General features: G+C 62.5%; 58 protein-coding genes and 1 tRNA gene. 16 read left to right on the top strand and 43 right to left on the bottom strand.

The window, feature by feature from the left end:
* Positions 1-94: 94 nt before the first annotated feature.
* The 6 genes from V6M87_RS11860 to V6M87_RS11835 form a co-directional block, all read right to left on the bottom strand.
* Positions 95-179 (bottom strand) — tRNA-Leu (locus V6M87_RS11860).
* Between the two features lie 161 nt (positions 180-340).
* The gene (secG, locus tag V6M87_RS11855; RefSeq protein WP_332876835.1) at positions 341-736 is read right to left on the bottom strand and encodes a preprotein translocase subunit SecG; all 396 of its coding nucleotides are present in this window, start codon (positions 734-736) and stop codon (positions 341-343) included.
* Between the two features lie 54 nt (positions 737-790).
* Complete coding sequence (gene tpiA, locus V6M87_RS11850) at positions 791-1,540, bottom strand: triose-phosphate isomerase (RefSeq protein WP_332876834.1); 750 nt, start codon at positions 1,538-1,540, stop codon at positions 791-793.
* A gap of 101 nt (positions 1,541-1,641) precedes the next feature.
* The gene (locus tag V6M87_RS11845) at positions 1,642-2,622 is read right to left on the bottom strand and encodes an NAD(P)H-quinone oxidoreductase (RefSeq protein WP_332876833.1); all 981 of its coding nucleotides are present in this window, start codon (positions 2,620-2,622) and stop codon (positions 1,642-1,644) included.
* Positions 2,623-2,703: 81 nt separating this feature from the next.
* Positions 2,704-3,315: a tetratricopeptide repeat protein gene (locus V6M87_RS11840; protein WP_332876832.1), complete on the bottom strand. Its 612-nt coding sequence runs from the start codon at positions 3,313-3,315 to the stop codon at positions 2,704-2,706.
* A 1-nt stretch (position 3,316) separates the two neighbouring features.
* Positions 3,317-4,093: a GIN domain-containing protein gene (locus tag V6M87_RS11835; RefSeq protein WP_332876831.1), complete on the bottom strand. Its 777-nt coding sequence runs from the start codon at positions 4,091-4,093 to the stop codon at positions 3,317-3,319.
* Between the two features lie 464 nt (positions 4,094-4,557).
* Between V6M87_RS11835 and V6M87_RS11830 the strand changes: the two genes are divergently transcribed.
* The 3 genes from V6M87_RS11830 (at position 4,558) to V6M87_RS11820 (ending at position 8,326) form a co-directional block, all read left to right on the top strand.
* The gene (locus V6M87_RS11830; protein WP_332876830.1) at positions 4,558-5,943 is read left to right on the top strand and encodes a M16 family metallopeptidase; all 1,386 of its coding nucleotides are present in this window, start codon (positions 4,558-4,560) and stop codon (positions 5,941-5,943) included.
* A 10-nt stretch (positions 5,944-5,953) separates the two neighbouring features.
* Positions 5,954-7,372, top strand: a complete 1,419-nt coding sequence (locus tag V6M87_RS11825) for a M16 family metallopeptidase (protein ID WP_332876829.1) — start codon at positions 5,954-5,956, stop codon at positions 7,370-7,372.
* A 69-nt stretch (positions 7,373-7,441) separates the two neighbouring features.
* Complete coding sequence (locus tag V6M87_RS11820) at positions 7,442-8,326, top strand: hypothetical protein (RefSeq protein WP_332876828.1); 885 nt, start codon at positions 7,442-7,444, stop codon at positions 8,324-8,326.
* Between the two features lie 4 nt (positions 8,327-8,330).
* Here the strand turns inward: V6M87_RS11820 and V6M87_RS11815 are convergent, their stop codons facing one another.
* The 6 genes from V6M87_RS11815 to V6M87_RS11790 are packed head-to-tail and all read right to left on the bottom strand — an operon-like array spanning position 8,331 to position 14,300.
* Positions 8,331-10,241 (bottom strand): ATP-binding response regulator, encoded by a 1,911-nt coding sequence (locus V6M87_RS11815; RefSeq protein WP_332876827.1) that lies wholly within the window; start codon positions 10,239-10,241, stop codon positions 8,331-8,333.
* Between the two features lie 7 nt (positions 10,242-10,248).
* Entirely contained in the window at positions 10,249-11,574 is a 1,326-nt protein-coding gene (locus V6M87_RS11810) for a sensor histidine kinase (protein ID WP_332876826.1), read from the bottom strand.
* 10 nt (positions 11,575-11,584) lie between these two features.
* Positions 11,585-12,619: a SpoIIE family protein phosphatase gene (locus V6M87_RS11805; RefSeq protein WP_332876825.1), complete on the bottom strand. Its 1,035-nt coding sequence runs from the start codon at positions 12,617-12,619 to the stop codon at positions 11,585-11,587.
* Complete coding sequence (locus V6M87_RS11800; RefSeq protein ID WP_332876824.1) at positions 12,607-13,074, bottom strand: anti-sigma regulatory factor; 468 nt, start codon at positions 13,072-13,074, stop codon at positions 12,607-12,609. Before V6M87_RS11800 ends, V6M87_RS11805 begins: the two co-directional genes overlap by 13 nt.
* A complete protein-coding gene (locus V6M87_RS11795; RefSeq protein ID WP_332876823.1) occupies positions 13,074-13,430 on the bottom strand; it encodes an STAS domain-containing protein in 357 nt (118 codons plus the stop codon). The genes V6M87_RS11800 and V6M87_RS11795 overlap by 1 nt, the downstream gene beginning before the upstream one ends.
* A gap of 6 nt (positions 13,431-13,436) precedes the next feature.
* Positions 13,437-14,300 (bottom strand): STAS domain-containing protein, encoded by an 864-nt coding sequence (locus V6M87_RS11790; protein ID WP_332876822.1) that lies wholly within the window; start codon positions 14,298-14,300, stop codon positions 13,437-13,439.
* A gap of 282 nt (positions 14,301-14,582) precedes the next feature.
* On the opposite strand from V6M87_RS11790, the gene V6M87_RS11785 reads away from it, so the two are divergent.
* The 3 genes from V6M87_RS11785 (at position 14,583) to V6M87_RS11775 (ending at position 16,376) form a co-directional block, all read left to right on the top strand.
* On the top strand, positions 14,583-15,140 hold the full coding sequence (locus tag V6M87_RS11785; protein WP_332876821.1) for a glycoside hydrolase family protein: 558 nt from the start codon (positions 14,583-14,585) through the stop codon (positions 15,138-15,140).
* An 8-nt stretch (positions 15,141-15,148) separates the two neighbouring features.
* Positions 15,149-15,592 carry a hypothetical protein gene (locus tag V6M87_RS11780; RefSeq protein WP_332876820.1) on the top strand — a complete coding sequence of 148 codons (444 nt, stop codon included), beginning with the start codon at positions 15,149-15,151 and terminating at the stop codon, positions 15,590-15,592.
* A 325-nt stretch (positions 15,593-15,917) separates the two neighbouring features.
* On the top strand, positions 15,918-16,376 hold the full coding sequence (locus tag V6M87_RS11775; protein WP_332876819.1) for a hypothetical protein: 459 nt from the start codon (positions 15,918-15,920) through the stop codon (positions 16,374-16,376).
* Between the two features lie 70 nt (positions 16,377-16,446).
* Here V6M87_RS11775 and pnp read toward each other — a convergent pair whose 3' ends face one another.
* Both pnp and rpsO read right to left on the bottom strand, forming a co-directional pair.
* Positions 16,447-18,555 carry a polyribonucleotide nucleotidyltransferase gene (pnp, locus tag V6M87_RS11770; protein WP_332876818.1) on the bottom strand — a complete coding sequence of 703 codons (2,109 nt, stop codon included), beginning with the start codon at positions 18,553-18,555 and terminating at the stop codon, positions 16,447-16,449.
* Between the two features lie 183 nt (positions 18,556-18,738).
* Entirely contained in the window at positions 18,739-19,008 is a 270-nt protein-coding gene (gene rpsO / locus V6M87_RS11765) for a 30S ribosomal protein S15 (RefSeq protein ID WP_332876817.1), read from the bottom strand.
* Between the two features lie 164 nt (positions 19,009-19,172).
* On the opposite strand from rpsO, the gene V6M87_RS11760 reads away from it, so the two are divergent.
* Entirely contained in the window at positions 19,173-19,670 is a 498-nt protein-coding gene (locus tag V6M87_RS11760; RefSeq protein WP_332876816.1) for a hypothetical protein, read from the top strand.
* On the opposite strand, the gene V6M87_RS11755 is transcribed toward V6M87_RS11760, so the two are convergent.
* A complete protein-coding gene (locus V6M87_RS11755) occupies positions 19,671-20,549 on the bottom strand; it encodes an alpha/beta hydrolase (protein WP_332876815.1) in 879 nt (292 codons plus the stop codon).
* A gap of 108 nt (positions 20,550-20,657) precedes the next feature.
* Here V6M87_RS11755 and V6M87_RS11750 point away from each other — a divergent pair, with 108 nt between their 5' ends.
* Positions 20,658-21,098, top strand: a complete 441-nt coding sequence (locus V6M87_RS11750; RefSeq protein WP_332876814.1) for a hypothetical protein — start codon at positions 20,658-20,660, stop codon at positions 21,096-21,098.
* On the opposite strand, the gene pssA is transcribed toward V6M87_RS11750, so the two are convergent.
* The 9 genes from pssA to V6M87_RS11705 form a co-directional block, all read right to left on the bottom strand.
* A complete protein-coding gene (pssA, locus tag V6M87_RS11745; RefSeq protein WP_332876813.1) occupies positions 21,099-21,968 on the bottom strand; it encodes a CDP-diacylglycerol--serine O-phosphatidyltransferase in 870 nt (289 codons plus the stop codon).
* Positions 21,969-22,056: 88 nt separating this feature from the next.
* Entirely contained in the window at positions 22,057-22,803 is a 747-nt protein-coding gene (locus V6M87_RS11740; protein WP_332876812.1) for an SIMPL domain-containing protein, read from the bottom strand.
* A gap of 133 nt (positions 22,804-22,936) precedes the next feature.
* The gene (ilvC, locus tag V6M87_RS11735; protein ID WP_332876811.1) at positions 22,937-23,953 is read right to left on the bottom strand and encodes a ketol-acid reductoisomerase; all 1,017 of its coding nucleotides are present in this window, start codon (positions 23,951-23,953) and stop codon (positions 22,937-22,939) included.
* Between the two features lie 44 nt (positions 23,954-23,997).
* Positions 23,998-24,489: an acetolactate synthase small subunit gene (gene ilvN, locus V6M87_RS11730; RefSeq protein ID WP_332876810.1), complete on the bottom strand. Its 492-nt coding sequence runs from the start codon at positions 24,487-24,489 to the stop codon at positions 23,998-24,000.
* A complete protein-coding gene (locus tag V6M87_RS11725; protein ID WP_332876809.1) occupies positions 24,489-26,216 on the bottom strand; it encodes an acetolactate synthase 3 catalytic subunit in 1,728 nt (575 codons plus the stop codon). Before V6M87_RS11725 ends, ilvN begins: the two co-directional genes overlap by 1 nt.
* Before the next feature lie 438 nt (positions 26,217-26,654).
* Positions 26,655-27,539: an ABC transporter permease gene (locus V6M87_RS11720; protein WP_332876808.1), complete on the bottom strand. Its 885-nt coding sequence runs from the start codon at positions 27,537-27,539 to the stop codon at positions 26,655-26,657.
* Positions 27,536-28,345: an ABC transporter ATP-binding protein gene (locus V6M87_RS11715; RefSeq protein WP_332876807.1), complete on the bottom strand. Its 810-nt coding sequence runs from the start codon at positions 28,343-28,345 to the stop codon at positions 27,536-27,538. Before V6M87_RS11715 ends, V6M87_RS11720 begins: the two co-directional genes overlap by 4 nt.
* A gap of 1 nt (position 28,346) precedes the next feature.
* Positions 28,347-29,348 carry an ABC transporter substrate-binding protein gene (locus V6M87_RS11710; RefSeq protein ID WP_332876806.1) on the bottom strand — a complete coding sequence of 334 codons (1,002 nt, stop codon included), beginning with the start codon at positions 29,346-29,348 and terminating at the stop codon, positions 28,347-28,349.
* Between the two features lie 20 nt (positions 29,349-29,368).
* A complete protein-coding gene (locus V6M87_RS11705; RefSeq protein WP_332876805.1) occupies positions 29,369-30,256 on the bottom strand; it encodes a TauD/TfdA dioxygenase family protein in 888 nt (295 codons plus the stop codon).
* A gap of 220 nt (positions 30,257-30,476) precedes the next feature.
* Between V6M87_RS11705 and V6M87_RS11700 the strand changes: the two genes are divergently transcribed.
* Genes V6M87_RS11700 through V6M87_RS11685 form a run of 4 tightly spaced genes read left to right on the top strand, consistent with a single transcriptional unit; the run spans position 30,477 to position 32,604 of the window.
* Entirely contained in the window at positions 30,477-31,046 is a 570-nt protein-coding gene (locus V6M87_RS11700) for an RNA polymerase sigma factor (protein ID WP_332876804.1), read from the top strand.
* Positions 31,043-31,456, top strand: coding sequence for a DUF3619 family protein (locus tag V6M87_RS11695; RefSeq protein WP_332876803.1), 414 nt, complete (start codon positions 31,043-31,045; stop codon positions 31,454-31,456). The genes V6M87_RS11700 and V6M87_RS11695 overlap by 4 nt, the downstream gene beginning before the upstream one ends.
* Positions 31,453-32,073 (top strand): DUF3106 domain-containing protein, encoded by a 621-nt coding sequence (locus tag V6M87_RS11690; protein ID WP_332876802.1) that lies wholly within the window; start codon positions 31,453-31,455, stop codon positions 32,071-32,073. The genes V6M87_RS11695 and V6M87_RS11690 overlap by 4 nt, the downstream gene beginning before the upstream one ends.
* Positions 32,074-32,076: 3 nt before the next feature.
* The gene (locus V6M87_RS11685; RefSeq protein ID WP_332876801.1) at positions 32,077-32,604 is read left to right on the top strand and encodes an RDD family protein; all 528 of its coding nucleotides are present in this window, start codon (positions 32,077-32,079) and stop codon (positions 32,602-32,604) included.
* 36 nt (positions 32,605-32,640) lie between these two features.
* On the opposite strand, the gene V6M87_RS11680 is transcribed toward V6M87_RS11685, so the two are convergent.
* From V6M87_RS11680 to V6M87_RS11630, 11 genes are all read right to left on the bottom strand, one after another.
* Positions 32,641-33,372 carry an rRNA pseudouridine synthase gene (locus V6M87_RS11680; protein WP_332876800.1) on the bottom strand — a complete coding sequence of 244 codons (732 nt, stop codon included), beginning with the start codon at positions 33,370-33,372 and terminating at the stop codon, positions 32,641-32,643.
* Positions 33,369-34,400: a low-specificity L-threonine aldolase gene (gene ltaE, locus V6M87_RS11675; protein WP_332876799.1), complete on the bottom strand. Its 1,032-nt coding sequence runs from the start codon at positions 34,398-34,400 to the stop codon at positions 33,369-33,371. The genes V6M87_RS11680 and ltaE overlap by 4 nt, the downstream gene beginning before the upstream one ends.
* Positions 34,397-35,284, bottom strand: coding sequence for a class I SAM-dependent methyltransferase (locus V6M87_RS11670; protein WP_332876798.1), 888 nt, complete (start codon positions 35,282-35,284; stop codon positions 34,397-34,399). The genes ltaE and V6M87_RS11670 overlap by 4 nt, the downstream gene beginning before the upstream one ends.
* Positions 35,285-35,292: 8 nt before the next feature.
* Positions 35,293-35,634: an ISC system 2Fe-2S type ferredoxin gene (fdx, locus tag V6M87_RS11665; protein ID WP_332876797.1), complete on the bottom strand. Its 342-nt coding sequence runs from the start codon at positions 35,632-35,634 to the stop codon at positions 35,293-35,295.
* Between the two features lie 197 nt (positions 35,635-35,831).
* The gene (hscA, locus tag V6M87_RS11660) at positions 35,832-37,721 is read right to left on the bottom strand and encodes a Fe-S protein assembly chaperone HscA (RefSeq protein WP_332876796.1); all 1,890 of its coding nucleotides are present in this window, start codon (positions 37,719-37,721) and stop codon (positions 35,832-35,834) included.
* Between the two features lie 104 nt (positions 37,722-37,825).
* On the bottom strand, positions 37,826-38,341 hold the full coding sequence (gene hscB, locus V6M87_RS11655) for a Fe-S protein assembly co-chaperone HscB (RefSeq protein ID WP_332876795.1): 516 nt from the start codon (positions 38,339-38,341) through the stop codon (positions 37,826-37,828).
* Positions 38,341-38,664: an iron-sulfur cluster assembly protein IscA gene (gene iscA, locus V6M87_RS11650; protein ID WP_332876794.1), complete on the bottom strand. Its 324-nt coding sequence runs from the start codon at positions 38,662-38,664 to the stop codon at positions 38,341-38,343. The genes hscB and iscA overlap by 1 nt, the downstream gene beginning before the upstream one ends.
* Positions 38,665-38,725: 61 nt before the next feature.
* Positions 38,726-39,115 (bottom strand): Fe-S cluster assembly scaffold IscU, encoded by a 390-nt coding sequence (iscU, locus tag V6M87_RS11645; RefSeq protein WP_332876793.1) that lies wholly within the window; start codon positions 39,113-39,115, stop codon positions 38,726-38,728.
* A 33-nt stretch (positions 39,116-39,148) separates the two neighbouring features.
* Positions 39,149-40,432, bottom strand: a complete 1,284-nt coding sequence (locus V6M87_RS11640) for an IscS subfamily cysteine desulfurase (protein WP_332876792.1) — start codon at positions 40,430-40,432, stop codon at positions 39,149-39,151.
* A 19-nt stretch (positions 40,433-40,451) separates the two neighbouring features.
* On the bottom strand, positions 40,452-40,934 hold the full coding sequence (gene iscR / locus V6M87_RS11635) for a Fe-S cluster assembly transcriptional regulator IscR (RefSeq protein ID WP_332876791.1): 483 nt from the start codon (positions 40,932-40,934) through the stop codon (positions 40,452-40,454).
* Between the two features lie 122 nt (positions 40,935-41,056).
* Positions 41,057-41,845, bottom strand: coding sequence for a uracil-DNA glycosylase (locus V6M87_RS11630; protein ID WP_332876790.1), 789 nt, complete (start codon positions 41,843-41,845; stop codon positions 41,057-41,059).
* 120 nt (positions 41,846-41,965) lie between these two features.
* On the opposite strand from V6M87_RS11630, the gene V6M87_RS11625 reads away from it, so the two are divergent.
* Positions 41,966-42,391, top strand: a complete 426-nt coding sequence (locus V6M87_RS11625) for a CBS domain-containing protein (protein WP_332876789.1) — start codon at positions 41,966-41,968, stop codon at positions 42,389-42,391.
* 13 nt (positions 42,392-42,404) lie between these two features.
* Here V6M87_RS11625 and maiA read toward each other — a convergent pair whose 3' ends face one another.
* The gene (gene maiA, locus V6M87_RS11620) at positions 42,405-43,049 is read right to left on the bottom strand and encodes a maleylacetoacetate isomerase (protein ID WP_332876788.1); all 645 of its coding nucleotides are present in this window, start codon (positions 43,047-43,049) and stop codon (positions 42,405-42,407) included.
* Positions 43,050-43,061: 12 nt separating this feature from the next.
* A complete protein-coding gene (locus tag V6M87_RS11615; protein ID WP_332876787.1) occupies positions 43,062-44,096 on the bottom strand; it encodes a fumarylacetoacetate hydrolase family protein in 1,035 nt (344 codons plus the stop codon).
* A gap of 182 nt (positions 44,097-44,278) precedes the next feature.
* Here V6M87_RS11615 and V6M87_RS11610 point away from each other — a divergent pair, with 182 nt between their 5' ends.
* Positions 44,279-44,842 carry a gamma-glutamylcyclotransferase gene (locus V6M87_RS11610; RefSeq protein WP_332876786.1) on the top strand — a complete coding sequence of 188 codons (564 nt, stop codon included), beginning with the start codon at positions 44,279-44,281 and terminating at the stop codon, positions 44,840-44,842.
* Here the strand turns inward: V6M87_RS11610 and V6M87_RS11605 are convergent.
* Positions 44,839-46,008 (bottom strand): PA0069 family radical SAM protein, encoded by a 1,170-nt coding sequence (locus V6M87_RS11605; protein ID WP_332876785.1) that lies wholly within the window; start codon positions 46,006-46,008, stop codon positions 44,839-44,841. The two genes, V6M87_RS11610 and V6M87_RS11605, sit on opposite strands and share 4 nt — an antisense overlap.
* 153 nt (positions 46,009-46,161) lie before the next feature.
* Between V6M87_RS11605 and V6M87_RS11600 the strand changes: the two genes are divergently transcribed.
* Positions 46,162-47,880 carry a carboxylesterase/lipase family protein gene (locus tag V6M87_RS11600; protein ID WP_332876784.1) on the top strand — a complete coding sequence of 573 codons (1,719 nt, stop codon included), beginning with the start codon at positions 46,162-46,164 and terminating at the stop codon, positions 47,878-47,880.
* Here V6M87_RS11600 and V6M87_RS11595 read toward each other — a convergent pair.
* The 4 genes from V6M87_RS11595 to V6M87_RS11580 are packed head-to-tail and all read right to left on the bottom strand — an operon-like array spanning position 47,877 to position 52,650.
* Complete coding sequence (locus V6M87_RS11595) at positions 47,877-48,494, bottom strand: tRNA-uridine aminocarboxypropyltransferase (RefSeq protein ID WP_332876783.1); 618 nt, start codon at positions 48,492-48,494, stop codon at positions 47,877-47,879. The two genes, V6M87_RS11600 and V6M87_RS11595, sit on opposite strands and share 4 nt — an antisense overlap.
* On the bottom strand, positions 48,448-49,824 hold the full coding sequence (locus V6M87_RS11590; RefSeq protein ID WP_332876782.1) for an efflux transporter outer membrane subunit: 1,377 nt from the start codon (positions 49,822-49,824) through the stop codon (positions 48,448-48,450). The genes V6M87_RS11595 and V6M87_RS11590 overlap by 47 nt, the downstream gene beginning before the upstream one ends.
* Complete coding sequence (locus V6M87_RS11585) at positions 49,821-50,951, bottom strand: HlyD family secretion protein (RefSeq protein ID WP_332876781.1); 1,131 nt, start codon at positions 50,949-50,951, stop codon at positions 49,821-49,823. Before V6M87_RS11585 ends, V6M87_RS11590 begins: the two co-directional genes overlap by 4 nt.
* 1 nt (position 50,952) lies before the next feature.
* Positions 50,953-52,650 (bottom strand): MFS transporter, encoded by a 1,698-nt coding sequence (locus tag V6M87_RS11580; protein ID WP_332876780.1) that lies wholly within the window; start codon positions 52,648-52,650, stop codon positions 50,953-50,955.
* A 279-nt stretch (positions 52,651-52,929) separates the two neighbouring features.
* Between V6M87_RS11580 and V6M87_RS11575 the strand changes: the two genes are divergently transcribed.
* Positions 52,930-54,078, top strand: coding sequence for an alpha/beta hydrolase family protein (locus tag V6M87_RS11575; RefSeq protein WP_332876779.1), 1,149 nt, complete (start codon positions 52,930-52,932; stop codon positions 54,076-54,078).
* Positions 54,079-54,080: 2 nt separating this feature from the next.
* Here the strand turns inward: V6M87_RS11575 and V6M87_RS11570 are convergent, their stop codons facing one another.
* Complete coding sequence (locus tag V6M87_RS11570) at positions 54,081-55,037, bottom strand: pyridoxal-phosphate dependent enzyme (RefSeq protein WP_332876778.1); 957 nt, start codon at positions 55,035-55,037, stop codon at positions 54,081-54,083.
* Positions 55,038-55,162: the final 125 nt, after the last annotated feature.

The following is a 55,162-nucleotide window of genomic DNA, read 5'->3' as shown; positions in this document are numbered from 1 at the left end:
GGACTGTCGCGACAGATCCTCGTAAAAAAGCCAGCTTGAGCATGGAGCCGAAGCTCATGCCGTCTTGCTGGCTTCTTTGTACTGCTTGTATTCTTGGTGCCGACGACGAGACTCGAACTCGTACAGCTTGCGCCACTACCCCCTCAAGATAGCGTGTCTACCAATTTCACCACGTCGGCTTTGAGACAGCTATTGTACCCTGCCTTAACACCATATTTCAATGCTCAAATTGCGATGTCTCAAGCAAAAGAGTGTTTTTTGACTACATTGACGCCAAGGGTAATTATCCGAGGCGCCTAAAACGATGAGACTGTTCTTGTTGCGCTGCAAAAACGCCGAATTACTTCGGAATATCGGTCACGGGAGCTGGTGCCGCCGGCGCAGGTGCGGTGACCGGCACCGTCGTCGCTGGAATGGCGTTTGGATTGGCTGGTGCGGCTGGCTTTGCCGGCGCGGTGACCGCGCGACCCATGACGCCGGCATCGACCGTGCTGGTGCGGTTATTGGTGGCGTACACCAGGCCCAGGGTCGAGGCGAAGAACACGGCCGCGGCCACGGCGGTCGACTTGGACATGAAGTTCGACGAACCGGTTGCACCGAACAGGCTGCCGGACGCGCCGGAACCGAAGGCCGCACCCATGTCGGCGCCTTTGCCGTGCTGCAGCAGCACCAGGGCGATAATGACCAGTGCCGAAAGAACCTGGATGACGACGATGATATTGAAGAGGGTACTCATTGCAATTCCAATTTAAGTTTGACTACGATTTTTAAAATTCAGGATTTTAATTACTTACCTGGCGGCGTGAATGATTGCCAGGAAATCGGCGGCTTTCAATGCAGCACCGCCAATCAGGCCGCCGTCGATATCTGGCTGGGCCATCAATTCTTTGGCGTTATCCGGTTTCATGCTGCCGCCATACAACAGCGGCACCGTGTCGGCCACTTCGGCACTGTGGGCACGCAACTGCGCGCGCAAGGCGGCGTGCACTTCCTGCGCCATTGCCGGCGTGGCGGTCTTGCCGGTGCCGATGGCCCAAACCGGTTCGTAGGCCACCACCAGCTTGGCGACATCGGCTTCGTCGAGTAATTTGAGTACGGCCTCGAGCTGCTCGCTGACGACGGCATTGGTCTGGCCGGCATCACGCTCTTCCAGAGTTTCCCCGACGCAGACGATCGGCGTCATGCCGGCGCGCAGCACTGCTTCGGCCTTGCACGCCACCAGCTCGCTCGTTTCCATGTGGTAGGCACGGCGCTCGGAGTGACCGACAATCACATACTGGCAGTCGTACTCGACCAGCATGCTGGCCGCCACTTCGCCGGTGAAGGCGCCGCACGCTTTGTCCGAGACATCCTGCGCGCCGACTTTCATCGGGCTGCCGGCAAGCAATTCCTGGGTCTGGTGCAGATACACGCACGGCACACAGACCGCGCACGCGGCCGATGCGCCGTCAAGACCGGCGACGATGTTTGACAACAGCTCGGCGTTCGCCGCGCGGCTGCCATTCATTTTCCAGTTACCGACGACAAGTTTCGAACGCATAGGAGCCCACGGTTGATTAACCCGCTATTCTAACTGTCACCCTCATATGGGTCAAACAGATGGACGGTGCTGGTTGACATCATCTGTTGACACAATCCTGGTTACAACACTTGCAGCATGATCTTGCCGACGTGGGTGCTCGACTCCATCAATGCATGGGCCTCGGCCGCCTGCGCCAATGGAAACGTTTTATAGATCACCGGGCGTACTTTTTTCTGTTCCAGCAGCGGCCAGGCGTGCTGCAGCAGTTTCGCGGCAATGTCGGCCTTGAACGCCACCGAACGGGGGCGCAGCGTCGAGCCGCTGATCACCAAGCGGCGGCGCAGCACCTGGCCCAGGTCGATCGTGGCATTGGCGCCGCCCAGCAGCGCGATCAGCGCGATGCGACCATCGTCGGCCAGGCAGTCGATTTCGCGCGGCAGGTAATCCCCTGCCACCATGTCCAGCACGACGTCGACGCCCTTCCCGCCCGTCAACTCCTTGACGACGACGGCAAAATCCTCGTCCTTGTAATTGATCGCGCGTTCGGCGCCGAGTTCCACACAGGCGGCACATTTTTCAGCACTGCCAGCCGTGGCGAATACGCGGTGGCCGAGCGCGGCTGCCAGCTGGATGGCGGTCACGCCGATACCGGAGCTGCCGCCCTGCACCAGCAGCGTTTCGTCACCTTTGAGCTGGGCGCGGTCGAACACATTGCTCCAGACGGTGAAATAATTTTCCGGCAGCGCTGCGGCTTCCAGCGGGCTCAAGCCGGCTGGAATGGGCAGGCACTGGCCCGCGGGCGCTGCGCAATATTCGGCGTAGCCACCACCCTGCACCAGCGCGCAGACCATGTCGCCCAGCTTGAACGGCGTGCCGTCACAGTCACCGCCGACGATTTCGCCGGCCACTTCCAGGCCGGGGAGATCGGAGGCGCCCGCCGGCACCGGATAGTGACCCATGCGCTGGAGCACGTCGGGACGGTTGATGCCGGCCGCGTGCACACGGATGAGCAACTCGCCGGGCTTGAGTTCAGGCAGCGGGCGTTCGCACAGTTGCAGGACGTCGGGCTTGCCGGGTTGGGTGATTTCGATTGCGCGCATGGGGAATGGAATATTTGATAAAAAAACCATTGTATCCCCGCGCAGGCGGGGACCCATCACACTGCACCGAAATCGCGCCCCCTACTCCCGACCCGTTTTCGACTCCGTCGGCAACGCCGTCCCCACCTTCCAGGTGCGCGACAGCATTTGCGCCTCGGCGATTTGCTCTTCCGTCATTTGGCGCGCCACGGACGCCCGCTGCGCCGGTGCGCCGGCATTCCCGCCCGCCGCCGACAAATTCCACAGCATGTAGGCGATCACCAGGTCCTGCGGCACGCCGGCCACGTGATAGCGGTACATCAGGCCGAGCGCATGCTGCGCATCGGCATGACCCTGCTCGGCGGCTTTGTGGAACCACCAGACGGCCTGGCGCTGGTCGAGCGGCACCGCGTTGCCGGTGTAATACATGGCGCCGATCAGGTACTGGGCATCGGCCTTGCCGGCAGTTGCCGCCTTCTGGCTCCAGCTGAACGCCTGCTTGTAGTCGCGCGCCACGCCGCGGCCCATGTAATACATCAAGCCGAGCAATTGCTCGGCATCGTGGTTGGCGGCTTTCGCCAGCGGCGTGATTTCTTTCAGCGCCAATGCGTAATTGCGCGTGTTGTAGGCATTCGCGCCTTCCACGAACCCGGCCTGCGCGCTCGCCTGGAGTGCGGTCACAGCGACCGCGAAGAGGATATGTTTTAGGCCCATGTTATTTCCAGCTGACCTTTCCCAGCCCATCGACGCTGACTTTGCGGTTCAGGGGCTTGCCATACACCGTCACCGAACCCAGCCCGCTCAGGTTCAGGTTGGCGTTCAGGTGGGCATTCACGGTGGCACTACCGAGTCCACTCAAATCCACGGTGACCGATTCAACCATGAATTGTTTCGCATCGAGCCCGCCGAGACCCTCCATATTAGCGCGCAAGGTCTTCGCGCGGCCTTCAAGGGTGACGTAGCCGGCGCCTTCCAGGTTCAGTTCGATCAGCTCGGCATTCAAGCCGTGCATATTCATGCTGCCCAGCCCCCCGAGGCTCACTTTGACGACGCGATAACGACTGTCATGCATGGTCATCGAGCCGGCGCCGTCGAGCGACAGGTTGATGTTCTCGCCGCTGAAACCGCTGACGTCGCTGCGACCAAGGCTTTCGGACACCAGCTCGCGCAACGCCGGCAGCACGAGTTCGGCGCGCAGCGTGCGGCGGCCATTGCTGCGCATGCCGTGGTCGTCGTTCTCGATGATCAGCGTATCGCCGGCCTGGCGGCTGGTGGTTTGCCCGACCAGGCGCGCATTCCCGCTGATGACCAGTGACGGCACTGCACCCTGGCGCACGTTCAGGTCGACGATGCCATCGAGCCGCACGCGCGTGATGCGCGCATCGATGACCCGGATCTCGGTTGCGGTCTCATCGGCAGCGCCGGCCGCACCCGCGCCCGCCATGACGCCGAATAATAATGCGCCCGCCGCCACCATCAAAAGCTTGTTCATGTCCTGCTCCCTGTTCTTGTTATCTCCAAAACCCGCTGCACAGTTGCACTATATCCACCGCCCCACCTTACCCGTCGCCGATTGCGATGAACTGCACGATTTGGCACACAGACAACAGTTTTACAGGACAGGCTGCTGCTCTCCCAGCCCCCACCATAGGGTCAGTGTCGATTTATTGAGCAATTTCCCGAAGTTTCCCATTAATTTGACTCTGACCCTCCTTGTCTCGGGCGTTGATCAATTGCTCGAAAATTAGGGTCAGAGTCGATTAAATGAGCAAGACACAAAATTGCTAATTAAATCTACACTGACCCCAATTATTGGGAAATTGTTTGGGCGATATATGCATACGAAACACGTGAAGAAGTTGCTTGAAGGTGTAGCGTTTCGGATAAGATATTTATCATGCTGGCGGCGCGTTTGCCGCTGTGTCCTATCCACGTAGAAGCTTTCAAGAGGTAACCATGCGCAAGTGTCATCTTCCCGTTTTGCTGGCCGGGGTTTCGTTGTCCTTTGCGGCACTCGCCGCCGATTCGGACCAGTGGAAACTGCCGGTGCAAGTACAGAAATTGCCAAACGGCTTGACCGTCATCGTGACCGAAGACCACACCTCGCCCACCATCGGCGTGTCGGTGGTCTACCACGTCGGCATGCGCCTGGAACCGCGCAACCGCACCGGCTTTGCCCACCTGTTCGAACACCTGATGTTCCAGGGCACGCCGAATGCGCCGAAGGGCGTGTTCGACCGCACCATCACCGGTGGTGGCGGCCGCAATAATGGCTCGACCCGCCCCGACTTCACCAACTACATCGAGACCGCGCCCGTGTCGGCGATCGACTCGATCCTTTGGCTCGAAGCGGACCGCATGAAGACCCTCGATTTCTCCGCCGCCTCGCTGAAGAATCAGCAGGACGTCGTCAAGGAAGAAATCCGCGTCAACGTGAAAAACCAGCCGTACGGCGGCTTCATGTGGATCGACATTGCCCAGCACGGCTTTCAGAAATGGGAAAACAACCACGACGGCTACGGCAGCTTTGAAGACCTCGAAGGCGCCAGCCTCGATGACGTGCGCGCCTTCCACCGCGACTATTACGGCCCCAACAACGCCGTGCTGGCCATTGCCGGCGACGTGACCCCGGCCCAAGGCTTTGCACTGGCCAAAAAATACTTCGGCGGCATCGCCATCCGCCCGACCCCGAAACCGGGCGACTTCAGCGAGCCACTCAACACTCAGGAAAAACGCATCGAGCAAAGCGATGCGCTGGCCCAGGTGCCGGCGATTGCCGCCGCGTGGAAAGTGCCTGCGCGGGGTAGCCGCGATCACGCCGCCATGGCCGTGCTGTCCGAAGTGCTGGCCGGCGGCGACGCCTCGCTGTTCTACCAGGGCCTGGTCAAGGGCCGCGAAATCGCGCTCAACGTGAACGGCAGCTTTGGCCTGACCGACGCCTGGGACTTCGACGGCCCCACCCAGTTCGTCGTGTTCGCACTATACAAACCGAATGGCAGCGCCGATACCCTGCTCGCCGCCATGGACGACGACATCGCCAAAGTGGTCAAGGACGGCGTCTCGCCGGCGATGCTGAAACGCGTGAAAACCCAGATGCTGGCCGACTGGAACAACAAGCTGGAAAGCTTCATCAACCGCGCCGACACGCTGGCCAGATTGCAAACGCTGTGGGGCGACGCCAACGTGGTCAACCAGATTCCCGGCTGGATCGACGGCGTCACCGCCGCCGACCTGCAGCGCGTCGCCGCGACCTATCTGACCGCAGCGAACCGCACCACGATCGACCGCAAGCCAGTGGCAGCCCGCACCCAAACCAACGCCGCCGCCGGCACCACGAAATAAGGAGCGCATCGTGACGATCGCAAACAAACTGACGCTGGCCCTGGCCGTTTCCCTGCTGTTCGCGCCGCTGGCGCAATCAGCCGCCGTGATCACCCCGGCCGACATGCCCGCCTACGGCAAGGACAAGCCATTACCGGCCCCGAAAATCGCCCGCAAGACGCTGCCCAACGGCCTCGAAGTGTGGGTGGTGCCGCGCAACGGCCTGCCGCGCGTCGACTTTGTATTGGCAATTCGCAACGCCGGCTACGCGGCCGACGATAAGGCCCATCCCGGCTTTGCCAACCTGCTCGCGGGCCTGCTCAACGAAGGCGCCGGCAAGTACGACTCGCGCGCCATCGCCGAACTGGCACAGGGCATGGGCGGCTCGGTCGCCGCCAGCGCCACGCTTGACGGCATCCTGGTGTCGGCCCACGCCCTCACCTCGCACGCCGCGCCAATGCTCAACCTGATGGCCGACGTGACGCGCGTGCCGACCTTCCCGGCCAAGGAGGTCGCCCTGACCAAGGCCAACGCCCTGCAAAGCCTGAAGGTCGCCGAGACGCAGCCGCGCTTCCGTGCCGACCGCGCCCTGAGCAAAGCCATCTACGGCAGCCACCCGTACGGCCAGGTCGAGCCGACCGTCGAAGCAATCACCAGCACGACCGAGGAACTGCTGCGCGCCGAACACGTGAAACGCTTCCGTCCCGAGCGCGCCCTGCTGGTCATTACCGGCCGCGTCACCGATGCGCAAGCCATGCAGATGGCGCAAAAAGCGTTCGGCTCGTGGCGCGGCCAAGGCAGCGCCAGCACCGACACCCCGGCCGCACCGGGCGCCGCGACGCCGCTGCGCCTGGTGCTGCAGCGTAACGGCAGCGTCCAGTCAGTGGTGCGCCTGGGCAGCCCTGGCATCGCCGCGACCTCGCCCGACCAGGTGCCGATGCGCCTGGCCAGCACCATCCTCGGCGGTGGCTTCAGCAGCCGCGTGAACCTGAACCTGCGCGAAGAAAAAGGGTATACCTATGGCGCCTCGGCGGGCGCGCGCATGTACCGCGAAGGCGGCAGCATCATCGGCGGCGCCGAAGTGCGCAATGATGTCACCGGCGCCTCGCTCAAAGAATTCATGGCGGAGTACAAACGCATCGGCACCGAACTGGTGACGCCGGCCGACATGGAGATGAACAAGCGCTACGTCGCCGGCGGCTACCTGATCAGCAACCAGCTGCAGCGTTCCGTGGCCGGCACGCTGGCGTCGAACTGGCTGGTGGGCCTGCCGCCGGAATTTCTCGGCCAGTTCGTCCCGCTGATCCAGAAGGTAACGGCCGAGCAGGTACGCGACGTCAGCAAAAAATATTTTGCTCCCGAAGCCCAGTCGATTGTCGTGGTGGGCGACAATGCAGCCATCGGCGAGCAATTGAAAGCGTACGGCGCGTTCACGGTCAGCGACAAGTAGGCGACAAGTCAGCGTCCGTCCCCTCTCTCAACGCCCGCCTGGTAAGCGGGCGTTTTTATTTGGGGCGGCATGGACAGAATCATCATCGGCGTGGCACTGGCGCTGGCGGCACTGGTATTGATCGCCGCGGCGATCTGGGAACAGCCCGACATCAATCCGGGGCTGGCGGTGCCTGCCGCCGCCACAGCACCCGCGCCAGCGCCGCGCATCCTGCCTGCGCCTGCCAGCGCGCTGCCAACCGTGCCCGCCGCGTCGCTGGCCGAACAGGTCGACGCACTCGTCGCCACGCGCGACCCCCAAAAGGCATTTGAAGCGTACCGGCTGCTGGCCGACTGCACCACCTTCAACCGCGACGGCGACCGCCTGATTTTCGAGGACGATGTCACGCACAAGAACGATGGCGTCCTGCCCGGCTTTCGCGCAATGACCGAACCGGAGAAGCGCCGCGACGCCGTGCTGTGCGCGGCCATGACCGAGCGCATGCGCCAGTCGCGCATCGACTATCTGACCATCGCCGCGCGCGCGGGCATTGCGCGCGCCGCGGTCGCCCAAGTAAGCGAAGGCCCCTTCGGCGACCGCAGCGCCTTGAAGTCGCGTCCGAATGACCCGATGGTGCAGGAATGGAAAGCGCAGGTGCAGGACCAGCTGGCGCGGATCGCGCAAGAACAGGCGGATGTCGGCGTGCTGAGTTATCTGTCGGCGATGCGCATGGTCGGCAGCGACGTGTTCGAGAAGGACCCGGCGCTGGCCTACCGCTATGGCGTGGCGATGGGCCTGATCATGCAGGAACTGCTCGGTGCCGACAACGAAATGGCCCGGCTGTACCGCCCCGACGGCGGCATGATGCAAAATGCCGCGTCCAGCCTGACGCTGCAGGAGCGCGCGGCGCAGCTGGCCGAGGCGCAGCGTATCGCCGACACCGCCCGCACCAGGCGCCAGCGCGAAAAACCGTAAAGGTTTATTCCCCGCGCAGTGCCGCTTCCAGCGCTGCCAGCTGCGCCGGCTTCACCAGGTGCGCGTCGAAGCCGGCGTCGCGCGCCTTCTGGCGGTCTTCCGGCGAGCCATAGCCGGTATGCGCCACCAGGCGCGTGTGCGCCAGGTCCGCGTGGCCCTTGATCAGGCGCGCCAGCTGGTAGCCGTCGATACCCGGCAGGCCGATATCGAGCACGATCACGTCCGGCCGCTCGGCCAGTGCCGTCGCCACGATGCTGTGCGCGTCGCTGGCAGTGAGCGTGTCGTAGCCCATTTCAGTGAGGAGAAAACCCATCATTTCCATGGCGTCGACATTGTCGTCGACAAGCAACACGCGCAGGCGCGCCGGCTCGGCGGGCGGCGCCACATGTGGCACGACAACGCTCACCATCGGCGCCATCCCGCTGCGGATCACCGGAAGCTCGACGGTGAACTTGCTGCCCAGGCCAATGCCCGGACTGGTCGCCAGCAGGCGCCCGCCATGCATTTCGAGCAGGCGAGAGACCAGTGACAGGCCGATGCCCAGGCCTTCCTGGGCGCGGTCCGGTGCCACCGACACCTGCGCGAACATGCCGAAGATGCGCGACAGGTTGCCACGTTCGATGCCAATGCCATTGTCGATGACGTCGATGCGCGCGACCTGCGCGCCGACCTCGCCGACCAGCTCGACCCGGATCGAGACTTTGCCCTGCTCGGGCGTGAACTTGGCCGCATTGTGCAGCAGATTGCCAACCGATTGCGCCAGGCGCACGGCGTCGCCCGAGACCCATATATCCACGGCCGGCAACTGCACGTCGAGCGTATGGCGGCGCGCCTGCAGCAGCGGCGTGGCCGTCTCGATGGCCTGGGCGATCACCGGGCCGATGTTGATGTCTTCCCGGCGCAGCACGATTTTGCCCTGCGAAATGCGGGCCACGTCGAGCAGGTCGTCGACCAGGTGCGCCAGGTGATCGACCTGGCGCGTGATGACGTCGCGGGCGCGCTCGCGCAGGCCGATATTGTCGTCGCCGCCGTTGGCCAGTAACGCCGCCGCACTGCGGATCGGCGACAATGGATTGCGCAATTCGTGCGCCAGCGTGGCCAGGAATTCGTTCTTGTTGACGTCGGCCGCGCGCAGCAGCGACTCCATCTCGCGCCGGCGTGTGATATCGCTGGTCACGCGCGCCACGCGATACACCTCATCGCGTGCATTACGCACCGGGAACAGGCGATCGCGCACCCAGCGGATCGTCCCGTCTTCCGTCACCACCCGGAATTCTTCGTCATAGCTGTGGTACTCGTCGGTCGCCTTCCAGCGCCGCTGCACGCCCGCGCGGTCATCCGGGTGCACCGCGGCCAGCCAGTCGTCGTGCGTGCTGCCCAGTTCTCCAGCCAGGCGCCCGAAGATCGACGCATACGCCGGGCTGACGAACACCAGCGCGCCACTCGGCACCGCAAACATCCAGAACACGTCCTCGATATTGTCGGTCAGCTGGCGGAAGCGTTCTTCGCTGTCGCGCAGCGCGCTTTGGGTCTGGCGCATGCGCATCAACGCGTTCACGTTGGCGATCAGTTCATCGGCTTCAATCGGCGCGGCCAGATAATTGTCGGCGCCCCCTTCCAGGCCGCGGATCTTGTCGTCGCGGCCCGTCAGTGCGGCAGAGGTTTGCAGCACCAGGATGGCCGCCGTGGCCGGGTCGGCCTTGATGCGGCGGCACACTTCGATACCGTTGATGTCCGGCAGTTTGACGTCCAGCAGCACCAGGTCGGGCTCGTCGCGGCGCGCAAACGCCAAAGCGTCGGTACCATTTTCCGCTTCAACCACGCGAAAGCCTGCGCTTTGCAGGATGCGGGTCTTGGCATAGCGGGCGCCGTCGTTATCGTCGACGTTCAGGATCAGGGTGGCGTGAGCGATCATATTAATTCTAGTGATTGACTGGCTTCGTGACATGGCGCGGCAGCGTCAGTGTAAACGTGGAGCCCACGTCGGGGGTACTGGTAACATCGACTTGCCCGCCGAGCAGCGCGGCCAGCTTGCGGCACAGCGGCAGGCCCAGGCCCGTGCCCTTGCTGCGCCGCTGCAGCGGATGCTCGATCTGGCTGAATTCTTCGAAGATCAGCTGCAGGTTGTCGGCGCTGATGCCGATCCCGCTGTCACTGACGGAAAACACCACAGCATCGGCATGGGTCGCGTTACTGGCCGTGATGCGCACCGTCCCACGTTCGGTGAACTTGACGGCATTCGAAATGAAGTTGCGCAAGATCTGGGAAATCTTGCCTTCGTCCGATTCAAACGGCGCCACATGGTCAGCGGCGTCGAAAATCATGGCGACAGTGGTGCCATCGACCAGCGGCAGCAGCGTGCCTTTCAAGACGCGGAACAGGTTATCCGGCACCACCGGCGCGTGCAGCAAATCGACCTTGCCCGCTTCGATTTTTGCGAGATCGAGCAGGTCGTTGACCAGCTCCGACAGGTCGTTCGCCGCCACCGCGATAAAGCGCACCTGGCGCTCCTGCTCCACTGTCAGCTCGCCATCCATGCGGTCGAGCAGCAGCTTGGCCAGGGCCCGGATCGAAGACAGCGGGGTGCGCAGCTCGTGGCTGGTGTTCGACAGGAAGCGCGACTTCATTTCGTCGGCACGGCGCAGGCGCTCGGCCTTCTCTTCAATCTCGGCGTACAGCGCGACGATGCCGCGGTTGGTGTCCTCCAGCTCGCGCGTGAGGGACAGCAAATCTTCCTGGCGTTCGCGCAGTTCGGCCAGGGTTGACACCAGTTCCTGGTTTTGCTGCTGGACTTCGGCAAAGGTGCTCGCTTCCGGGCTGCTGGCCAGGTCATTGGTCAGCGCCGTGATCTGCGCGGCACTCGGACGCGCGTGTAGCGGCAGGCGCTTGCTCATCACGATCAGCGGCGGCTGGCCCGGTTCGCGCTGCACTTCGCAGTTGTCCATCAGGCGGTGCGCGTTGACGATGGCCACTTCCGGCAGCGAATCGCTGTCGTCGATCCCCATCGCGGCGCCGCCGCCGATGATCACTTCCAGCTGCAGGCCGTCGTCAGAGAGCGCAAACGTGGCGCGCCGGCCGGGCGAGGTCTGGGTCAGGGCGCGTGCGACCTCGGAGACGGCAGTGGCGATGCGCACCTGGTCCTGCAGGCCGAAGCCGAGCGCCCCGGAGATTTGACGCGCGCGCTGGCGCACCAGGACCACGTCCTGCTGGCGGTCGAGGGGAACGGAAAGCAAGCGGGGAAGTATCACGCAGCACCTCTCATGAGAAATCCTGCGCGCGGCGCACGACCAGCACCATGGCGTCGTCGCGCGCACGCGCGAAATCGCGCATCAACACGGCGCCGATCAGGGCCGGATGGCGCGCCTGCAGGCCTGGATAGGATTCCAGCGACCACTGCGTCGACAGACCATCCGAATGCAGGATGCACAGCGCGCCCGGCGCGCATGGCACCGTGAACTCCTGCACCTTGCGCATGTTGTTACCAACGATGCCATTGTGCGAGACCAGCTGGCGCCGCACGCCGTCGTCGTCGTACACGCAGGCGCCGATGTTGCCGATGCCGGCAAAGCGCACTTCATCGCGCTCGAAGTCGATGCGCGCCGCGGCCATCGCGGCGCCACGGGTGGCGCGCATGACGTTGTGGGCATTGTCCATTACGCGCGCCGGTTCCGCCGACGGCGATTTTTCCAGCGAGGCGATGGCGGCGAGCGCCGCCTCGGCAGCGATCGGGCCGTGGCCAAGGCCATCGACACCCAGCAGGTTGGCGCCGCGTTCATCGATGGACACGGCCCAGCCGTCGCCACTTTCGTCCTCGCCGGCCAGCGGCAACGACAAGGCGCCGATCTCCAGCGGGCCGGTGACGGCGCCATGCGGCGCATCGCGATACAGGCGCATGAACAATGCAGCGCCCTTCTCGCGCGCCGAATAAATATCGAAGGCATCGGACAGGCGCACCAGCGCGCCCAGGCCGTTGCCCGCGGTGCCGGCGCTGGACACGCCGTCGCGCAGGGCCAGGTTGATGTCGGCGATGCCGGGGCCCGTATCAAAAGCGATCACGTCGATGCCGGGCACGCGCGTGGGTGCCGGCCCCACAAACAGTTTGCCGGCAACGCCGTGCTTGACAATATTGGTGGCCACTTCGGTAATGATGATGGCCAGCCGGCCGGCACGGGTTTCATCGAAGCCCATGTCCCTGGCCAGTTGCTGGCCACCGCGGCGGGCTGCCGCCACGTCGCTGGCGTGCGTAATGCTGAAGGCGAACTGCGTTTTAAGCGAACTGATTAACGTTTCCATTTTGCGACAGATACTGCCATTCCTTCTCCAACCCGCGTGTCAATTTCAAATTCATCCACCAGCCGCCTCGAGCCGGACAGGCCGAGCCCGAGTCCGCCGCCGGACGTGTAGCCGTCGGTCAGCGCCAGATCGAGGTCCGGGATGCCAGGACCGCCATCGACGAACAGCAAGGCGACGCCGTCGCGCATGCCATCGTCGAGCAGTTCGAGCTGCACTTCGCCACCACCGCCGTACTTGATGGTGTTGCGTGCCAGCTCGCTCGCGGCCGTTACCAGCTTGGTCTGGTCGATCAGCGAAAGCTTGATGGCCAGCGCGCGCTCGCGCACCTGCTTGCGTAGATGGACCACGTCTTCGTCGGTACGCAACGGCACGATCACGCTGTCCTTGCGCACGCTGCGGAAGCGTTCACGCAAGCGCGTCTGGATCAGCAGGGGCGATGCTGACGCCGCGTACATTAACGAAAACTCTTGCCAAGCAGGGCCATGCCGCGCTCGACGTTGAGGGCGGTTTTCACGCCGACCAGGTCCAGGCCCAGCTCCACCAGCGTGATGGCAACGGCCGGCTGCATGCCGACCACCACGGTGCGCGCATCGAGGATGGACGCCATCGCAGCGGTGTTGCTGATCATGCGGCCGATGAACGAGTCGACCAGGTCGAGCGCCGAAATATCGATCAGCACGCCCTTGGCGGAATCGTCGACGATGCGCTGGGTCAGGTCGTCCTGCAAGGTCATCGCCAGGCGGTCGTGCATGTCGACCTGGATGGTCACCAGCAGCAGGTCGCCCATGCGAAGGATAGGAATGCGTTCCATGCGCGGTCAGGCCTTGGGCGCTTTGACGAAGGTGGCGCCGGTGCGTCCCAGCGCAACCAGGAAGGCATCAGCCAGCGTGGCTTTGGTGACCACGTCTTCCAGGTTCACGCCCAGGTGCACGATGGTTTGCGCGATCTGCGGGCGGATGCCGGAAATAATGCAGTCGGCGCCCATCAGGCGTGCAGCCGAAATCGTTTTCATCAGATGCTGCGCGACCAGGGTATCGACGGTCGGCACGCCGGTGATGTCGATGATCGCGATTTCCGCGCCGGTGTCGACGATTTTTTGCAGAATGTTTTCCATCACCACCTGCGTGCGTGCGCTGTCGAGCGTGCCGATCAGCGGCAGCGCCAGGATACCGTCCCACAGTTTCACGACAGGCGTCGACAGCTCGAGCAATTCCTGCTGCTGGCGCACGATGACCTGGTCGCGGGTTTTCTGGAACACTTCGATGGTGTACAGGCCCAAACGGTCGAGCAAGGTGCCCAGCATCCACGAGGCGTCAGCCAGCGCTTGCGGATCGCTGCCGAAGCCCTGGCGCAGCGTGGTGAACAGCGGCTGCTTCAGCGAGAAAATGAACATCGCCGTTTCGCTCGGGGTGGAACCCTGGCGCGCCCGGATGCCGGAGAATTCGCTCAGCAAATCGCGCACTTCATCCCAGGAGCGATGCTCCATGTTGTCGAGGCTGCCGCTGCGGGTGGCTGCAATGAACAGTGCCAAAAACTGGGCACATTGCTTGCGCAATTGTTCTTTGGAGACGGCGCTCGAGCGCATCGTCGCCGCTTCGAGGTCGGCCAGCCATTGGGCGCCGATGGCAACTTCGTTTTCCTGGATGAGGGTACTGATGCGGCTTGCGTATTCGGTAGACATTCAGTCGATCCTTGTGGGTGTTGACGTTCAATTTCAGCGCTATCTTGCGCTTGCGTACCGCGGCGTCGATGCGCCTGCTGGTAAATGAGGAACTATAGCATCTCTTTCCTAACCAACATGGTTTCGACACAGAGAAAGTGACGTGGTGCGCCCGTGTCTGTCACATTTTATCGACGCCCTCTTCCCGTCCAAAAAATTCCTTCGCGCAATCTTGACTTCGCGCACGCGCGGCAATGGATTCGGCTGCTACGTTGGCGGTCTCTGACTATTTGAGGAGACAACATGTTGAACAAACCAGCCAAACCGCAAGCGGCGGCGCCCGCCACGCCGAATGCGTCGATGTCGATGAGTACCGACGCGCGAGCCAGCATGCGCGTGACCGAAAAGGCGATTTATAAGTACTACAACGATATGGGAAAGAATAAAGGGAACTGCACCTGGGGCGCGGGCATCCTGGCGCACAAGGGCGTCTGTTCGAGCGAAGAACTGGGGCGACTGGTCAACGCGCAGTCGGTCGACATCGTGTTCGGGCAGAAGGTGGCGGAGGCCGAGCGGATTGTACGTCGCAGCATCAAGGTTGACCTCAACCAGGCCCAGTTCGACGCTTTATGTAGTCTGACGTATAACGCCGGACCCACTGGCGCCAGCGATACCTTTCTGCTCATCAATCGCAGCGACTTCGTTGGAGCTGCCGCCAACATCAATAGAATGATCAAGGTGTCGATCGTCAAAAACGGAAAAAAGACGAAGGTGGTCGCGCGGGGTCTTATTAAAAGACGCGCCGAAGAAAGCGCACCATTCCGTGCACAGCCGGTAGCTGCTTCGGCATTATCCAAATGAGGAAACATATGTCCAGATTGATGCCCCATTGTGCCATCACGATCTTTTCTCTGTTGGCATGCACAACATGGCCGTGCTCCTCGGCGCAATCCGCCGAAGCGAAAGAGTCCGATGTCTTCGGCCACTGGCGATTCGCTGCAGTGCTCGATAGCTCCGACATCAGTTCGCTCGACGACCGCGAAGCGCAGCAACTGGTCGGCCGAATTTTCACGGTCAACAAGGATCACGTCAAATTCGGGAAGCGCGATTGCGGCCCGCCTGAGTTGGAAGCCGAGTTGGTGGAACCTGCCTGGTATCTGCGTGAAAAGGCGCATGCCAGCTCGGAACTGCTTCGCTTGCCTAGCCCTGTGACGGTGGTCAAATTAGGTTGCACAATCGCCTTCATCAAGAATCCGCAGAACATCGTGGTGCACTGGAAAGGCTGGTTCTTCGACGCCAAGCGCGTTCCTTAACGCGTCACGTTCATGGATTAAAAAACCGCCAAGGCGCTCGCGGTTTTTTATTTCTACAACGGACGCCTATCGAGAAACACTCTGGGCGACGCCGCACCGCCCCACCACCGCTATGCCATCCAACGCGAAGCCAAGAAGCCCCAATCAAACTGGCTCCGATACATTCATCTTAATCATTAACGACGACTTTACCGGCGCTGCTGCAAATATCGGCAAAAGGAAATACGTGGTAGCGCCAGTCCTGATCAAACGCCGCGCGGAAGAAAGTGCACCCTTACGCGCTCCGTCTCTTCCGCAAAGTTCGGCCAACTAACAAGGAAATCACATGTCATTATTCTTCCCGACGTCGACACGAAGCCTTGCTCCATTTGCGATCGCCGCAGCCTTTGCAGTTGCGATTTATCCCGCAGGATCGGCGCTTGCCGCCGACTACCAGGAGCTTGGCGTCATCGGCAAGTGGCGCCTGACGAAAGCTCTCGACTCCGCAGACATTACTTCACGCGATGAGCACGAAGCGCAGCAATTGCTGGGACGCGTCGTCACCATCTCCAAGGAAGCCGTCAAATTCGGCAATGACGACTGCCCGGCGCCGGGATTTGAATCGCAGCTGGTAGCGCCGGGCCCCTATGTGCGCGAATGGTTCCATGCCAGCTCGGAAAACCTGGGTTTGCCCAATCCAGTCACCGTGGTGGATCTTGGCTGCGCGAATGTTTTCATCAAGGGCCGTCAGCGCATTGTCGTGTTCTGGGATGGCTGGTTTTTCGACGCCAAGCGCATGCGCTAAGCGCCGTCCTTTGACGAAAAAAAACCGCCAGGGCTCACGCGCTGGCGGTTTTTTTATTGACAGCTAACGCTTACTGGGCAGCAGCGCCTTCAACCGGATCGGCGGCCTTCATCGACAGCTTCAAACGGCCGCGTTCGTCGGTTTCGAGAACCTTGACGCGCACTGCCTGGCCTTCTTTCAGATAATCAGCGACCGCATTCACGCGCTCGTTGGCAATCTGCGAGATGTGCAGCAGGCCATCTTTACCCGGCATGACTTGCACGATAGCGCCGAAGTCCAGCAGTTTCAACACGGTGCCGTCGTAGGTCTTGCCCACTTCAACCGACGCGGTCAACTCTTCGATGCGGCGCTTGGCTTCCTGGCCGGCAGCAGCGTCGACCGAGGCGATGGTGACCAGGCCTTCGTCGCTGATGTCGATCTGGGTGCCCGTCTCTTCGGTCAGCGCGCGGATGACTGCGCCGCCCTTGCCGATCACGTCACGGATCTTCTCTGGATTGATCTTGATGGTGATCAGGCGCGGTGCGAAGTCCGACAGCTCGGTCTTCACGTGCGGCATGGCCTTCTGCATTTCGCCCAGGATGTGCTCGCGGCCTTCTTTGGCTTGCGCCAGCGCCACTTGCATGATTTCCTTGGTGATGCCCATGATCTTGATGTCCATCTGCAGCGCGGTAATGCCGTTGGCGGTACCCGCTACCTTGAAGTCCATGTCGCCCAGGTGATCTTCGTCACCCAGGATGTCCGACAGGACGGCGAACTTGCCGCCCTCTTTGATCAGGCCCATGGCGATACCGGCCACGTGCGCTTTCATCGGCACGCCGGCGTCCATCAGTGCCAGGCAACCGCCACAAACGGAGGCCATCGACGAGGAACCGTTCGATTCGGTGATTTCCGATACCAGGCGCACCGAGTAGCTGAAGTCAGCCGGGTCAGGCAAGGCGGCGATCAGCGCGCGCTTGGCCAGGCGGCCGTGGCCGATTTCGCGGCGCTTAGGCGTACCCACACGACCGGTTTCGCCGGTGGCGAACGGTGGCATGTTGTAGTGCATCATGAAGTCGTCGGTGTACTCGCCCATCAGCGCGTCGATCTTCTGGCTGTCGCGGGCGGTGCCCAGCGTGGCCACGACCAGCGCTTGCGTTTCGCCGCGGGTGAACAGAGCGGAGCCGTGGGTACGCGGCAGGATGCTGGTGCGGATCGCGATCGGACGCACGGTGCGGGTATCGCGGCCATCGATGCGTGGTTCGCCATCGAGGATCTGCGAACGCACGACTTTGGCTTCCATGTCGAACAGGATGTTGTGCACGTCGGCGTGGTCGTGGTCGCCCTGGCCGTCAGCAGCCAGGCCAGCCATCACTTCCAGCGACAGCGTTTTCAGCTTTTGCTGGCGCGCCGATTTTTCGCGGGTCTGGTACGCATCGCGCACTTTGTCGGTTGCCAAGGCAGCGACGCGGGCGATCAGTGCCTCGTTTTTCGCTGGTGGAATCCACTCGACTTCCGGCTTGCCGCCATCGGCAACCAGGTCGTGAATTGCATCGATGACGACGCGCATCTGGTCGTGACCAAACACGACGGCGCCGAGCATGATTTCTTCCGACAATTGCTGGGCTTCCGATTCAACCATCAGCACGGCCGTTTCGGTACCGGCGACAACCAGGTCCATCTGCGACGTTTTGAGCTGGGTGGTGGTCGGGTTCAGGATGTATTGACCATTCGCGTAACCGACGCGGGCAGCGCCGATCGGGCCGCTGAACGGCACGCCGGAGACGCACAGGGCGGCGGAGGCGCCGATCATGGCGGCGATGTCCGGGTCGATTTCAGGGTTGACCGACAGCACGTGGATCACCACTTGCACTTCGTTCAAATAGCCTTCAGGGAACAGCGGGCGGATCGGACGGTCGATCAGGCGGGACGTGAGCGTTTCTTTTTCGGAAGGACGGCCTTCGCGCTTGAAGAAACCGCCCGGGATTTTACCGGCAGCGTACGTCTTCTCGAGGTAGTCAACGGTCAGGGGAAAGAAGTCCTGGCCTGGCTTGGCGTCCTTGCGGGCCACCACAGTTGCCAGCACCACGGTGTCTTCGATGGAAACCATCACGGCGCCGGAAGCCTGGCGCGCGATTTCACCGGTTTCCAGGGTGACCTGGTGTTGACCGTACTGGAAGGTTTTCGTAACTTTGTTAAACATGGGTAATTCCCTTTCTATTTGCCGACAGATTTTCAGGGGCTGTCGTTCACCTCACCACGGACGGCACACCAACACCGTCAACTGCAATTACTGTGAATCAATATTCTGTGCTGCAAAAACGAAAAATGCCCGCGACAGTCAGACTGGCGCAGGCATTTCTCGACTAAACGTGGGCGGCAATAATTACTTGCGCAGGCCGAGTTTGGCGATCAGGTCACGATAACGGGTCGCGTCCTTGCTTTTCAGGTAGGACAGCAGGCTCTTACGACGGTTGACCATCATGATCAGGCCGCGGCGGGAGTGGTGATCCTTCTGGTGGGCCTTGAAGTGACCGTTCAGTTCGTTGATGCGGGCGGTCAGCAGTGCAACTTGCACTTCTGGCGAGCCGGTGTCGTTCAGGCCACGGGCGTTGTCGGCGATGATGCCGGCTTTGTCGATGTTTTCTACGGACATGATGTTACCTTTCACATGCGGTGCAAGAGTCGCAACCCAGCGCACCGTGATTACACAAACCTTGGCCGGATGACCAAGACCCGAGAGTATAGGCGAAATTCAAGCGTGCGACCAGTGTTGAATGCATCTGGCTGAGGCATGATGGCGGCAACGACGGAGGAATCATGCGACTTTTCACGAAAATTGCCACAGTTACCACCGCGCTGCTGCTGCAAGGCTGCGCCACCTTCGGCCCACCACCGGTGCCGGGCGACAGCATCGAGGCGGTCGTCGCGAAACTGGGGCCGCCGCAAGGCGTGTACCCCGAACCCGATGCGGGCCAGCTGTTCGAGTACCCGCAGGGGCCGTATGGCCAGACCACCTTCATGGCCCGGTTCGGCAACGACCGCCGCCTGCAGTCCTACGAGCAAGTGCTCACGAACGAAAAATTCGGCATGCTCAAGATCGATCGCGCTACCAGGGACGATGTGCTGCGCACCATCGGACGCCCGGCAGAACGGTCGCGGGTCGCGCTGCATAACTACGAGGTATGGTCCTACCGCTACAAGGAAAGCGGTGTCTGGAACTCGATGATGCACGTGCACTTTGACCAGGACGGCATCGTGCGCATGATGCTCAACGGCCCAGACCCGATGTACGACGACCGCAAATTTTTCAGATAGTTATTGTTTGCGGCCGCCGTCGCTGTTCACGAAGGCCTGCACCACATCAATGGTCGGCGCCAGCGCATGCAGCGGCGTCGCCAGCGAGCCCACCAGCGTGGCGTGATTGACGCGGTCCAGATACACCTCGCGCACCGGCACACCATTGGCGCGGAATTTCTTCGCCAGCTCGCCCGTGTTGCGCGCCGGATTGACCATCTCGTCCTTGTTCGCCGCAATCAGCAGCGCCGGCGGCGAAGACGCGCTGACGTGGTTGATCGGCTGCGATTCCGGCGGCGTGTCCGGATAGTTGAACACAGAGCGCGTCTCGACATTTTCCACCGGCAGGAAGTTGTACGGCCCCGCCAGCCCGATGAACCCGCGCACGACGCCCGGCTTGATGCCAGCCCTGGCCAGCAGGCCCGGATCGAGCGCCACCATGGCCGCATTGTAGGCGCCGGCACTATGCCCCATGACGAACAGGCGCGAGGCATCGCCTCCATAGTTCTTGATCTCGCGTACCGTCCAGGCGACCGCGGCGGCGCTGTCGGCGAGGATCTCGGGATAGCGCACCTCCGGATACAGGCGGTAGTCGGGAATCACGACGACAAAGCCGCGCTTGGCCAGCGCGCGGCCAACAAACGCGTAATCGGCGCGATCGCCCATGTTCCAGTTGCCTCCATAGAAAAACACGATCACGGGCGACGAGTTCGACGCCGACGCCGGCCGGTACACGTCCAGACGCTGGCGTGCTTTCAATCCATAGGCCACATCGGCATCCGCTTGCAACGCATTCCCGGGCGACACCGCGTTGATGACCGACAGCGGCGAACAGGCACTCAAGCCGGCCAACACCAGCAGGGTTCCGGCAATGGTCAAAGCGTATTTCAGTTTGGTCATGGTAACGATGGAATGAATGGGTTTCAAATGATTATAACGTTCCTTGGTGCAATGCAGCACACGTAGGATGGACGAACAAATCCATGCGCAGAGCGTATAGTTCCTTGCATGAACCCATGCCGCCACTTCTGCTTTGCATTGCTGATCGCTGCCGCGCCGGCCGCCTTTGCCCAGGTCCTGGACATGGACCTGGCGAAGGAGCAAGCACGCGCGACCGTCGAAAAAATGGACGCCGCCAAAGCGCTGCCGGAATCGACCCGTCCCTTGAGCGCCTCGCCGCAAATGGATGCGTGGAAACGCTTCGAGAAGGGCATCGAGCGCGCGGGAGAACTGGCGCCACCGCGCCCCGGCGAAGCACCCAAGATCGAAGAAATCATCGAGCCGGGCGGCTACGGCCGGCGCCGCTACCGCGTGATTTCGGCCACTGGCACCTACTGCATCACCTACGAGTCGAACCACGCGCCGGACGGTCTCGACTCGATGGCGAACGGCATCAAGCCGAAGATCACCACCTGCCCGAAAGACGAGCAAGCGGCGACCAGGCCATAGTCAGCGCCGCTCGTCCTTGTCGATTGGGCCCTGGTCCAGTGAAACGATATTCACAGGCTTGCCTTTCGCCAGGCGCAGCAGAAAAATCGCATATCCCGACAAGCCGTAGACCAGGAAAATTGGCCACAGCGCCACGGCCGGGTTGATCGCCACCAGCGCAAAGCCCAGCGCGATCAGGAACACGACGATGAACGGCACCGATTTTTTGAAATTGACATCCTTGAAGCTGTAGAACGGGATGTTGCTCACCATGCTCAGGCCGGCAAAGACGGCAATCGTCCACGACAGCCAGTCGACCGAGCGCGCGCTGATATTGATGTCCGGGTCGCTCATCATCAGGATGAAGCCGACCACCAGCGCTGCCGCGGCAGGACTCGGCAAACCCTGGAAGTAGCGCTTGTCGACCACTTCGATATTCGTGTTGAAGCGCGCCAGCCGCAAGGCAGCGCCAGCACAATAGATGAACGCGGCCAGCCAGCCGAGTTTGCCCAGACCACGCAGCGACCACTCATAGATCACCAGCGCCGGCGCGGCGCCGAACGACACCATGTCCGACAGGCTGTCGTACTGCGCGCCGAACTCGGACTGGGTATTCGTCAGGCGCGCAACGCGGCCGTCGAGGCCGTCGAGGATCATCGCAATGAAGATGGCCCAACAGGCCTGGTCGAAGCGCTGGTTCATGGCCATCACGATGGCGTAGAAACCGGCGAACAAGGCGGCAGTGGTGAAGGCATTCGGCAGCAGATAAATGCCGCGGCGGGGCTGGATATTGCCGGCGGCATCGACCCGGCGCTTGGTGAAGCGCTTGAAGCGGGCGAACTTGACCCCTGGTGGCTTGGGGTTCTTTTTGCGGCGGGGGAAGTTCGGCATAATTTTCCGTATCATGTAAGAGTGCGCATGCTTGCAGTGCGTGCACTTATTATAGTGGCCGCACTGGCAAGTTAGCGAACGCCTAATGTCAGCGGAATTTAACTTTGCCAACCAGGCGCATGCTCAGCGTGGTTTCGCCTGGCTCGAAGCTCGGTTCAGCCATGTCCTGGGCCGGGGCGGCGCGCGACATTTTCATCATCATCGGTGCGGGTGCAGCAGCGCCTTCAGCGTAGTTGCCCGAACCTTCAAAATCCACCGTGTCCACGATTGCGTCGGCCGGCGCCTTGCCCATCGCGCGCGCGACCGAGGCGACCCGTTCAGTCAGGTTGCGGTAGGTGGCAGCAATGCGCTCGTCATCGAGCTGCCTGGTTAATGCCGGACTCAGACCGAAGTTCACGCCATTGATCTGCAACACTTTCTGGGCCGCCGCGGCAGTCTTCTTCAAGTCGGCCAGGTTGGTGGTTTTCACTTCCAGGTATTGCCCGACGCGCCAGGCAGTGGGCACGCGCTTGACGTTCGCGGCGAGCGGGCGCTGCGGATTGTCTTCTGGATACACCGGGTAGGTGTAATAGCCGTAGGTTTTCAGTTTCGCCGACGCATCGCTGCTTTTGACGATATCGGTGCCCTGCTTCATCTTCGCGTTCACACGCGAGGCGGCGGCGTTCTTGTCCTTGTCCTGCTCTTCGACGGCCAGCATCAGGGTTGCTTCGTCGTTGGCGCGGGTGACTTCGCCAAACGCAGGAACGACGACCAGCGTGCCGGTCGTGACGGACTGGGCCTGGGCGCCAGCGGCGAGCAGGACGGAAGCGAATACGAGGGATTTTGAAAGTGACATGAACATCTCCTGGTGAGTTACTGATGTAACCACAATACAGGGGTTTGCAGAATGTTCACATGGTTGTAATGCTTCGTTGCAATTCAATCCCCGAGCAGGCGGGGGCCATAGCCCCCGCCTGCTCGGGCACCGCTTAGTTTTTCGACTGATCAACCAGCTTGTTCTTCGCAATCCACGGCATCATCGCGCGCAGTTTCTCGCCGACGATTTCGATCGGGTGCTCGGCATTGAGGCGGCGGCGTGAAATCAGGGTCGGTGCGCCGGCCTTGTTTTCGAGGATAAAACTCTTCGCGTATTCGCCGGTCTGGATATCCTTCAGACACTGCTTCATCGCTTCCTTGGTCGCCGACGTCACCACTTTCGGACCGGTCACGTACTCGCCATATTCGGCGTTGTTCGAGATCGAGTAATTCATGTTGGCGATACCGCCTTCATAGATCAGGTCGACGATCAGTTTCAGTTCGTGCAAGCATTCGAAATACGCCATTTCCGGCGCGTAGCCGGCTTCGGTCAGGGTCTCGAAACCCGCCTTGATCAGCTCGACCGCACCGCCGCACAGCACGGCTTGTTCGCCGAACAGGTCGGTCTCGGTTTCTTCACGGAAGTTGGTTTCGATGATGCCGGCACGGCCGCCGCCATTCGCCATCGCATACGACAAGGCGATGTCGCGCGCCGAGCCGGAGGTGTCCTGGTAGACGGCGATCAGGTGCGGCACGCCGCCACCCTGGCTGTAGGTGCCGCGCACGGTGTGGCCCGGCGCTTTCGGCGCGACCATGATGACGTCGAGGTCGGCGCGTGGCACCACTTGACCGTAGTGGACGTTGAAGCCATGGGCGAAGGCCAGCACGGCGCCCTGCTTGGCGTGCGGTGCGACGTTTTCGTTGTACACCTGGGCGATGTTTTCGTCCGGCAGCAAAATCATGATGATGTCGGCAGCTTTCACCGCGTCATTGACTTCTGCAACCTTCAGGCCGGCTTGCTCGACCTTGGTCCACGACGCGCCGCCCTTGCGCAGGCCGACGGTGACGTTCACGCCGGAGTCATTCAGATTTTGTGTGTGCGCGTGACCCTGCGAGCCGTAGCCGATGATGGCGACGTTCTTGCCTTTGATGAGGGAGAGGTCGCAATCTTTGTCGTAGAAAACTTTCATTTTTTTATCCTGGTAATTTTTATGAGGTGTATTCGGGGTACTGCTTAAACCTTGAGGATGCGTTCGCCGCGTCCGATACCGGAGCCGCCGGTGCGCACCGTCTCGAGGATCGCGCTGCGGTCGATCGAGTCGATGAAGGCATCCAGCTTGGCCTTGTTGCCGGTCAGCTCGATCGTGTACGTCTTTTCGGTGACGTCGATGATGCGGCCGCGGAAGATGTCGGCCGTGCGCTTGACCTCTTCGCGCTCCTTGCCCACCGCGCGTACCTTGATCAGCATGAGCTCGCGCTCGATGTGCTGGCCTTCGGTGAGATCGACCACCTTGATCACCTCGATCAGGCGATTCAGGTGCTTGGTGATCTGTTCGATGATGTCGTCCGAGCCGCTGGTGACGATGGTCATGCGCGACAGGGTCGCGTCTTCGGTCGGCGCCACCGTCAGCGTTTCGATGTTGTAGCCGCGGGCCGAGAACAGGCCGACCACGCGCGACAGGGCACCGGCTTCGTTTTCAAGCAGGACAGAAATAATATGGCGCATTACAAGTCCTCCGAACCGAGCAGCATTTCCGACAAGCCCTTACCTGCTTTCACCATCGGCCACACGTTTTCCGTTTGGTCGGTAATGAAATTCATGAAGACCAGGCGGTCTTTCATGGCAAAGGCTTCGCGCAGCGCGCCGTCGACGTCGCCCGGATTCTCGATCTTCATGCCGACGTGGCCGTAGGCTTCCGCCAGCGCCGTGAAGTCGGGCAAGGAGTCGAGATAGGACTCGGAATAACGCGAACCGTAATCGATCTGTTGCCACTGGCGCACCATGCCGAGGGCGCGGTTGTTCAGCAGGATGATTTTCGGGGTCAGGTGATACTGCTTGCAGGTTGCGAGTTCCTGGATGCACATCTGGATCGAGCCTTCGCCGGTGATGCAGGCAACGGTCGCGTCCGGGTTGGCCATCTGCACGCCCATGGCATACGGCAAGCCGACACCCATGGTGCCCAGACCGCCGGAATTGATCCAGCGGCGCGGCTTGTCGAAGCGGTAGTATTGCGCCGCCCACATCTGGTGCTGGCCCACGTCGGACGTGATGAAGGCATCGCCCTCGGTGATGTCCCAGACTTTTTCGACCACCGATTGCGGCTTGATGACGAGGTCGGAACCCTGGTACTTCAGGCACTCCTTGCCGCGCCATTCGTTGATGGTTTTCCACCAGCCTTGCAGGTGCGTTGCATTCGGTTTGGCTTCGCTGGCATCTAACTGTGACAGCAATTCGATCAGCACATCCTTGACGTTGCCGACGATCGGAATATCGACCTTGACGCGTTTCGAAATCGAGGACGGGTCGATGTCGATATGGATGATCTTGCGCGGATTCGACGCGAAGTGTTTCGGGTTGCCGATCACGCGGTCGTCGAAGCGGGCGCCGATGGCAATCAACACGTCGCAGTGCTGCATCGCCATGTTCGCTTCGTAAGTGCCATGCATGCCGGGCATGCCCAGGAACTTGTCACTCGAGGCACGGTAAGCGCCCAGGCCCATCAGCGTGTTCGTCACCGGGAAACCGAGCTTGTCGACCAGGCGATTGAGTTCCGGCGAAGCATTCGCGAGAATCACGCCGCCGCCGCTGTAGATCATCGGGCGTTCCGCTTGCAGCAGCAACTGGACCGCCTTGCGAATCTGGCCGGCGTGTCCCTTGTCGACTGGCTTGTACGAGCGCATTTCGATTTCGCGAGGATACGAGTACATGCAGGTGTGCATGCTGATGTCCTTCGGGATATCGACCAGCACGGGTCCGGGACGGCCTGTGCGTGCGATGTAGAACGCCTTCTTGATGGTTTCCGCCAAATCCTTGACATCCTTGACCAGGAAATTGTGCTTGACCACGGGGCGAGTGATCCCGACCGTGTCGCATTCCTGGAAGGCGTCCTGCCCGATGGCGTGGCTCGGCACCTGGCCGGAAATGACCACCATCGGAATCGAATCCATGTAGGCAGTCGACAAGCCGGTAACGGCATTGGTGACGCCGGGACCGGAGGTGACAAGCGCAACACCGACCGTGTTCGAGCTGCGCGAATAGGCATCGGCGGCGTGAATGGCTGCTTGTTCGTGGCGCACGAGGATGTGCTGGAAGGCGTCTTGCTGGTAGATCGCGTCGTAAATGTACAGGACAGCGCCGCCCGGATAACCGAAGACGTGCTTGACGCCCTCTTCCGCGAGACAACGTACGAGGATCTCGGCGCCTGTGATCGGGCCGGTTGGTTCGGTACTCATAAAAATCCTTTCAAGACCCAGAGGGAGTTTGATCGGATGCTCTTTCCTGACGAAACACGCTTACTCGCAACAGCCTCAGGCGTCCCTTCTCTCTGTGCCGCGCCATTCTCTCATTCACCCGTTGGGCAACTTACGAAATGGCACTGACCACAACTCGTTCGGCTTGAGTTTCTGCGGCGGTTAGTCGTGTCCCTCGCGCTTGTGGCACGGGTGGGAGCAAACTGCCTACAAATGAAAGCGCGTCATGAAGAGGATGGCCTTGTGTGCCGGTCTCAACTTGACCATGGAGCTTCGGGGTTGCAAAGCGTTACATACATTAGCGCGCTGCACCATTTTGGTCAAGGACAAATACATGGTTTTAAAACCACCCCCTGCGATCAACACAGCGCGCTCTTAATTAGTGCAGAAATTGTCGGTTTGACGCCATATTAAAGCGCTTTATCGTTGCATACCCCAGCGCCGGATGGTCACTTTCTCCGCGGTCTGAAACACGGTGTTCTCGACCAGTAAACCAATGATGATCACCATCGCGAGGCCGGCAAACACCTTGTCCGTATACAGTTCATTGCGGCTCTGAAAAATGTACCAGCCCAGGCCGCCTTTCCCGGAGGTGGTGCCAAACACCAGCTCGGCGGCAATCAAGGTGCGCCAGGCAAACGCCCAGCCGATTTTAAGGCCTGACAAAATGGCTGGCAGCGCGGCCGGAATCAGAATCTGAAACACCAGCCCGACGCCGCCCAGGCCGTAGTTGCGCCCGGCCATGCGCAGCGTCTCCGGCACGCTGCGAAAACCGGCATAGGTGTTCAGCGCCAGCGGCCACATCACCGAATGCATCAGCACGAAAATCAGGCTGCCCTTGCCCAGGCCGAACCACAGCAGCGCCAGCGGCAACAGCGCAATGGCAGGTAGCGGATTGAACATGGCGGTGAGCGTTTCCAGCAAATCGCGCCCGAAGCGGGTCGACACGGCCAGCGAGGTCAACAGGAAGGCGCCCAGGATGCCGGCGCCATAGCCCTGCACCAGCACCCACAGCGACACGCCGACGTAACCCAGCAGTTCGCCCGAGACTATGCCTTCATAGAATGCCTTGCTGGTCGCGACGACACCCGGCAACAGCAAATCATTGTTCTGCCAGCGCGCAATGGCTTCCCACAGGACCGCAATCACGACCAGCAACAGGCTTTTCCTGATCCACCCGGCCTGCGCCCACCACCGTCTCCCCGGCGAAGGCCGGGGCCCATGCCGAGCTTGCTCGACACGCGGCGCCGACGCCGGCTCCAACTCATACTCCGCCCGAATCGGCGGTTCAAGAAGCGCACTCATACCGTCACCGTCACACCAGTCGCCTGCACCAGCGGCTCTTCCCCAAACAACAGACGATGAATCCGCCCGGTCGCCGCCTGGAACGCCACGCTGCCCGCACTGTGCAAGCCAAACTGATGGCTATTCAATTCCGCCCGCACCCGCCCCGGATGGGGACTGAGCAACAAGATCCGGTTGCCCACCACCAGCGCTTCTTCGATCGAGTGGGTCACGAACAGCATGGTAAAACGCATCTCGTCCCACAGCATCTGCAGCTCTTCCTGCATCTTGCGGCGGGTGAGCGCGTCGAGGGCCGCAAACGGCTCATCCATCAACAAAATTTTCGGCTGCATGGCCAGCGCCCGCGCAATCGCCACGCGCGCCTTCATGCCACCCGACAGCGTGTGCGGATAGGCATGGGCAAACTGCGCCAGACCGACTTTCTCCAGCCACGCCAGTGCGCGCGCCGAGGCCTCGGCCCTGGAAACGCCACTGACCAGCATCGGAAACATCACATTCTGCTGCACCGTTTTCCACGGCGGCAGCTGGTCGAATTCCTGGAACACGACAATGCGGTCCGGACCCGGCGCGGTGATGCGCTGGCCGGCCAGCGTCAGCGTGCCTGCCGTCGGCGTGATGAAGCCGCCGACGGTTTTCAGCAAGGTCGACTTGCCGCAACCAGACGGCCCCAGCAGGACGAAGCGGTCGCCTTCATGCACATCGAAGCTGACGTTTTCGGTGGCGCGCACAGCGCCGTAATCGATGGTCACACCGCTTGCGCGCAGCAGTGGTTCAGGCGTGCCGGACTGGAAGGGAAAGACCGCCATCTCAGCTCCCCTTGGCTAACGCCGGATGCTCGAAGAAGTAATCGCGCCAGCTGGCCGGCTGCTTCTTGATGGCGCCCGCCTTGAACATGAATTGCGCCAGGCCCAGGGTGTTTTCCGGCGCCACCTTGAACTGCACTTGCGGATTCTTGATGACCTTGAGCAGCAATGCGCGGTCCAGGCTGCCCTTGTTGATGCGCAGGTAAGCGTCGGCCGCCCCGTCCGGGTTCTTCGTGATCCATTGCGCCGCTTCATCCAGCGCGGCGATGAAGGCGCGGTACGTTTTCGGGTTCTCCTTGACGTATTTTTCGGTGGCGTACAGCACCGTGGCCGAACTCGGCCCGCCCTGGACGTCGAACGAATTGAGAACGATGTGCGCCTTCGGGTTGCCGGCCAACTCCTGGTCCTGGAACGGTGGATTGCCGAAGTGCGCATTGATTTCGGTCTGGCCGGCGATGATGGCCGCTGCGGCATCCGGGTGCGGCAAGGTTTGCGTCAGGTGATCGAGCTTCTTGAATTCACCCACGCCCCACTGCTTCGCCGCCGCCATTTGCAGCAGGCGTGCCTGCACCGAGACCGTCACGGCCGGCAAGGCGATGCGGTCGGCGGCCGTGAAGTCGGCGATGGTGTTCACTTTGGGATTGGTGCTGACCAGGTAGTACGGGAAGTTGCCCAGCGACGCCACGCCCTTGACGTTCTGCTTGCCGGCGGTGCGGTCCCAGATGGTCAGCAGCGGCCCGACGCCGGCGCCGGCCACGTCGATCGAACCGGACAGCAGCGCATCGTTGACGGCCGCGCCGCCGGACAGCTTGACCCAGTCGACGTCGATGTCGATGCCGGCCAGCTTGCCTTGTTTTTCAATCAGTTTCTGGTCCTGCGCCACGTTGAGCAGCAGGTAGACCACGCCGAATTGTTCGGCGATGCGAAGCTTGCCTTCGGCGTGGGCAGCGTTGGACAGGGTGATGGCAGCGACCGTCAGTGCGGCGGCGATGGTACGTAATTTCATGTGTTGTTCTTCTTAAAAGATTAAAACGGGCGGTCGCCTTCGATGGTGGTGCGGTACAGCTTGCGGCGCTGGTCTTCCGGACAACCGGCAGCCAGGTGCATCAGCGAGCGGTTATCCCAGAACACCATGTCGTGCGGCTGCCACTGGTGGCGGTACACGTGTTCGGGACGCGTGCTCAGGTCAAACAGCTCGGCCAGCAAGGCGTCGCTCTCTGCCTGCGCCAAGCCGACGATCCTGGTCGTAAAATGCTCGCTGACGAACAGTGCGCGCCGCCCGGTTTCCGGATGCACGCGCACGACCGGCTGCACGACGGGTTTGACCTCGTCGATCTGCGCCTGGGTCAGGTTCGGGCGCCACGGGTTGCGGCGCTGCAGTTCGGCATACTTGGCAAGGTAGCTGTGTTCGGCATACAGATTGATCACCTTGTTCTGCAAGGCCAGCGGCAAGCGTTCCCACGCCGTGTGCTGGTTGGCAAACAAGGTGTCGCCGCCTTCCTGCGGCAACTCTTGCGCGTGCAGCATGGACCCAAGGCTGGGGATGGCTTTATAGGACAAGTCCGAGTGCCAGAAATGCCCGGCATCGCCCAGGCCGATGGGCTGGTCGTTTTCCTTGATGTTGGAAATGATCAGGATTTCCGGGTCGGTGGGCAGCTGGAACTGGCGCAGCACGTGGATTTGCAGCGGACCGAAGCGCCGGCTGAATGCGACCTGCTGGGTCGGCGTGATGCGCATGTCACGAAAAATGAGCAAGTGGTGGTCGAGGTGGGCGCGATGCAGCACGGCAAAATCGTCGTCGCTGAGCGGGCGGCGCAGGTCGAGCCCGAACACCTCGGCGCCCAGGGCGCCGTCGACGGGACGAATGTCAAATGACTTGCTTGAGAATAATGGTTGGGCTAAAACGGCGGACATGGCATGCCTGTTCAGTAGTCGATGCGTCGAGCTTACCGATGCGCAGGCGCTAACCCAACGAAGGTTTTCAACTATCCAAGTCCGAAAAGTGTCCGATTTCAGTGCGGCAATGTGACCGTTGGCGTGAATCAGGTGCAGTTCCCGCGCTTTTTTGCTAGAGTGCGTCAGTTTCCCAGCAGCCATAGGCAATGTACCTGCGGCGCACCCACCTCTCGAGCGCATGGCCACCGACAAAGAACTTTCCGATTTCCTGGAGCACGTGGAACGGCGCGCCTTCAAGCAAGCCGTCTACGCCGTGCGCAAGGACGAATCTGCGTTCGACATCGTGCAGGACGCGATGATCAAGCTTGCCGAGAAATACGGCGACAAGCCGGCCGCCGAATTGCCGATGCTGTTCCAGCGCATCTTGCAGACCACCATCCTCGATTATTTCCGACGCGAAAAGGTGCGAAACACCTGGGTCAGCCTGTTTTCGGGAATGGGCCGGCGCGACGGCGACGAGGAGGAGTTTGATATACTGGCGTCGTTTGAGGCAGAGCAAGGTTCCAGCGCAGCGGAGTCAAGCGCGGACCAGGTAGAACGCGCGCAAACCCTGCATATCATCGACAACGAAGTACAAAAACTGCCGCCACGTCAACGGGAAGCCTTCCTCATGCGTTACTGGCAGGATATGGACGTGGCTGAAACTGCAGAAGCCATGGGGTGCTCGGAAGGCAGCGTCAAAACGCATTGTTCGAGAGCGACACACACCCTCGCCGCCGCGTTGAAAGCCAAGGGATTGACATTATGAACACCGACGACATCAACCTGGCGTACGCGGTACGCCGCGCGCTGAACGAACAGCTCGATACGCTGCCAGACGCCACCACGGCGCGACTGGCGGCCGCGCGCGCCAGCGCGCTCGCACGCAAGAAAGCCGACGCGCCGCAGCGCGCGCGCAAGCCGGTGGCGCAAGGTGGGTTGTTTGGCATCCAGTTGCGCGCCCTGTTTTCCGGCGCCGGCCTGGGCCGCATTGCCGTCGCCGTCCCGCTGTTCGCGCTGGTGGCCGGCCTGGCCGGCGTCTACCAGCAAGAGCAGAAACAGCATATCGCCGACGTGGCCGAGCTCGACGCGGCCGTGCTGTCGGACGAATTGCCGCTGACCGCGTACCTGGACGATGGCTTTAACGCTTACCTGGCATCGCAGAAGCGCGCGCAATGACGACCAAGCGGCTTCGGTTCGGCGTGGCAATTTTGGGTGGCGCCCTGGCGCTGGCTGTCTGCGCGGCCGCGCTGCACGCGCAGCAGACGGCGCCCCAAATCGGGCAGCCAGCAGCGCCGCCACCGGCCCAGGCGCGCAAAGCCCCCGTCAAAACGGCTGACAAGCCGGTCTGGAGCCAGCTGTCGGCGGCGCAAAAAATTGCCTTGGAACCCTTGCAGCGCGAATGGGATCCAATGGAAGGCGTGCGCAAGCAAAAATGGCTGGAACTGGCCAATCGCTATGCCACGATGAAACCGGAAGAGCAGCAACGCGTCCATGAGCGCATGCGCGAATGGGTGCGCCTGACGCCCGCGCAACGCGCGGCGGCGCGGCAGAATTACACCCAGGCCAAAACGCTCGCCCCCAACGAAAAAAGCGCCACCTGGGAAAGCTACAAGCAATTGCCTGATGAACAAAAACAGAAGCTCGCCGAGCAAGCCGCGCGCAAGCAATTGACCAATGTGCCGCCAGCCAAGTCGCCGCAGCGCAGTACCACGCCGGTGTTGCGCGGCGCCCCCACCCCGGCCACTGCAGCGATGGCGACGGGCAGCGTCAGCGCCGCCGCGCCCGTCAAATAAGCGATGCTTGACAACCCAGCGGTGGCCATCCGCACGCCGACCATCAAGCGGCGCCTGATGGCCATGCTGTACGAGCTGATGCTGATTGCCGCCGTCGAATTCTTCGCCAATTTCCTGTTTATTTTTTTGAGCGGCAACCGCCAGGCGCCGCTGTTCCGCCACCTTGGCATTGCGCTGTTTTTCCTGGTCGCCGCCGCCTACTTCCTGCACGCGTGGTGCGGCAGCGGCTTCACGCTGGCGATGAAAACCTGGCGTATCAAGCTGGTGAAAGTGGGCCATGCGCGCGTGCCGTTCGGCGCCGCCCTGCTGCGCCACCTGCTGGCCTGGTGCTGGCTGCTGCCGGCGCTGTACCTGTCCCATGTGCTCAAGCTCAGCCACGGACAGACCGGCATCGCGCTCGCTATCGGCATCGCGGTCTGGGCGCTGACTGCCTTCCTCGACCAGGACCGCCAGTTCCTGCACGATAAACTGGCGGGCACCCGGCTGATCCAGCTGCCGCCACCCGCTCGGAAGCTGCCCGCCACGGCTTGAGGCGCGCCCAGCGGCTTTTTTGATTAATTTAAACGATTAAAACCGTTCATACTCATGCAGGTAGCGCCACATCCCCGCCGGCACCCCGGCCATGGAAATGCGCCCGATCCGCAGCCGCTTCATCGATACCACGCTCAAGCCCACCGCTTCGCACATGTGCGCGATCTGCCCCGGCCGCACGCCTTTCAGCGCAAAGCGCAAACGCGTTTCGTTCTGCCAGCTGACCTTCATCTGCGGAATCGGCTTGCCGGAAAATTTCAGGCCAAAGTTCAGCAGCGCGAGGCCGCCCTCGGCAAGCGTTCCCGCCACTTCGACGACGTACTCCTGCTCGACCCGTTCGGCATCGTCGACCAGTTTGCGCGCCACCCGGAAATCCTGGGTGTAGATCAGCAGGCCACTGGCCATCGTCTCGAGCGGCGACGTCAGCGTCAATTTGGTCAGGTGGCGCTTCAGGAAGCGCTGGCGGCCGTGGTCGGCCACTTGCAGCGTTGCTTCAGTCAGCAAATCGAGCGCGGATTCTCCGACAGCACCGACGCCCGCATTCACGCCGGCTGGCTTGTGCAGCAAAATCGTCACAGGGGTCGGCTCGTCGGCCGTGGCCTTCGGATCGATCACCACATCCTGGGTATCCTCGACGCGCATGGCCGGGTCTTCGGCCAGCTTGCCGTCGACGCTGATCCAGCCGCCGGCGATGTAACGCTCGGCGTCTGCACGGGAGCACGGCGCCATCTCGGCGACGCGTTTGGCGAGGCGAATGGCTTCACTCATGTCTTTTTCCAGTCGCTGAAAAATGCGCTGATCACACGGATGACTTTTTCGACGTCGTCTGCCGATACGTTCCAGTGCGTGACCAGGCGCGTGTGCGGACCGACCGTCGCGCGAATCTGTTCGCGCGCCATGGCAGCGCGCAAACCGTCGCAGGCGGCCTGGTCCATGTGAATATAAAAAATATTTGTTTGCGGCGTATCGACCGTCAAACCGTCGATCGCACCCAGGCCCTCGGCCAGGCGCGCGGCGTTGGTGTGGTCATCGGCCAGACGCGCAACGTTGTGCTCCAGCGCGTGCTGGGCAGCCGCCGCGATGACGCCGGCCTGACGCATGCCGCCGCCGAGCATCTTGCGCCAGCGTTTGCCCTGCTCGATAAAGGCCTTCGGGCCGAGCAGGAGCGAGCCGATCGGCGCGCCCAGCCCTTTCGACAGGCACACCGAGACCGTGTCGAAACCGGCGACGGCGTCAGCCAGGCTGATGCCCTGCTTGACGGCGGCGTTGCAGATACGGGCGCCGTCGAGGTGGGTGGCCAGACCGCGCGCATGGGCGAACGCCGTGGCGGCGGCCATGTAGTCGGTGCCGAGCACGCGTCCGCCGATGGTGTTTTCCAGCGCGAGCAGGCGCGTGCGCGCGAAGTGCATGTCGTCCGGCTTGATGTAGGCGCCGATGTCGGACAGCGCGATCGAGCCGTCCGGCTGGTTGGCGATCGGCTGCGGCTGGATACTGCCCAGCACCGCGGCGCCGCCGCCTTCGTATTTGTAGGTGTGCGCTTCCTGCCCGACCAGGTATTCGTCGCCGCGGCCGCAGTGGGTCATCAGCGCGATCAGGTTGGTCTGGGTGCCCGAAGGGGCGAACATGCCGGCCTCGTAACCGAACAACTCGGCGCCGAAGTCCTGCAGGCGGTTCACGGTAGGGTCGTCGCCATAGACGTCGTCGCCCACGGGCGCGGCGGCCATCGCGTCGCGCATGGTTTGCGACGGTTCGGTGACGGTGTCGCTGCGCAGGTCGATCCAGTTGGCTTGGTTCATGTTGGTTCCGTGCTCAAGGCGAGTTGGCTAGTGTAAAAACGCTGGCCCATTTCTTCCAGGCCCAGCGTGGACAGGACTTCCTGCAGACGCTCGGTCGGACGCTGACGCGGCAAATTCTTGTACGTCGCGATGATCAACTCGTTTTTCATCGAGTGCTCCCAGCCCACCAGTTCGGTCACATTGACCTGGTAGCCGTGCGCTTCGAGCTGCAGGCAGCGCAGCACGTTGGTGATCTGGCTGCCGAATTCGCGCGTATGGATCGGGTGACGCCAGATTTCGGTCAGCGCACTCTTGCCCAGGTCGCGGCCCTTGTTTTTCTTCAGGACCGAGGCGATTTCGGCCTGGCAGCACGGCACCAGCACCATGTATTTCGCGCGCTTCTTCAGGGCGAAATCGATGGCGTCGTCGGTGGCGGTGTTGCAGGCGTGGAGGGCGGTCACAATGTCGATTTGGGCCGGCAGCAGGCTTGACGTCGTCGATTCGGCCACCGACAGCGGCAGGAAGGACATGCCTTGGTCGAAGCCGAGCTTTTTGGCCAGCTCGGTGGACTTGGCTACCAGCTCCTCGCGGGTCTCGATGCCGTAGATATGGGCGCCCTGCTGATCCTTGATGCCCTTGAAGAACAGGTCGTACAGGATGAAGCCGAGGTAGGACTTGCCGGCGCCATGGTCGACCAGCGACACGTTCGGGTGGTCGGTGAGCAGTTCATTGAGCAGCGGCTCGATGAACTGGTACAGGTGGTAGACCTGCTTGAGTTTGCGCCGGCTGTCCTGGTTCAGCTTACCGTCGCGCGTGAGGATGTGCAGCTCCTGCAGCAGCGCGACGGACTGGCCGGGACGGATCTCCGGTGGGAGGGCGTCAGCCTGCGACTTGCTCGCTTTCACGGGGCTGCTCAATGGTTCGCCTCGGCGGCGTGATTGATCGTGTATTTCGGGATCTCCACCACCAGGTCTTCGGTGCCGACAATCGACTGGCACGACAAGCGCGAGACGGGCTCGAGGCCCCAGGCCTTGTCGAGCATGTCTTCTTCCTGCTCTTCCGGCTCGTTGAGCGAGTTGAAACCTTCGCGCACCAGCACGTGGCAGGTGGTGCAGGCGCAGACGCGGTCGCAGGCGTGTTCGATTTCGATGTCGTTGTCGAGCATGATGTCGCAGATCGACTTGCCGCTGGGGGCATCGACGACGGCGCCGTCAGGGCAGAATTTTGGGTGGGGCAGGAATACGATTTGGGGCACTTCGGTTACCTCGTGGATGTGGTCATTGCGAAGGGCAAATGACAGTTTTGATGCATATTATACGAGCACTCAAAAACGTCATCCCGGCGCGCGCCGGGACCCATACTGAGTACGCTGAATAAGTGGTGCAAGCTCGCTCAACATGGGTACCGGCTTTCGCCGGTATGACGGTCAATGATGATGGCTGAAGGTGGCGCTTAAACCTCGGACAGCTTTTTACCGGCCAGCGCACTGCGCACGCTCTTGTCCATGCGCCGCGCCGCAAACTCTTCAGTGCCATGTGCCAGCGTCTGCACTGCATTGTGCAAGCCATCCTGGCGCGTGCCGATGGCGACGGATTCGTCAGACGAGCGTGCGATCGCATCGCGCACTTGCTGAACCAGCGCACTTAAAGCGCCCTGCTCCGCTTCGTCGAGCAGCGCCGCATCCGACTCGAGTGCCGACTGCGTCGCCAGCAAGATGCGCTCGGCCTCGACCTGCTCTTCGCGCAGCGCGCGCATGACCATGTCGCCGGCTGCCGATGTGTACGAGTCCTGCAGCATGCGTGCGACATCGTCGTCGCCCAGGCCGTACGACGGCTTGACCGTGATCGACGCTTCCACGCCGGAGCGCGTTTCGCGCGCCGACACCGACAGCAAGCCATCGGCGTCAACCTGGTAAGTAATGCGAATACGTGCTGCGCCGGCCGCCATGGGCGGGATGCCGCGCAGCTCGAAGCGCGCCAGCGAACGGCAATCGCTGACCAGTTCGCGCTCGCCCTGCAGCACGTGCACCGCCAGCGCGGTCTGACCATCTTTAAATGTCGTGAATTCCTGCGCACGCGCGCACGGAATCGTGGAATTGCGCGGGATGATTTTTTCGACCAGGCCGCCCATGGTTTCGATACCGAGCGACAGCGGCGTCACGTCCAGCAGAAGCCAGTCGTCGCCCGAGGCGCGGTTCCCGGCCAGCAGATTGGCCTGGATGGCGGCGCCCAGCGCCACCACCTTGTCCGGGTCGATATTCGCATGCGGAATGGTATGGAAAAAATCGGAGACCACGCGGCGCACGTGCGGCATGCGGGTCGAACCGCCCACCATCACCACGCCGTCGACATCCTCAATCGACACGTCCGCGTCGCGCATGGCTTTGCGGATCGCGCTCATGGTCTTGGCGACGAGGTGTTTGGTGATGTCGAAGAAAACTTCATCGGTGATGCGCACTTGCACCACTTCGCCGCTTTGCAGCATGGCGTCGATGGTGGTGGCCGCATTCGTCGAGAGCAGTTCCTTGGCCTGGCGCGCCTTGACCATCAGGGTCGCCGTGTCTTCGTCCGACAGCGGCGCCAGTTTGGCCTGCTCCATGATCCAGCAAAACAGGCGGTGGTCGAAATCGTCGCCACCGAGGGCCGAATCGCCGCCGGTGGACAGCACTTCGAACACGCCTTTCGACAGTTTCAGGATCGAGATATCGAAGGTGCCGCCGCCCAGGTCATACACGGCGTAGACGCCTTCTTTACCTTGGTCCAGGCCATACGCGATCGCGGCGGCAGTCGGCTCCGACAGCAGACGCAGGACGTTGATGCCGGCCAACTGGGCCGCATCCTTGGTGGCCTGGCGCTGGGCATCGTCGAAGTACGCCGGCACGGTGATGACGGCCCCGACCAGTTCATCGCCGAGCGAATCTTCCGCGCGCTGGCGCAGGGTAGCGAGAATTTGCGCAGATATTTCGACCGGGCTTTTCAGGCCGGCGACGGTTTTCAGCTGCACCATGCCAGGGGTATCCTGGAAGTCGTACGGCATGTTCTCGGCGTGCGCGATGTCGCGCAGGCCGCGCCCCATGAACCGCTTCACGGAGACGATGGTGTTCTTCGGATCGGTGGTCTGGTGCGCCTGCGCCTTGTAGCCGATATGTGCATGACCATTCGGCAGATAGCGCACGATCGACGGCAGCAAGCTATGGCCGTCTTCGTCGGACAGCACTTCCGGCGTCCCGCTGCGCACGGTGGCCACCAGCGAGTTGGTCGTCCCGAGATCGATGCCCACTGCCAGCCGATGCTGGTGCGGCGCGGTCGACATGCCCGGTTCTGAAATCTGCAAAAGTGCCATGTTGTTCTTAATCTATTGTAGAAAAATTAGGGTCAGAGTCGATTAAATGAGCAATTACTCAAAAACTCTACTCTGACCCTAATTATTGGGTAATTGTTTGCGGGCTAGTTGTCGATGGCTTCGAAGGCGTACTGGACTTCTTCGCCGAATTTATCGAGAAACATCAGCGCGCGCACGCCTTGCGCGGCGGCATCGTACTGGCCGGCATCGAGCTCCTTGCCGACCAACAGCAGCCGCTGTTTGCGGGCGCTGCGCAACTGGGCGTCCAGACGGTCGAGAGCGATGCCGTCTTTCGCAGCGCGCGCGTCACCGAGCTCTTCGCGCCACTCCATCTGCTGCATCAGGAAGTCCATCGGCATGGCCGTGTTCGATTCCGTTTGCAGGTCCACGCCGTTCAGCTCGCACAGATATTGGGCGCGCTTTTGCGGGTGTTTCAGGGTTTGGTAGGCTTCGTTGGCGCGCGTGGCCCATTGCATCGCGACGCGCTTTTCAGCGTCCGTCGCGTTGACGAATTTGTCGGGGTGTACCCGGCCCTGGACGTCGCGGTAAGCCTGGTCCAAGGCAGCCGCGTCGACATCGAAACGGGCCGGCAGGTTGAACAGCTCGAAATGGTTTTGCATTAAATCCGGAAACTTTCGCCGCAACCGCATGCATCCTTGAGGTTCGGGTTGTTGAACTTGAACCCTTCGTTCAGGCCTTCGCGGGCAAAGTCGAGCTCGGTGCCGTCGAGATACGGCAGGCTTTTCGGGTCAACAAAAACCTTCACGCCGTGCGACTCGAACACGCTGTCTTCGGCGGCCGATTCGTCCACATACTCGAGTTTATAGGCCAGGCCGGAACAACCGGTGGTGCGCACGCCGAAGCGCAAGCCGAGTCCCTTGCCACGACGCTCGATGTAGCGGTTGATGTGACGGGCTGCTTTTTCGGTCAGGGTGATTGCCATTGCTGTTCTCCGCATTCGACAGGCTGGCGCGCCACACAGCGCGCCAGCCCATTTACATCATTTATACCAGTGCAGGATGCTTGGTCTGGTAATCCAGCACCGCCGCCTTGATGGCGTCTTCGGCCAGGATCGAGCAGTGGATTTTCACCGGTGGCAGCGCCAGCTCTTCAGCGATCTGCGTGTTCTTGATTTCCAATGCTTGCGCCAGCGTCTTGCCCTTGACCCATTCGGTCACCAGCGAGCTCGACGCAATGGCCGAACCGCAGCCGTAGGTCTTGAATTTCGCATCTTCGATCAGGCCATCGGCGCCAACCTTGATTTGCAGTTTCATGACGTCGCCGCAGGCCGGCGCGCCAACCATGCCGGTGCCGACATCTGCATCGTCTTTGCCAAAGGCGCCGACGTTGCGTGGGTTTTCGTAGTGATCGAGTACTTTGTCTGAATAAGCCATGGTGATGCTCCTGATTCTTTTAGTGAAACGTAATTAGTGGGCTGCCCATTGGATCGAGCTGATGTCGATCCCGTCCTTGAACATATCCCACAGCGGCGACAGTTCACGCAGTTTGCCAACCTTCGATTTCAGCAGGTCGATCGCGAAATCGATGTCTGCTTCGGTCGTGTAACGGCCAATGGTAAAGCGGATCGAGCTGTGCGCCAGTTCATCGCTGCGACCGAGCGCGCGTAACACGTACGATGGTTCCAGGCTGGCCGATGTGCAAGCCGACCCCGACGATACCGCCAGGCCCTTGATCGCCATGATCAGCGACTCGCCTTCGACATAGTTAAAACTGACGTTCAGGTTGTGCGGCACGCGGTGCGCCATGTCGCCGTTGATATACACCTCTTCGATTTCCATCAGGCCCTTGGCGAGGCGATCGCGCAGCGCCGTGATGCGCACGATTTCCGTGTCCATCTCTTCCTTGGCGATGCGGAAAGCTTCGCCCATGCCGACGATCTGGTGGGTCGGCAAGGTGCCCGAGCGCATGCCGCGCTCGTGGCCGCCACCGTGCATCTGCGCTTCGAGACGCACGCGTGGCTTGCGCCGCACGTACAGCGCGCCGATGCCTTTCGGGCCGTAGGTTTTATGCGCAGTGAAGGTCATCAGGTCGACCTTGGATTTTGCCAGGTCGATCGCGAGCTTGCCCGTGGCTTGCGCCGCGTCGCAGTGGAAAATGATGCCTTTCGAGCGGCACAGTTCGCCAATTTCATCAATCGGCTGGATCACGCCAATTTCATTATTCACCAGCATCACCGAGACCAGGATGGTGTCCGGGCGGATCGCCTCGGCCAGCTGTTCGATGGTGATCAGGCCGTTATCTTGCGGCTCGAGATAAGTCGCGGAAAAACCCACGCGCTCGAGTTCGCGCACCGTGTCCAGCACTGCCTTGTGCTCGGTTTTCACGGTAATGATGTGCTTGCCCTTGGTCTTGTAGAACTGGGCAGCGCCCTTCAAGGCCAGGTTGTTGCTTTCGGTAGCGCCGGAAGTCCAGACGATTTCGCGCGGATCGGCGCCGACCAGGGCGGCGACCTGCGCACGCGCTTCTTCGACGGCCGCCTCGGCGCTCCAGCCATACATATGGCTGCGCGACGCCGGATTGCCGAACTGCTCGCGCAGGAAGGGAATCATTTTGTCGGCAACCCGCGGATCGACCGGCGTGGTGGCCGAGTAATCCATGTAGATCGGAAAATGGGGGGCGGTTTCGAAAGCGTGCGATTCAGTCGCGGTTTCGAAAGCTTGCTCGAGGTGTTGGTCCAGTGGCGCGTTCATCAGTTTTACTCCGTGTGCTTCAATGCGTTTCGACGGTGGCGTGGCTGCGATGCATGACCACGACATGTTGTTCAGGGTGCTTCTGTATTTCGCGGTCGACCAGGTCTTGCAGCGACACTGAATCGAGATAATCGACCATTTTTTCGTTCAGAGTGGCCCACAGTTCGTGGGTCATGCAACGCGTGCCACTGGCCAGGTCGACCCCATGGCAATTTTCCTTGCCGCCGCACTGGGTGGCGTCGAGCGGCTCGTCGACGGCGATGATGATATCGGCCACCGTCACTTCGCTGGCAACGCGCGCCAGGCTGTAGCCACCGCCCGGGCCACGAATCGATTCGACGATCTCGTGGCGGCGCAGCTTGCCAAACAACTGCTCCAGATAAGACAGCGATATGGCCTGGCGCTGACTGATACCGGACAGCGTGACCGGCCCCTTGCCCTGTCGCAGAGCAAGATCGATCATCGCGGTAACGGCAAATCGGCCCTTCGTGGTCAGACGCATTCAAGCCTCGTTATCAAAAAACCTGCATTGTTATCAGAACGATCTTTGTTCAAACAATTTGCCTGCTGCGCCTGGCGGCGCGGCGAGTAGTTGAATGAATTAGTCAAGTATAGCAAATTCGTTCAGGCTTGTCTTTCGGTGACCCGGTTTTGGCGCAGTAGTCGCATCGGGCCAAACAGGGCTTGCATGCCGGCGTGTTCTATAAAGCTGAGGTTATAGGGATGCTCGGCACTTGCCTGGGGGAAACGCGCCGTTTCAGGCAGTTTTTTCAGTTCCTCGGCGATTTTCCCCCACAGCACCAAGGTCGGCGGCGGCGCCAGTCCGGCCAGTGCGCGCAGCACCACTTGCAGGAATGGCAACCACGCTTTGGCATCGATGGCCGGCTTCACGGTGTGACGAAACACCAGCGCCGCGTTGAGCAGTAGAAAGCCTTGGGCGGTCAGGTTGGCTTGCAGATCGGGCAATGTCTGGATCATCGCGGCATCGACGCGCGCACGCGCGGCCACCGGCGCCATCTGCACGCCAGACGTCGCGCCCGCCTGCAACTGGCCATCGGCCACCAGCAGCATCTTCATAAAGTTGCGCAGCGACGTGGCGCGGTTGACAGGTTTTGACAACCCATCGGCGCTCCATAGCGCGCCCACTGCGCCATCCATGAAGCAGACGCCGGTGGCGCTGGCCGCGCGCGGATACGGCCCCTCGCCCACCAGCACGTAGCGCACGCGCGTCAGCGGCAAGGCGAACGCAGCGAACAGGCGGCCTTCGGTCGGCAGATAATCATCGACGGCAAGTTCGGCCAGGTAAGCCGGGTTGGCGGCGGCAAGCGCTTCCAGCCCGGCCAGCAAATGTGGCCGCCAGGAAGCGTCGGCAAGGTCGAGAGCGGCAAGAATCGTTGGTGGAATCGTGGACATGGCAAACACGCAAGGAAAGACGCGGATTGTAGCCCAGCGCTGTGCAAGCGCGTGGGCATTCTGGCGCCATCGCGGGCATCATGGCCTGGTATTGAATGAACAACTACCAGGAGATTCCCGATGCAAACCATTCAAGATGTGATGAGTTCAGATGTGCACTATGTCGGCCCCACCGATACCATCCGCCGTGCGGCGCAGTTGATGGAAGAGTTCAATGTGGGCGCCCTGCCCGTGCTCGATGGCGATGCGCTGGTTGGTATGATCACCGACCGCGATATCGTCGTGCGCTCAATTTCCAAAGGCAAGGATCCCGAGTCGGACCGCGTCGGCAACGTGATGAGTCCGGAAGCGTTCAGTTGTCACGCGGGCCAGGGTGTCGACGCGGTGCTGGCCGCGATGGGCGACCAGCAGATCCGGCGCGTCCCGGTGATCGACCAGGCTTCGCACAAGCTGTTGGGCATGGTGTCATTGGGCGATTTGGCCAGGACGCAGTCGACGCAAATCGACGAAGCGCTGCGCAATATCTCGTCTGACAACAAGCAATAAGCCATCACGCTGCTTATTCCGCATCCGGCTGTTGCGCCGGATGCGCTTTGACGAATGCCGGCAGACCCACACAATTGCCATAAATGCGCGCGATGTTCGCATACGGCGACAGGTCGATATCGAAGCGGATGGCATTGAACGCCTGCGGCACCAGATAGCAATCGGCCATGGTGGGCGTATCGCCATGGCAGAATGTGCCGGTGCCGGGATGGCGCGCCAGGTGGCTTTCCATAGAGTCGAACCCTTCCACGATCCAGTGCTTGAGCCAGGTCGTTTTCGCTTCCTCGCTGATGCCCAGTTCATCCACCAGGTAACGCATCACGCGCAAATTGTTGAGCGGATGGATGTCGCACGCGACGATCTGCGCCAGCTCGCGCACGCGCGCACGCCCGAGCGGATCGACCGGCAGCAGCGGCACAGTCGGATGCGTTTCTTCCAGGTACTCCAGGATCGCCATGGTTTGGGTCAGCGTACCGCGCTCGTCCTGCAAGGTCGGCACCATGCCGCTCGGGTTGATGTTCAGATAGGCCGGCTGGTGATGTTGGCCGCCGTCGCGGATCAGGTGCACCGGCACGGCTTCGTAATCGATGCCCTTCAGGTTCAGCGCAATGCGCACCCGGTAGGCGGCCGAACTGCGAAAATAGGTATGCAGCTTCATGGTGTTCTCCGCTTAGATACTGCGCTGATAGGGTGCGACGGCCTGCTCGATGGCGCCAAAGATGCTGGCGCCGGCGTTATCGAGCATCTCGATGCGCACGGTGTCGCCGTAACGCAGGAATGGTGTGCTGGGACTGCCCTGCTCGATGGTTTCATACATGCGCACTTCGGCCAGGCAGCAATAGCCGACGCCGCCGTGTTCAATGCTCGAGCCGTGCAGTCCACCCTGCTTGTTCGACACCGTACCGGACCCGATAATCGTACCGGCGGCCAGTTCGCGCGTGCGGGCAGCGTGGGCGACCAGTTGCGCAAAATTAAACGTCATGTCGTCGCCTGCATTCGGCTTGCCAAAAGCGTGTCTATTTAACGTCACCTGCAGCGGCAAGTGCAGCTTCGAATCGTGCCAGGCCGCACCCAGTTCATCCGGGGTGACTGCCACCGGCGAGAAGGCACTGGCCGGCTTGGCCTGAAAAAAACCAAAACCCTTGGCCAGTTCGCCGGGTATCAGGTTGCGCAGCGAAACATCGTTGACCAGCATGACCAGCCGGATGGCGCCGGCGCACGCGGCGGCATCCACGCCCATGGGCACGTCGCCGGTGATCACCGCCACTTCCGCTTCCAGGTCGATGCCCCAGCCTTCGTCGAGGACTGCGATCGGGTCGCGCGGGCCGACGAAGCGGTCCGAACCGCCCTGGTACATCAGCGGATCGGTGTAGAACGACGCGGGCAATTCGGCGCCGCGCGCCTTGCGCACCAGCTCGACATGGTTGATATACGCCGAGCCGTCGGCCCATTGGTACGCGCGCGGCAGTGGCGAATGGCAGTCGGCTTCCAGGAAGGGCTCGGCCGCGCTGATATTGCCTGCACTGCCGGCGGCATTCAGTTGCAGATAGACCGCTTCCAGTTGCGGCGCGCTCGTGTGCCAGTCATCCAGCGCCGCCTGCAAGGTGCGCGCGATGGCGGGCACGCGCTGGCACAGCGACAGGTCGCGACTGACGACGACCAGCGTGCCGTCACGGCCGCCGGCTTTGAGGGTGGCGAGTTTCAAGGCGTCTCCTTTATTCTTGTAAGGTCAGCCATTTAAAACTATTTCCTTTGAGCATACAACTGGTATTCATGTGGGGTAAGGCCGTGTTGCCTGATTGGGCCAGAAGACGGGCCTGCAGCACCGTGCGCTTCCGAACCTTGGCACCAGGTATCGATATAATCAGCGCTTTGCGGAACGCTGCCATGTCACTCAATACCGTCGCCATCAACCAGGGCATGACGCGATTCGACGGCCACGCCGAAGTCTGGCTGTTCGGCTACGGTTCGCTGATCTACAAGGCCGACTTTCCGTTCCTGGCGCGCCGGCCCGCCAGCATCAGCGGCTGGACCCGGCGCTTCTGGCAAGGTTCGCACGACCACCGCGGCACACAGGAAGCGCCCGGGCGCGTGGCAACGCTGGCGCCTGCACCCGGCGCGGTCTGCCACGGCATGGCGTACCTGGTGACGCCGGAAGAATTCGCCCACCTCGACTACCGCGAAAAAAATGGCTACCTGCGCCTGGCGATCTGCATCGCGTTCGACGACGGCGGCAGCGCCGAAGGGCTGGTGTACATCGCGGCCAGCGACAATGCAGCGTTCCTGGGCGAAGCGCCCGATGCGGCAATTGCCGCCCAGATTGCCGGCGCATCCGGCCCCAGCGGGCCGAACCGCGACTACCTGCTGGCGCTGGCGCAGGCGCTGCGCGATATGGACAAGCCGGATGACCACGTGTTCGCCATCGAGCGCCATCTCGCGCGACTGGGTTAAAACAAATCCAGCTGCCCCGCCCCGTTTGCGTCTTTCCTGGCAACGGTCGCCGGCAAACGCAAGGGCCGCCTGAACTGCGACACGTCCAGCTTGTCGAACCGGCTGCGCAGCCCGCTCATGCCAAGCCGCTCGACGGCCTTGGTAAAGCGCTGGCGGATCAGGTCGGCCCAGATGCCTTCGCCATGCATGCGCTTGCCGAAGTCGCTGTCGTAATCCTTGCCGCCGCGCAGGTCGCGCACGCGGTTCATCACCCGCTGGGCGCGCTCGGGAAAGTGCGCTTGCAGCCATTCCTGGAACAGCGGATTGACTTCCCACGGCAGGCGCAGCACCACGTAATGGGCGCCCACCGCGCCGGCATTGCGCGCCGCCTCGAGGATTTTTTCGATGTCAGGCTCGGTGACAAACGGGATGATGGGCGCCACGCTGACGCTGACGGGAATGCCGGCGCGCGCCAGCGTTTCGATGGTGCGCAGGCGGCGCGCCGGCGCCGCGGCGCGGGGTTCGAGCGTGCGCGCGATGGCCGGGTCGAGCGTGGTGATGGTGATGGCCGCGCAGGCCAGGTGCTGCGCAGCCATCGGCGCCAGCAGGTCGATATCGCGCTCGATCAGTGAGGACTTGGTCACCAGGCCCACCGGGTGGCGGCATTCGCTGAGCACTTCCAGCACCTGGCGCGTCAGGCGGCGCTCGCGCTCGCAAGGCTGGTACGCATCGGTATTCACGCCGATGGCGATGTGGTCCGGGACGTACGACGGCTTGGCCAGTTCGCGCCGCAACAGCTCGGCGGCATTTACCTTGGCGAATAGCCTGCTTTCAAAATCGAGGCCGGGCGACAGGCCCAGGTAGCTGTGCGTGGGCCGCGCGAAGCAATATACGCAACCGTGTTCGCAGCCGCGATAGGGATTGAGCGACACATTGAAGGGGATGTCTGGCGAGGTGTTGCGGCTGAGGATGCTCTTGGCGACTTCATCGGTGACGATGGTGCGAAACGGCGTCGCATCGACCTCCCCGTCCTGCGCACCCCAGCCATCGTCGTATTCCTCGCGCGCGTTGACTTCGTAGCGCCCCTGCATATTCGACACGGCGCCGCGGCCCTTGCGGGCAAGCGGCGACCGCACCACTTCCACGGCTTGCCAATCGTTGCAGGGTTCGACTTTACGGTCTGCCATCGCGGCACCTTTACTGTACATTTATACAGTATCGTACGCCATCGTCCAACGAAATTCAAGCGGCGTGCATGGGCGCAGATCATTCTTCCTTGGCATGCAATAAGCGGCTACTATTGGTTTTTTTGATAGCAAGAATAAGACAGGAGACTGACAGTGAACAAGCATGTGAGCCATTGTGCCAGCCCGTTCCGGGTAAGCGTTGCAGCAGGCGTCACGCTGATGCTCGCCGCCTGCGGCTTCATCGATGAAAACAAGCCCGCCAATCCCCCCACTGTGGCGCACACCGACAATGGCGACGTCAAGGGTATCGACCGGCTCGGCATGCGCAGCTACTTCGCCATCCCGTTCGCCGCGCCGCCGCTGGGCGAGCTGCGCTGGGCCGCGCCGGCGCCTGCGCCAAAATGGACCACCAGGCTGGAAAAAACCAGCTCGGCGGCGCCCTGCCTGCAAACCGGCACCAGCCCGTTCCGGCTGGCCGGCGACAGCGAGGATTGCCTCTACCTGGACGTGCACGCGCCGATCGGCGCCGGGCCGTATCCGGTCATGGTCAACCTGCATGGCGGCGCGTTCAACACCGGCGGCACGTCGGTGTATGCCGACCCGTCGCCGCTGGTCTCAAAAGGCGTGATCGTCGTCAACGTGGCTTACCGCCTGGGCGCGCTGGGTTTCCTGGCGCACCCGGCCCTGGCCGTCAACGGCGCCGCCGGCAATTACGGCATCATGGACCAGCAGTCCGCCCTGAAATGGGTGCAGGACAATATCGTCCGCTTTGCCGGCGACAAGAACAATGTCACGCTGTTTGGCGAATCGGCGGGCGGCTTCAGTGTCATGACCCACCTCGCCGCGCCCGGCTCGAAAGGCCTGTTCAACAAGGCGATGGTGCAAAGCGGGAGCTATGGCAACGAGCGCCAGATGAGCGCGGCGCAGATGGCGACGACCAGCACCGCCATCGTCGACACGGCCATCAATGCCGCCACGGCGGCCGGCGTCAGCGGCATCAACTGCACACCGGTCACGGCCGCCTGCCTGCGCAACTTGCCGGAGGCGGTTCTGCGCACCCACCTGGCCGAGGCCATTGCCAACGCGATCCCGATCATGGTGCCGTCCATCGACGGCAAGGTGCTCACCAGATCGGTGAAGGCGACCTTCCTTGCCGGCGACAACCTCAAGGTGCCGATGGTCAATGGCACCAACGAAAATGAATACGCGCTCTACATCGCCATCAACGAAGCCGCGCGCCGCGCGGCGGCGACGCCGCCGAACCTCGATCCGGCCAACACCAGTTATTCCCTGCAGAGCGCGGCCTATGCCCCCACCGTGGCCAGCCTGACAGCCGGCAGCGGCGCCAACGTCAACGAGATCGTCAACCGGTTTTATCCGCTCGCCAATTACGGCACCAACACTGCCATCCAGCCGAGTTTGGCGGTCGCGGCCATGGCCACCGACCTGGCCTTTTCCTGCCCCGCCCTGCGCACGTCGCAGCGCATCAACACCCAGGCCTCGCCGATCTGGATGTACGAGTTCCGCGACCAGACCGCGCCGCCAACGGTCGGTGTGGCCAACGGCAAGTACTATTTGAGCTTCCAGCAAGGCGCTGCCCATTCCTACGACCTGCAGTACCTGTACAACCTGGGCGAGCTCGGCAACGACGAGCGGCGCCAGCTGCAGACGGCCATGACGCGTTACTGGACTAATTTTGCGAAGACCGGCAATCCGAACACGGGTGGCGACGTGGCCGCGAACTGGGCCGCGTTCACCGGGCCGGCCAACGTCCTGGCGCTGGATGTGGCGTCCGGCGGTGGCGTGACGCAGCTGACCAGTTTCGATGCGAATCACAAATGCACCCTGGCCTGGGGAATCGTGACGTTCTAGGCTGGCACGTAGCTGAGCTGCTGGCCGACGAAGCCGTCGAAGGCATCCAGCAAGCCTTGCCAGCGCGCGGGGTCGGCATCGAACTGCATCAGCGCATACGCTGCCGCTTCCAGGGTCGACAACTGGTCCGGCGCATGCGCCTTGCGGATGCGGTAATGCGACGGCGGCATTGCCCGCAACGTCATGCGCGGCAGGGTTTGCAGGAGCGGATTGCAGTACAACATCTTGCGGCTCTTGCGCCAGGTCGCGTCGACGATCACCAGGCGCAGCTTGGCTGGCGCCTCCGGCATGGCGGACGACGGCGCGCCCGGCGTGTCCGGATACAGCAACACCGGCGTGCGCCCGCCCTCCTCCAGCAGCGCCGTCAACACCGCCGCGTCGAAGGTTTCGCCCGTCACCATCCGGCTTGGCGACACGCTCAAATGCAGCAGCCGCGCGCTGTTCTTGGCGTTGCCCACTTCCAGAGGATGCTGCAGGATCAGCAGTTCCACGCTTGATGCGACTGGTGCGATCCAGGCGCAGATGCAGGCCGACTTTGCGCGCAGGCAGCGAGCGCACACCGCACGCTTAAGCTGCACGCCAGCCGCCCCCGAGCGCGCGGTACAGGTCGACATGCGCGGCCAGCAAACTGGCGCGCAATTGCAGCACGTTGTTGTCGGCCGCAAAGGCATTGCGCTGCGCGTCCAGCTCTTCCAGGTAGGACGCATAACCGTTCGCGTAGCGGTTGTGGGCGACTCGCAGCACTTCGGCGGACGCCAGCTGGCGCGCCTGCGCTTCGACCAGTTGCTCGCCCAGGCGCTGCACGGCCGTCAACGCATTGTCGGTTTCGGAAAACGCCGTGCGCACCGCAGCTTCATAGCCGAACACGGCGCGGTCGCGCAGCGTGCCGGCGATTTCGGCCTGGGCGCGCAGGCGACCGCCGTCGAAGATCGGCGCGAGGATGCTGCCGCCGATGCTCCACAAGGCATTCGGCGCGCGCAGCAGCTGCGCCAGGCTGCCCGCCTCCGCACCCAGCGACGCGCTCAAGCGAATCGACGGCAACAACTGGTCGCGCGCGGCGGCCAGGCTGGCGTCGAGCGCGGCCAGCGTGCTTTCGGCCTGCGCGATATCCGGCCGGCGCCGCAGCAATTCGGATGGCATGCCGGCGCCGATCGATGGCGGGCGCAGGTCGGGCAAGGCGGCGCCGCGCGCCACTGCACCCGGGCTGGCGCCCAGCAATACGCTCAAGGCGTTCTCCTGCTGGGCGATGGCGCGTTCCAGCTGCGGCACCACGGCGGCGGTGGTGTGCAATTCGGCTTCGGCCTGCGCCTGGTCGAGGCGCGAGCTGTAGCCCACCTCGTACTGGCGCCGCGCCAGATCGTACGAGCGTTGGCGCGACACCAGCGTGGCGCGCGCCAGCGCCAGCTGGGCATCGAGCCCGCGCAGGTTCAGGTACGCCGAAGCGGTGTTGGCGGCCACCGCCAGCGTGGTCGCGGCCGCCAGCGCTTCCTGCGCTTGCAGGTCGAAGCGCGCCGCAGCGGTGGTACTGGCCAGGCGGCCAAACAGGTCGAGTTCGTAACTGGCTTGCACCTGGCCGGTGAAGGCCGTGCCATCCACGGGCCCGCTCGACCCGAGCGCGCGCGCCCGGGTCGGGTTCAGGCTGGCCGTGAGCGCCGGCGCCTGCGCGCTGGCCGCCACCCGCACGCGCGCCTGGTATTCCTGCAAGCGCGACAGCGCCACGCGCACGTCGCCATTGTTCTGCTGCGCCTGCTGCACCAGCTGGTCGAGCACGGGGTCGCCGAACGCGCGCCACCAGTCTCGCTCGACGGGCGCGCCAGCGACCAGCGCCGTGCGCCACTGCGCGGGCGTGCTCAAGGTCGCTGGCGGGGCCGGTTGCGGTGCCATCGCGCAGCCGGACAGCGCCAGCGCAAGCACCGGCGCAAGCACCAATACGCGCACCGTCATCGCGCCGCCCCGGCCACGTTCGCATCGATGCTGACCACCACCGACATGCCCGGCCGCAGCCGCCTGGCCAGTTCCTGGTTGGCATCGATGGTGATGCGCACCGGAATGCGCTGGGCAATCTTGACGTAGTTGCCGGTGGCATTGTCCGGCGTGATGACGGAAAACTCGGAGCCGGCCGCCGGCGAAATGCGCTGAACGTGGCCCAGCAAGCGCGCATTGTTCAAGGCGTCCACCGTAAAGCGCACCGGCTGGCCGATGCGGATGTTGGCCATCTGGGTTTCTTTCAGATTGGCGATGATCCACATCTGGTCCGGCACCAGCGCCGTCAACTGGGCGCCGGCATTCACAAAAGCGCCCTGGCGCACCGTCACCTGGCCCAGCTGGCCGTCGCGCGGGGCCAGGATGCGCGTGTTCGACAGATCGATTTGCGCCAGTTGCACGGCCGCTTCGGCATTTGCCACGGCAGCTTGCAGCGCCTCGCGGTTGACCCCCACGCTGCGCAGCGACTGGCGCGAAATTTCCAGCGCGGCGCTGGCCTGCGCGGTGCCGCTGGTCGCCAGCGCGCGCGCGGCCCGGGCCGAATCGCGTTCGCGCGCGGACAGCGAGCCGTCGGCCGCAAGCTCTTCCACGCGGCGCAAGTCGGCTGCGGCGCGGTCGGCCTGGGCCTTCGCGTTGGCGAGCGCCGCCTGGTTTTGCGCCACGCTCGCTGCGGCACTCGCGGCCGATTGCGGGCTGTTGGCCAGTGCCGCTTGTTGCGCCGCCAGCGCTGCCTTGGCCTGGTCGAGGCGCTGCTGGTAGATGCGGTCGTCGATGCGCATCAGCAGCTCGCCCTGTTTCACCGGCTGGAAATCCTGCACCTTCACTTCCACCACGTAACCGGACAGCTGCGGACTGATGATCGTCACCTGGCCGCGCACCAGCGCATTTTCCGTGGTCTCGATGGTGCTGTGAAATGGCGGCAAGTCCCATGCGTACAGGACGATCAGGACGCCGGCCAGCGCCACCATCGAAAAACCGACGACGGACGGCCAGATGCGGCGCGTTGGCGGTGGTGGCAGGACGGGTGGCGCCGGTGCAACAGGCACAGTGGTGGCAGCAGGAGCGGCGTAGTTCGGGTTCTCGGGCATATCAGTCAGTGACAGGTTCGGTACTTGGAAGCCGGGGCATGGGCGACGGCGTGATGGCCGGTGCGGCTGGCGCAGGCGGCAAAAAGGGCGACGGCACTTTCATTACGATGTTGTACAGCGTATGGGCCGAGACCCACAGTGCGGTGACGATCGCAATGGCGAAGATGAGCATGAAGACGTCGTTGAAGGCCAGCACATTCGCCTCGCGCGCGACGGCTGCCTGCAATGCCGAGACGCCCTGGGCGGTACGCGCGGCGGGGTCGGCCAACACCTTGGCATAGGCCGCCGCACTGCTCTGGATGCGCGCGGCCACCAGCGGATCGAGTGAACTCAAGTGATCGGTGAGGATGCTGGAGTGGTATTTTTCGCGCATCACCTGAAACGTGCCCAGCGCCGCCGAGCCGATCAGGCCGCCCAGGTTTTGCGTCAGGCCGAACAGCACCGAGAAGGTGATCAGGTTGCCCGGGTTGCCGATCACCTGGCCGATCAGGGAAATCACCAGCGGCCCCAGGAACAGTGCGCCGCCAAAGCCCAGCAGGAATTGGCTGACGTACATTTCTTCCGGACGCGTCAGGCTGGTGGCGTGCGCATCCATCCACGCGCCCAGCGCCATCAGGAGCAGCGCGCCAATCTGCGGCGCCTGCAAGTGCTGGACATTGGTGATCATGGCCGACGTGACGATACCCAGCAGGGTGCCGGCCAGCACGACAATAAACAGGGTCTGCAACTGGTCGTTGCCCATTCCAATGGCGCGCAGGAAACCGACGGCGCCCACGCTTTGTTCGGACAACACCACCCGCACCAGCACCAGCGACATCGCCAGCGCCGCGATATTCCCGGTGCGTAGCCAGCGCAAATTAAGCAGCGGATAGGTGCGGTTGTGCTCGACCGCAATCGCCGCGACGATCAGGACAATCGACCCGGCCAGCGCCATGCCGATCCATGGCGTCTCGCGCCACCACAAAATGCGTCCGAACGTCAGCGCCGCGCACAGCAGCGCCACACCTGGCGCGAACAGGCCAAAGGTGAGGAAATCGAGGCCGCGGAAGGCCTTGAAGCGGTCGCCCGGCGGCAGTTTCAGCAGCAGCACGCAGCCGAGCGACAGCAAGGTGAGGCCCAGCTCGAACAGGTACAGCCCGCGCCACTCGGCAAATTCGAGTAAATCGCTGGAAAAAATATAGGCGATCGGCAGCGCCAGCTGAGACATGCCGAGCGACAGCGCCATCCCCTTCAGCCGCCAGGCCTTCTTGAACGCCTGCAGCGTGTAATACAAACCGAGCGAACTGAGCGCCGCACCGACCATGCCGTGCGCCGCGCGCACCGCAATGGCCGAATGCAAATCGTTGACAAACAGGTGGCCGAACGTGACCAGCGCATACAGCACCAGGAAGGCTTCGGTGAACAGGCGCAGGCCGAACTGCTGGCGAAACTTCACCAGCAGCAGGTTCATCGACGCGTTGGCCATCACATACACCGCCGGCAGCCAGTTGGTTTCGGTCGAGTAGGCGCCCAGCGTCCCTTGCAGGGCGATGAGGTTAACCGACACCAGCGCATTGCCCAAGCCGCCTGTCAGCGTGACCAGGATGCCGACCAACAGGTAGGCAAACCGCTTGGCGGTGGAATGGTCAGGCGTGGACGGCGAGCCGGGCATCAACGGTTTTTCGTTGGGATGCCACGCGCGCACTTCGTACTTGCTCATCGAGCGAAGTGTTGTTCTGTTGAAATGATATTCCCCTGGCCTACTGGCAAAACGGTGCTGCTTGTCATTGTAGCTACGGCAGCGAATTTATGTCGCATGTTGCCAAAACGGGTATTGCCCTGCTCAAAATCCATGCATAGAATAAATTTTTCCGAGTGGCATTAATATTTGCAAGGAATCCGGGTATTTATGTTTATGAGTCGCATAATCGTTCGCCAACTGAGCTCCGCTGCGATCGCCCTGGTCGCCATGTCACCCGCGATTTCGCAAGAACAGGTTGTGCAGCTAGACTACCGCATCAATGAACGGGTCATGCTGGTGCCGGCCGGCGCCGACCACCAGGCGCGCCTGCAAACCACCGTGTTCAGGCCGAATGGCAGCGGCCCGTTCCCCCTGATCATTATCAACCATGGCAAGGATCCCGGCCGCCCCAGCCACCAGGCGCGCGACCGTTTTTACCATATGGCCGCCGCCTTCGTAAAGCGCGGCTACGCTGTGATGGTACCGATGCGCCAGGGCTTTGCCGCCTCCACCGGCAGCTACAAGGATCACGGCTGCGACATGCGCGCCAACGGCTACACCCAGGCCGACGATGTGCGCGACACCCTCGAATTTGCCCGCGCCCAGCCGTGGATCGATGCCGACCATATCGTGGTGGCAGGCCAGTCGTACGGCGGCCTGGCCACGATGGCGCTGGGCACCGAAACGCTGGCAGGCGTGCGCGGCCTGATCAATTTCGCCGGCGGCCTGCGCGACGAGAGCAATGGCTGCGACTGGCGCGGCGCTTTGGCAACGGCGTTTGCCGACTACGGCGCGCACAACAAAATCCCGAGCCTGTGGATGTATGGCGCCAACGATTCGCTGTTCGGCCCTGCCCTGGCCGGGCGCCTGCACGCCGCATTCGAAAGCGCGGGCGGCAAGGCGACGCTGGTCGAATTCCCCGCCTTCAAGCGCGATTCGCACGGCATGCTGGCCAGCCGCGACGGCGAAAAAGTGTGGATGGCCGACACCGAGCGCTTCCTCAAGCAGGTCGGCATGCCGACCACCATCGTGTACGACTTCGCGGCGCCGCCGGTGCCGCCGAAAACCGATTTCGCCGTACTCGACGACATCGATGCGGTGCCGTTCCTGAGCGAGTCGGGCCGCAAGGCCTACCGCGAATATCTCACCAAGATGAGCCCGCGCGCGTTTGCCCTGTCGCCCACCGGCCAGTGGTGCTGGACGGAAGAAGGCGAAGACCCGGACGCGCGCGCCCTGGCCACCTGCTCCAGCAAGAGCGAGCAGCCGTGCAGCCTGTATTCGGTGGACGAGCACGTGGTCTGGCGCGGCGACCGGGTTGAGCCGGGCACCATGACCGCGGCGCTGGCGCTGCCGGCCACGAAGCCAGCTGCCGCTGGCGGCGCGGTGGGCAGTACGGGCGCGAACTAGACTTAGGTTCCGGCGTCGCGCGGACCGCGCCGTCTTTCTGCAATCTCGCTCCACTGCGCCAGCTGCGCCACGGTGGCCGTCACGCCGCCGCACACGATCACGACAACGTTATCGAATTCCTTGAGCAGGGTCGGCGCCTGGCAGGCAATCGCCAGCGCCGCGCCGCAGGCCGGTTCCACCACCACGCGCTGGTCGTCCATGAAGCGCATGCAGCCTTGCACGGCATCGTTGTCGCTGACCACATAGCTGCGCACCGGATGTTGGGTGGCCAGTTGCAGGGTGTGCGGCGCGATGCTGCGCGCCCCCAGCGACGTGGCGATGCTGGTAATGGCGGCCAGCTCGACCTGGCGCCCGGCCAGCACCGACTGCGCAAACGCATCGGCGCCGGCCGTTTCCACCGCGATCACCGGCACCTGGTCCCAGCCATGGCGGCGCAGGCCCGCAATCACCCCGGCCATCAGGCCGCCGCCGCCGACCGACAGCACCACTGCATCGGGCGTGACACCAGCGGCCGCGATCTCGTCGACCATCGATGCATGGCCTTCCCACAACAGCGGGTCGTCGTACGGATGGATGAAGGCATCGCCCACGCCCGCCAGCGCCAAGGCGTGCGCGTGTGCTTCATGGAACGACGCGCCGTGCACGAGGACCGTGGCGCCTTCGCGCGCGATCAGGGCGCGCGCCCGGGTGCTGCTCGACTCCGGCACCACCACCAGCACCGGCACACCGAGTTTGCGGCCGCTGTAGGCCGCGGCGATGCCGGCGTTGCCGCCCGATGAAGCGATGAAGCGTGTGGCGCCGCGGCGCTGGTATTCGGCGCAGGCGTGGCCGATGCCGCGCAGCTTGAACGAGCCGGTCGGCTGCAGCGCGTCCATCTTCAGCCACACCGTCTGGCCGGCACGCACCGGCAAGGCGCGCGATTCAAGCAAGGGCGTGGCAATGTGCAAAGGGGTCGACATGTGGACCGCGCTCCGGATGGTCAAGTTGACACGACTATACAATGTCGTGCCCGGAAGTCCCACACCTGACGCAGCGTGGCTGCCGCGATGCGCCTGAAATAAAGCTAGAATGGCGCGTCCACAAC

Origin of the sequence: Massilia sp. S19_KUP03_FR1, assembly GCF_036688685.1 — a bacterium.
In the GTDB taxonomy this organism is placed as follows: Bacteria; Pseudomonadota; Gammaproteobacteria; order Burkholderiales; family Burkholderiaceae_D; genus JALYUM01.
This window is presented reverse-complemented; position numbering and strand designations above follow the sequence as displayed.

What these genes read in the sequence shown, in the direction of transcription:
- V6M87_RS11700 (WP_332876804.1), top strand. Translation starts at nt 30,477, where the DNA reads ATGGCCACCGACAAAGAACTTTCCGATTTCCTGGAGCACGTGGAACGG.
- ilvC (WP_332876811.1), bottom strand. Translation starts at nt 23,953, where the DNA reads ATGAAAGTTTTCTACGACAAAGATTGCGACCTCTCCCTCATCAAAGGC.
- V6M87_RS11625 (WP_332876789.1), top strand. Translation starts at nt 41,966, where the DNA reads ATGCAAACCATTCAAGATGTGATGAGTTCAGATGTGCACTATGTCGGC.
- iscU (WP_332876793.1), bottom strand. Translation starts at nt 39,115, where the DNA reads ATGGCTTATTCAGACAAAGTACTCGATCACTACGAAAACCCACGCAAC.
- V6M87_RS11750 (WP_332876814.1), top strand. Translation starts at nt 20,658, where the DNA reads ATGAACCCATGCCGCCACTTCTGCTTTGCATTGCTGATCGCTGCCGCG.
- V6M87_RS11795 (WP_332876823.1), bottom strand. Translation starts at nt 13,430, where the DNA reads ATGGAACGCATTCCTATCCTTCGCATGGGCGACCTGCTGCTGGTGACC.
- iscR (WP_332876791.1), bottom strand. Translation starts at nt 40,934, where the DNA reads ATGCGTCTGACCACGAAGGGCCGATTTGCCGTTACCGCGATGATCGAT.
- pnp (WP_332876818.1), bottom strand. Translation starts at nt 18,555, where the DNA reads ATGTTTAACAAAGTTACGAAAACCTTCCAGTACGGTCAACACCAGGTC.
- V6M87_RS11685 (WP_332876801.1), top strand. Translation starts at nt 32,077, where the DNA reads ATGCTTGACAACCCAGCGGTGGCCATCCGCACGCCGACCATCAAGCGG.
- V6M87_RS11835 (WP_332876831.1), bottom strand. Translation starts at nt 4,093, where the DNA reads ATGAACAAGCTTTTGATGGTGGCGGCGGGCGCATTATTATTCGGCGTC.
- hscB (WP_332876795.1), bottom strand. Translation starts at nt 38,341, where the DNA reads ATGCAAAACCATTTCGAGCTGTTCAACCTGCCGGCCCGTTTCGATGTC.
- V6M87_RS11725 (WP_332876809.1), bottom strand. Translation starts at nt 26,216, where the DNA reads ATGAGTACCGAACCAACCGGCCCGATCACAGGCGCCGAGATCCTCGTA.
- V6M87_RS11680 (WP_332876800.1), bottom strand. Translation starts at nt 33,372, where the DNA reads ATGAGTGAAGCCATTCGCCTCGCCAAACGCGTCGCCGAGATGGCGCCG.
- V6M87_RS11590 (WP_332876782.1), bottom strand. Translation starts at nt 49,824, where the DNA reads ATGACGGTGCGCGTATTGGTGCTTGCGCCGGTGCTTGCGCTGGCGCTG.
- V6M87_RS11585 (WP_332876781.1), bottom strand. Translation starts at nt 50,951, where the DNA reads ATGCCCGAGAACCCGAACTACGCCGCTCCTGCTGCCACCACTGTGCCT.
- V6M87_RS11720 (WP_332876808.1), bottom strand. Translation starts at nt 27,539, where the DNA reads ATGAGTGCGCTTCTTGAACCGCCGATTCGGGCGGAGTATGAGTTGGAG.
- V6M87_RS11640 (WP_332876792.1), bottom strand. Translation starts at nt 40,432, where the DNA reads ATGAACGCGCCACTGGACCAACACCTCGAGCAAGCTTTCGAAACCGCG.
- V6M87_RS11760 (WP_332876816.1), top strand. Translation starts at nt 19,173, where the DNA reads ATGCGACTTTTCACGAAAATTGCCACAGTTACCACCGCGCTGCTGCTG.
- V6M87_RS11755 (WP_332876815.1), bottom strand. Translation starts at nt 20,549, where the DNA reads ATGACCAAACTGAAATACGCTTTGACCATTGCCGGAACCCTGCTGGTG.
- V6M87_RS11610 (WP_332876786.1), top strand. Translation starts at nt 44,279, where the DNA reads ATGTCACTCAATACCGTCGCCATCAACCAGGGCATGACGCGATTCGAC.
- V6M87_RS11595 (WP_332876783.1), bottom strand. Translation starts at nt 48,494, where the DNA reads ATGTCGACCTGTACCGCGCGCTCGGGGGCGGCTGGCGTGCAGCTTAAG.
- iscA (WP_332876794.1), bottom strand. Translation starts at nt 38,664, where the DNA reads ATGGCAATCACCCTGACCGAAAAAGCAGCCCGTCACATCAACCGCTAC.
- V6M87_RS11775 (WP_332876819.1), top strand. Translation starts at nt 15,918, where the DNA reads ATGTCATTATTCTTCCCGACGTCGACACGAAGCCTTGCTCCATTTGCG.
- tpiA (WP_332876834.1), bottom strand. Translation starts at nt 1,540, where the DNA reads ATGCGTTCGAAACTTGTCGTCGGTAACTGGAAAATGAATGGCAGCCGC.
- V6M87_RS11780 (WP_332876820.1), top strand. Translation starts at nt 15,149, where the DNA reads ATGTCCAGATTGATGCCCCATTGTGCCATCACGATCTTTTCTCTGTTG.
- V6M87_RS11785 (WP_332876821.1), top strand. Translation starts at nt 14,583, where the DNA reads ATGTTGAACAAACCAGCCAAACCGCAAGCGGCGGCGCCCGCCACGCCG.
- ltaE (WP_332876799.1), bottom strand. Translation starts at nt 34,400, where the DNA reads ATGAACCAAGCCAACTGGATCGACCTGCGCAGCGACACCGTCACCGAA.
- V6M87_RS11840 (WP_332876832.1), bottom strand. Translation starts at nt 3,315, where the DNA reads ATGGGCCTAAAACATATCCTCTTCGCGGTCGCTGTGACCGCACTCCAG.
- hscA (WP_332876796.1), bottom strand. Translation starts at nt 37,721, where the DNA reads ATGGCACTTTTGCAGATTTCAGAACCGGGCATGTCGACCGCGCCGCAC.
- secG (WP_332876835.1), bottom strand. Translation starts at nt 736, where the DNA reads ATGAGTACCCTCTTCAATATCATCGTCGTCATCCAGGTTCTTTCGGCA.
- V6M87_RS11845 (WP_332876833.1), bottom strand. Translation starts at nt 2,622, where the DNA reads ATGCGCGCAATCGAAATCACCCAACCCGGCAAGCCCGACGTCCTGCAA.
- V6M87_RS11705 (WP_332876805.1), bottom strand. Translation starts at nt 30,256, where the DNA reads ATGTCCGCCGTTTTAGCCCAACCATTATTCTCAAGCAAGTCATTTGAC.
- V6M87_RS11570 (WP_332876778.1), bottom strand. Translation starts at nt 55,037, where the DNA reads ATGTCGACCCCTTTGCACATTGCCACGCCCTTGCTTGAATCGCGCGCC.
- V6M87_RS11580 (WP_332876780.1), bottom strand. Translation starts at nt 52,650, where the DNA reads ATGAGCAAGTACGAAGTGCGCGCGTGGCATCCCAACGAAAAACCGTTG.
- ilvN (WP_332876810.1), bottom strand. Translation starts at nt 24,489, where the DNA reads ATGCGCCATATTATTTCTGTCCTGCTTGAAAACGAAGCCGGTGCCCTG.
- V6M87_RS11830 (WP_332876830.1), top strand. Translation starts at nt 4,558, where the DNA reads ATGCGCAAGTGTCATCTTCCCGTTTTGCTGGCCGGGGTTTCGTTGTCC.
- V6M87_RS11715 (WP_332876807.1), bottom strand. Translation starts at nt 28,345, where the DNA reads ATGGCGGTCTTTCCCTTCCAGTCCGGCACGCCTGAACCACTGCTGCGC.
- V6M87_RS11630 (WP_332876790.1), bottom strand. Translation starts at nt 41,845, where the DNA reads ATGTCCACGATTCCACCAACGATTCTTGCCGCTCTCGACCTTGCCGAC.
- rpsO (WP_332876817.1), bottom strand. Translation starts at nt 19,008, where the DNA reads ATGTCCGTAGAAAACATCGACAAAGCCGGCATCATCGCCGACAACGCC.
- V6M87_RS11820 (WP_332876828.1), top strand. Translation starts at nt 7,442, where the DNA reads ATGGACAGAATCATCATCGGCGTGGCACTGGCGCTGGCGGCACTGGTA.
- V6M87_RS11805 (WP_332876825.1), bottom strand. Translation starts at nt 12,619, where the DNA reads ATGGAAACGTTAATCAGTTCGCTTAAAACGCAGTTCGCCTTCAGCATT.
- maiA (WP_332876788.1), bottom strand. Translation starts at nt 43,049, where the DNA reads ATGAAGCTGCATACCTATTTTCGCAGTTCGGCCGCCTACCGGGTGCGC.
- V6M87_RS11695 (WP_332876803.1), top strand. Translation starts at nt 31,043, where the DNA reads ATGAACACCGACGACATCAACCTGGCGTACGCGGTACGCCGCGCGCTG.
- V6M87_RS11815 (WP_332876827.1), bottom strand. Translation starts at nt 10,241, where the DNA reads ATGATCGCTCACGCCACCCTGATCCTGAACGTCGACGATAACGACGGC.
- V6M87_RS11710 (WP_332876806.1), bottom strand. Translation starts at nt 29,348, where the DNA reads ATGAAATTACGTACCATCGCCGCCGCACTGACGGTCGCTGCCATCACC.
- V6M87_RS11605 (WP_332876785.1), bottom strand. Translation starts at nt 46,008, where the DNA reads ATGGCAGACCGTAAAGTCGAACCCTGCAACGATTGGCAAGCCGTGGAA.
- pssA (WP_332876813.1), bottom strand. Translation starts at nt 21,968, where the DNA reads ATGCCGAACTTCCCCCGCCGCAAAAAGAACCCCAAGCCACCAGGGGTC.
- V6M87_RS11790 (WP_332876822.1), bottom strand. Translation starts at nt 14,300, where the DNA reads ATGTCTACCGAATACGCAAGCCGCATCAGTACCCTCATCCAGGAAAAC.
- V6M87_RS11690 (WP_332876802.1), top strand. Translation starts at nt 31,453, where the DNA reads ATGACGACCAAGCGGCTTCGGTTCGGCGTGGCAATTTTGGGTGGCGCC.
- V6M87_RS11740 (WP_332876812.1), bottom strand. Translation starts at nt 22,803, where the DNA reads ATGTCACTTTCAAAATCCCTCGTATTCGCTTCCGTCCTGCTCGCCGCT.
- V6M87_RS11800 (WP_332876824.1), bottom strand. Translation starts at nt 13,074, where the DNA reads ATGTACGCGGCGTCAGCATCGCCCCTGCTGATCCAGACGCGCTTGCGT.